A 57,671-nucleotide genomic window follows, 5' to 3' on the forward strand; every position below is an offset into this window, starting at 1 on the left:
CTTGTGACCTTCGAGGACCAGCTGCGCATGCGCCGGGTCGGCGGCGGCGTCCTGGACGCGGGCGGACAGGATCCCAAGCCCGTCGAGAGGCCCGCCATCAGCCAGGGAATGGTCGAGGGCTCGAACGTGAATCCCATCGTGGAGATCACGAAAATGATCGAGGTCCAGAGGGCCTACGAGTCCACGAACAACCTGCTGGAGCAGGAAAACGACCGCAAGAAGAAGGCCTACCAGGCGCTGTCCGGTGCGAAGGGCGCCTGACGCGATCCTGTGCGGCGCGCCGCCGCGTGATGAACACCAAGTTTCGCGTGACAAACACCAGGTCTCGCGTGATGAACACGACAGTCTAGCGTGACAAACACGACACCAGGGGCCGGAAATCCTTCCGGGGTACGCGACACCGGCCCGCTCAACGAAAGGGATACGTGCGATGCGTTCACTGAAAATCGGAGCCTCCGGAATGCTGGCCCAGCAGACCAACGTGGAGGTCATCTCGAACAACATCGCGAACATGAACACGACCGCGTATACCCAGCGCAAGGCGATCTTTCATGATCTCCTGTATCAGAACGTGCGCCGGGCGGGCGTGTCCAGTTCGGACGCGGACACCATCGTGCCCGCGGGCATCCAGATGGGTCTGGGTGTGAAGACGGCTGCGGTCTACCGCATTCCCAGCCAGGGCAACCTTCTGATGACGGGCAAGGCGCTCAACGTGGCGCTCCAGGGCCGGGGCTATTTCCAGATCGAGATGCCCGACGGGACCGAGGGCTACACCCGTGACGGATCCTTCCAGCTCAACGCCGACGGCGAGATTGTGACCCACGACGGCTACCGGCTTATCGGCCCCGGAGCCATCCCGGCCGAGGCCGAGGACATCCAGATCAGCCCCGAGGGCGAGGTCAACTACAAGCTCCAGGGCGAGATGGCCTGGGCTGTGGCCGGGCAGATCTCCACCGTTCTGTTCGTCAACGAGGCCGGTATGGATGCCATCGGGGACAACTATTTCCTGGAATCCGAGGCCTCGGGCCCGCCGCTGGAGGGCGTCCCCGGACGGGACGGCCGCGGCAAGCTTCTCCAGGAGTACCTGGAAGGCTCCAACGTCAACGTGGTCTCCGAGATCACCGACCTGATTTCCGCCCAGCGCGCCTACGAGATGAACTCGAAGGTGGTGACCACCTCCGACGAGATGCTCTCGACCGTCTCGCGTCTCAAGGCCTGATTGGGGCCGTGGGGCTCCCGTTCGCGGGGGCCCGAAGCCAAAGGAGCCACCCGGTGGACCGCACCTGCCTCGCACCTGTCAGCAGACCCGGGCACCCGTCCGAAGGGGCCGCGCGCGGACCCCGCCGGTCCCGGGCCGCTGTCCGGGTGGCCGCGGGGCGTCCGCTCCCGGTTCCCGCCCGGCTTCCCGTCCTGGTCCTGGTTCTGGCGCAGGCTCTGGCGTCGCCGGGGGCGCATGCCTCCGAGGTGCCCGAGGGCCCCTACTACCTGGAGGGCATGCCGGCGGCGGACGGCTCCCGGCGTTCGGTTCCTGTGCCCGCCGTCTCCCAGCTTTATCCTCCCGTGAACGGCATTTCCCTGCGCCGTGCGGTGGAGATCACCGGCCCGTTCATCACCCTTGGGGATCTGTTCCACGGCCTTCCGGGAAAGAACGAGGCGGTGGTGGCCCGTGCGCCCTATCCGGGGGAGCAGTCCGTGCTCAACGCCCGCTGGCTGGAGCAGGCGGTGCGGGCCCATGGCATCGAGTGGCGTCCCAATTCCTCCCTGGCCCAGGTGGTGGTGACCCGCCCGGGGGAGACCGTTCCCCTGAGCGTGATCGAGGAGGCCCTGAAGGCGCCCCTGGTGGCTCTGGGCGCGCCGGAGCGCATGACCATCGAGCTGACCTCGTCGCGCACGCCCCTGTCCGTTGCCCCGGGCGCCGAGTTCCGGATCCGGGTTTCGGGCGAGACCTACGATCCCCAGACCCGCCGCTTCAGCGCCGTGCTGGAGGTTCCCGCCGGAGCGCCCGACGCCCGCCGGGTCCAGGTGTCCGGCCGCTTCAGCGACACCCGGGATATCCCCGTTCTTGCGCGCAGGCTGGGCCGTGGCCACGTGATCCGGATCGAGGATATCGACTTTGTCTCCATGAAGGTGGAGACCCTGCCGTCCGGCGTCATCACCGATGTCAGCGACCTTCTGGGCAAGGAACCCCGCAACGTGGTGCGCGAGGGGGAGCCGGTCCGCCGCTCCGAGCTTCTGCGCCCCGAGGTGGTGCGCCGCAACGCGGTCGTCACCATGGAGCTCTCCATGCCCGGCCTCAACGTCACTGCCAAGGGCCGCGCCCTGGAATCCGGTGCCGACGGCGATGTGATCCGGGTGATGAACCTGGCGTCCCGGCAGGTGGTCAACGCCACCGTGGTGGACCCCTCCCGGGTCATTGTGGCGCCGCCGTCGTCCGCTGCCGCCGCCCCCGCCCGGTCCCCGGACGCCGACCGGGCGTCCGATCCCGCTGTCGATCCGTCCCGTGTCGATTCCGGCCCCTGACATGTTTGCAGAAGGAGACGCCTCCATGCCCCAGCGTTCACCGTTCCTGTCCGTTGCCCGGCTGGCCCTCGTTCTGGCAGGGGTGTCCGTTCTGGGCGCCTGCGGCGTGATGAAGCGCATGTCCGAGGTTGGCAACGGGCCCCAGGTCAGTGCCATCGACAACCCCACGCTGGCCCGGGACTACCGCCCCGTCAGCATGCCCATGCCCGCCCCGGAGATCGCCCAGCCCAACCCCAACAGCCTCTGGCGCCCGGGTGCGCGCGCGTTCTTCAAGGACCAGCGGGCCAACGACGTGGGCGACATCGTGACCGTGATCGTGAACTTCTCGGATACGGCGATGTTCAGCAACTCGCTGAAGCGGGCCAAGGCCGGCAAGAACTCGGCGAATGCCACCAACCTTCTGGGCTTCGAGAAGTACCTGGACGACTTCCTGCCCGAGGGCGTGGACAAGACCAGCCTGTTCAAGTTCGGCGCCGAGGGCACCACCGGCAACAACGGCATGATCAACCGCAATGAGCGCCTGAACCTTCGGGTGGCGGCGGTGATCATTCAGGTTCTGCCCAACGGCAACCTGGTTCTGGCCGCCAAGCAGGAGGTCCGGGTGAACGGCGAGATCCGCGAGCTGGGGGTGACCGGCATCATCCGCCCCGTGGACATCCGCGCGGACAACACCATCACCTGGAACCAGATTGCCGAGGCCCGGGTGCGCTACGGTGGCCGTGGAACCCTGTCCGACATGGTCGAGCCCAAGTACGGGCAGCAGGTCTACGACATTCTCTTCCCGTTCTGACCAATTCCGGGGCCCCCACGCGGGGCCCCGCTCCGTTTGCGGTCCTCCCCGTCCCGTAAGACGCAACGTGAGACGCAGGGCACGCCTTCCCGGGTGCCAGCCCGCGCCCGCAAGCGTGCCCGTAAGCGTGCCCGTGGCCGTCGCCCGGCCGGGCGCCTGGGGGAACAGCACGCTGCGTCTGACGCGTTGCGGTCCGCTCCGCTCCGCTCTGTTCCGGTCGCCCTCGCATGGCGCGTCCGGGGGAGGGCTGCGACCTGTCCCGGGCAAGGGACGCGCCCCCCAAAAGAAAACCGGGCCCCGGTGGGATCACCAGGGCCCGGCTGTGGGCGTCTTCACACTCGACCGGATGTTTCCCGGCCTCGCGGGTCCGTGCGTGCACCGGGGCACTGCCTGGATCCGCCGCGGTCTCCCGGCCCGGATGTTGCCTCGTGGTGGGGCCATCCGGGCCGGAGCCCGCGGTTCAGATCGACCGGACCTTACTTGTTCTCGTCGGCGGCAACCCGCATGTGGACGATCCGGGTGGGATCCTTGACCTGGCCGTTCATGGCGGCGCTGCCCTTCTTGATGGCGTCCACGTGGTCCATTCCCGAGACCACCTGGCCCCAGATGGTGTACTGGCCGTCAAGGGAGGGGGTGGGGGCCAGCATGATGAAGAACTGGCTGTTGGCGCTGTTCGGATCGCTGGTGCGGGCCATGGAGCAGACGCCGCGCAGGTGTTTGGCCTTCGCGGGGGGGCTGAACTCGGCCGGCAGGTCGGCGTACTTGGAGCCGCCGGTTCCGGTTCCGGTGGGGTCGCCGCCCTGCACCATGAAGCCGTCGATCACCCGGTGGAAGGGCACATTGTCGTAGAACCCCTCGCGCGCCAGCGTCTTGATGCGCTCGACGTGCTTCGGGGCAAGGTCGGGGCGAAGTTCAATGACAACGCGACCGGTGGGCAGATCCAGGTAGAGCGTGTTTTCCAGATCGGCGGACTGAGCTTCGGACATGAACACTCCTGACAGAAGAAGAATGGCACCTGCTGCAAGCGCCAGTGAACGCAAACGGCGAAACATGATGACGGTCTCCGGTTGAGGATAAACGGACAGCGGACACGAAGCCGGGTCCGGGCCGGACCGGCAGCACCCGGGAGCCGGGAGCCCGGCGGGTGCGCGGCCGCAGCCGGATCAGCCTCTTTGTTGCGCGATGCGGTCCTGAAGGTGGGACAGCACCGCAACGGGCACAAATTCGGAGACGTCTCCCCCGAGACGGCAGATCTCCTTGACGAAACTCGAGGAAATGGCCTGTACGCCTTCCGAGGCCATAAGGAAGATGCTTTCGATGGTCGGGTTGAGACGGGCGTTCATGTGGACCATCTGGATTTCATACTCGTAGTCGGACACGGCCCTCAGGCCCCGCACGACGATGGACGCGTTGTTCTGCACCGCGAAGTCCACAAGGAGGTTCGAGAACGGGATGACCTCGATTTCCGCCTTGCCCGTGTCCACCTCCTGGAGCGCCTTGCCGATCATGGCAACCCGTTCCTCCAGGGTGAACAGGGGGCCCTTGCCCCGGTTGTCGGCCACGCCGATCACCAGCCGGTCCACAAACCGTGTCGCGCGGGTGATGATGTCGATGTGGCCGTTGGTGATCGGGTCAAAGGTGCCCGGATAGATGCCGGTGACGGCGCTGCGCCTCATTCCCCGTCTCCTGCGGAGGGGGCCTCGGGCGCGTCGGGTCCGGCGGCGGGTTCGTTTCCGTCCGCAAGGGGCGGGCACTCGCCGTCCTGGCCGTCCTCGTCCACGCCGTCGTTCCCCAGATGGGCGACCGACATGACATTCTCGCCCTCGGAGAGGCGGAACAGGGTCACGCCCTGGGTCTTGCGTCCGGCAATGCGCACGTCGTTGACCGGCATGCGGATGACCTGGCCGCCGTCGGTGATCAGCATCACCTGGTCGCAATGGGCGACCGGGAAGGCCGAGACCACGGGACCGTTGCGCTCGCTCATCTCGATGTTGGCAATGCCCTGTCCGCCGCGGCTGGTGGAGCGGTACTCCATGGAGGACGTCCGCTTTCCAAAGCCGTGGGCCGTCACCGTGAGGATGAACTCCTCCTGGGGCTGGAGCTCGGCGAACCGCTCCGCCGGGAGAAGGCCGGTCAGCTCCTGGGCCTCGGTGGCGGCCGCGTCCTCGGCCCCCTCGGCGCCGGTGCGGCGCAGGGCGTTGGCCTGCTTCAGGTAGGCGGCCCGCTCGTCGGCGGTGGCCTCGATCCGGCGCAGGATGGACAGGCAGTTGACCTGGTCGCCCTCGGCAAGGCGGATGCCCCGCACGCCGGTGGAGGTCCGTCCGGCGAACACGCGCACGTCCGAGACCGGGAAGCGGATGGCCTTGCCCTGGTTGGTGGTCAAAAGCACATCGTCCGCGTCGGTGCAGGTCCGCACGCCCACCAGGTGGTCGCCCTCGTCCAGCTTCATGGCGATCTTGCCGTTGGAGCGGATATCCTGGAAGTCGGACAGGCGGTTGCGCCGGACGTTGCCGGTTTCGGTGGCGAACATCACGTCCAGGTCGCCCCAGGTGGTCTCATCCTCGGGGAGCGGCATGACGGTGGTGATCCGCTCGCCCTGGGACAGGGGCAGAAGGTTGACCATGGCCTTGCCCAGCGACGTGGGCGAGCCCAGAGGCAGGCGGTAGACCTTCATGCGGTAGCACAGGCCGTCGGACGAGAAGAAGATCAGCGGCGTGTGGGTGTTGGCCACGAAGATATTGGTGACGAAATCCTCCTCGCGGGTGGCCATGCCCGTGCGGCCCCGTCCGCCCCGTCTCTGGGCGCGGTAGGTCGCCAGCGGGACGCGCTTGATGTAGCCCGTGTTGGTGACGGTGACGACCATGTCCTCGCGCTGGATCAGATCCTCGATATCCGCCTCGAACTCGTTTTCCTCGAGCGTGGTGCGGCGTTCGTCCGCGTAGGCGCCGCGGATGTCCACCAGCTCCTCGCGCATGATAGCGTGCAGGCGCTCGCGGGAGGCCAGAATGGCCAGATATTCCTCGATCTTCGCACCCAGCTCGGCCAGTTCCTCGTGGATCCGGGAGCGCTCGAGCCCGGTCAGCCGGTGCAGGCGCAGGTCCAGGATGGCCTTGGTCTGGGCCTCCGAGAGGCGGTAGATGCCGCCATCAATCGAGACGCCCGGCTCGTCCAGCAGGCGGATGAAGGGCTCCACCGCCTTGGCCGGCCAGTCGCGGGCCATAAGCCTCTCGCGGGCGGTCTGGGGATCGGGGGCGGAGCGGATCAGGTCGATGACCTCGTCCAGGTTCTCCACGGCGATGGCAAGGCCGACCAAAATGTGGGCGCGCTCGCGGGCCTTGCCCAGCTCGAAAATCGTGCGGCGGCGGATGACCTGCTCGCGGAAGGCCAGGAAGGCTTTCAGGACGCCGCGCAGTGTCATCTGCTCGGGCCGGCCGCCGTTGAGGGCCAGCATGTTCACCGAGAACGTGGTCTGCAGCGGCGTGAAGCGGTACAGCTGGGCCAGGACCACGTCGGCCTGGGCGTCCCGGCGGACCTCGATCACCACCCGGACACCGCGGCGGTCGGACTCGTCGCGCAGCGCCGAGATGCCCTCGATCTTCTTTTCGTGCATCAGGGCGCCGATCTTCTCGACCATGGCCGCCTTGTTGACCTGGTAGGGAATCTCGGTGACCACAATGGCCTGGCGGTCGCCCTTCATCTCCTCGATCTCGACCCGGCCCCGCAGGATGATGGAGCCCCGGCCCGTCAGGAACGCGGACCGGATGCCCGAGCGGCCCAGGATGACGCCCCCCGTGGGGAAGTCGGGGCCGTGGACGATGGACAGCAGATCGTCGTCGGGAAGATCCGGGTTGTCGATCAGGGCACAGCACGCATCCACCACCTCGCCCAGGTTGTGGGGCGGGATGTTGGTGGCCATGCCGACCGCGATGCCGCCGCCGCCGTTGACCAGCAGGTTCGGGTAGCGGGCGGGGAGCACGGAGGGCTCGCCCAGGGATTCGTCGTAGTTGGGCTGGAAATCGACCGTGTCCTTCTCGATGTCGTCGAGAAGGTAGGAGGAGACCCGGGCCAGCCGGGCCTCGGTGTAACGCATGGCCGCGGGCTTGTCCGCGTCCATGGAGCCGAAGTTGCCCTGGCCGTCCACAAGGGTGAGCCGCATGGAGAACGGCTGCGCCATACGCACCATGGCGTCGTAAATCGCACTGTCGCCGTGGGGGTGATACTTACCCATCACCTCACCGACGATGCGCGCCGACTTGCGGAACGGCTTGTTGTGGTCGTAGCCCCCCTCGCGCATGGCGTAGAGGATGCGCCGGTGAACGGGCTTGAGCCCGTCACGGACATCCGGAAGCGCGCGCGAGACAATCACGCTCATGGCATAGTCCAGGTAGGACCTGCGCATTTCCTCGTCGATGGGGATCACTGCGATGTCCCGGGACGGTTCCCCGGAAGCCGGAAGAGTGGTGCTGTCGTCGGTCAAATCAGAGGCCGTCCTTGAACAGAGCACTTCCGGACCGCAGGCGGTGTGCCGGAAGAGAAGAAAGGTCGGGAACCGCAAATGCCGGTGGAGAGCCCACGGGCAGACGGGAGCGGAAACAAAAGTCGAGGGTGCCAGACTTTAGCAGAGCGGTCGTCCTGCGGCAACGCCGGTTTCCAGGGCGGGCCCCAAACGGCTCTGTCCGACCCCGGGGCCGGGTGCCATCGTTTCACGCGTGGGGGGGCCTCGCGGTGGCTGGGGTCTGGTCCGGCGTTTGGGCCCCAGGCCCGGAGGCGGTCTCCGGCGCCCGGGTGGGGGCGGGGTGGGCTGATCCGGCGCCTGAGAGGGATCGGGCCGGGTGCCTAAGAGGGATCGGGCCGGGTGCCCGCCCGGACCCTGTAGCGGAAGCGCCGCTCCCCCTCACGCACCCGGTCATGCAGCGTGTGACCCGCGCGGGCGCACAGGGCGGGGATGTCCTCCCATGTGCGCGGGTCCGAGGCCAGGATCTCGAGAGTGTCGGAGGGGGCCAGGCTGCGCAGGACTTTTGCCGCCCGAAGGACCGGCAGGGGACACAGCAGTCCCGACACGTCCAGTGTTCGGGCCGTCGCCGTGGCCGTATCGGCCACGTTCTCCGCCCCGGTGGCCGTATCGGCCCCGTCCCTTGTGCCGGTGTCGGTCGTCCCGTCACCCGTTTGCGGTGATCCGCCGGGGGAGGGGGGCGTCAGCACAGGTGGCAGCTCTCGTCGTGCGGGGTGTCGCGGAACTCCGGGTCATCCAGCAGGACGCGGACGTCGGGGAGGCTGTCCATGAACAGGTCGAAGAGGTTCGGGTCGAACTTCCGGCTGCGGTCCCGTCTCATGATCTCGAGGACGCTGTCCTCGGACATTCCGGCGCGGTAGACCCGGTTGGAGCGAAGGGCGTCGTAGACGTCCACGATGGAGACGATTCGCGCCTCGACGGGTATTTCCTCCCCCACCAGGCGGTCCGGGTAGCCGGTGCCGTCCCAGTTCTCGTGGTGGCAGCGGGCGATCAGCTCGGCCATGCGGATCATGGGGCTCCCCGAGTTGGAGAGGATCTGTCCCCCGATGCTGGCGTGGGTTTCCATGACGATGCGCTCGTCCGCCGTCAGAGGGCCGGGCTTGAGAAGGATGGTGTCCGAGATGCCGATCTTGCCGATATCGTGAAGCGGCGCGGCGGCGCCAATATGGTTGATCCGGTCCCGGGGCCAGCTCAGGCGCTCGCCCATGAAGGCGCTCAGGGCCCCGATGCGCCGCACGTGGGCACCGGTCTCCGCGTGGCGGGACTGGAGGGCGTTGAAAAGCCGCGAGATGATCTCGTTTTGTGCGTCCCGGATGGCCTGGGTCTGGCGGGCCACGATGCTTTCCAGGTTTGCCGTGTAGTCCTTGAGGGCATATTCCGCCTCCATCAGGCGGGTGCCGACCTGGACCCGGAGCTTGACCTCGTTGATCTCGAACGGCTTGACCACATAGTCGTCCACACCGCCCTCGGCAAAGCCCTTGACCCGGTCGTAGGCATCGCCCTTGCCGGTCAGCAGGATCGTGTAGATATAGTGCTCTTTTTGCAGAACCCGGACCGAGCGGGCCAGGTCGAGCCCGTTCATGTTCGGCATGTCCCAGTCGGTGATCAGCATCCCGATCCGCTCCTCGTCGGGGCTGGCGAGGTTCCGGCGCAGGATCTCCAGGGCCTGGAGGCCGTCCACGGCTTCGGACACGGTGTGCCCCATCTGGCGAAGGTGGGACGCGAGGAAGAAGCGTCCAATTTCCTGGTCTTCGGCAAAGAGAATATGCATCACGCTCCCCTTGCGGGAAAAAACACAACGACTGTCCAGGGGCGCCGGGAGATGTGGAAGGCCATCTCCCGTATCCCTGTGGCCAACCCGGATGGGGGCCGCGGTACCGGATGGAGGACCGAAGGCGCCTGTCTCATGCCCGCACGCCCGGGCTGCGGGTCCGGGGGCCGGAGGCTGTTCCGATCACGAATGTCGACTCTAAACAAAAAACCGGGAACACGCGAACGATTTGTTTCAATAATGGCAAGGACTTCATGTCTCTCCCATGCCGTGTGTCCCGGTTTTCCGGATCCGCTCCAGAAGTGTCCCCATCTCCCCCAGCATGCGGGCAAAAAGATCCCCGAGGCGGGCCCGCATCGGCTCCACATCCGGTCTCCGGTCCGGAAGGAGGCCCTTGCGGCCGGCGTCCTCAAGGGCGAGGCAGGCGGCAATAAGCTCGCCTCGGTTGAAGAACCCGCTGATCCCCTTCAGGGCGTGGGCGCTGATGCGAAGCTTCTCGTTGTCGGATTCGGCGATGGCGTCCCCGATGTCCTTCATCAGGGCGGGGCCGTCGCGCAGGTACAGCTCGACCGCCTTCTCGATGAAGGAGGTGTTCCCCTCAAAGTTCCTCTCCATGACACCGGGCTCGATCAGAGGGGCGTCGTCCCGGGGCGCCTCCGGTGAGACCTCAGGTTCGGCCCGGGCGGCAGCCGGGATCGGGGGCGGGGGCGGGGCGCCGGGAACCAGGGGTTCGGGCGGGGCGCCGGCATCCCTTTGCCGCACAAGGGTGTCCAGGAGAGACTTCAGGTTGTCGAAAAGAACCGGCTTGGTCAGCCAGCCGTCCATTCCGGCATCCAGGTAGAGGGTCTGGTCCTCCTCGAAGGCGTTTGCGGTCACGGCAACGATCACGCTGCGGGGGAGCTCGCCTGCCTTCTCGAGATCGCGAATCTGCCGCGTCGCGCTGATTCCGTCCAGAACGGGCATCTGGATGTCCATCAAGATCAGGTCGAACGGACCCCTTGAGCGCAGCAGGGCGATGGCCTGTTCCCCGTGGTCCGCAACGACGGTCTCGCAGCCCAGGGTTCCCAGCATGCGCCCGGCCACGACCTGGTTCATGGGGACGTCCTCCACCAGGAGAACCCGCAGCGGCCGGTCCGGCCCCGAGCCGCTCTCCGGCGTTCCCACCCCATCGCCGGTGCCGAAACTCAGGGTGCCTCCGGCGCCGTGCACCGGCTTTCCGGGGGCGCTGGCCGCCGAGTAGAGGGCGGTCTCCGCCGCCTCCAGGGCTGCCGCCTCGGCGTTTGTCCCGCTCGGGGGCGCCGGAGGGGGCGTTGTGCGCAGGGGCGTGCGCCCCAGGGTGAAGAGCAGGGCGTCCACCAGTCTGCGGGGGGATACGGGTTTTTCCAGAATGTCGCTGAGCCCGGCCTCCGGCGGATCCTGGCAGTCCAGAATGCTGCCCGCGGCCAGCTTGATGGCCGGAACGTCTCTCAGGCGCGGATCGTCCCGGAAACCCTCGAGAACGTCGAAGGCCGTGCCATCGTCCAGAAGCTGGTCGCACACGATCACATCCAGGCTTCCGGCGCCGAATCGGTCGGCGTGGGCTCTGGCCTGGTCCAGGGCCTCCCGGACTGTGGAGGCGGACAGGACGCTCATGCCCCAGTCCACCAGCAGTTCCCGCAGAACGCCGAGGCAGGTTGCGTTGCTCTCGACCAGCAGAACCCGGGCGTCTCTCAACTGGCCGGAGGACAGGTCGACTGCCTCGCCGCTGTCGCCGTAGGGGAGATCCACCACAAGGTCGAACCAGAAGCGGGAGCCGGATCCCAGTTGGCTTTTCAGCTCCAGTTTCGAGTTCATGGAATCGAGAAGCTGGGCACAGATCGCTAGCCCCAGACCGGTTCCGCCGTACTTGCGGGTGGTCGAGTTGTCCACCTGCTCGAAGGCGCGGAAGATCTTGTCCTGCTTGTCCTCGGGGATGCCGATTCCCGTGTCCGTGACGCTGAAACGCAGGGCGACCTGGCCGAATTTGGTCTTCACGCCCTCGATGGTGGTCACGCTGACGAAGATTTCTCCCTCGTCCGTGAATTTCAGGGCATTGGAGGTCAGGTTCAGGACAAGCTGCCGAAGGCGGGTCGGGTCGCCCACAATCCGCTCCGGGACGCTCCGGGAGATGTGCAGCACCAGCTCGAGCTTTTTCTTGTAGGCCACCGGGGCGATGCCGCGGATGGCCTCGTACAGAACCTCGCGGGGCGCGAAGGGGATGGTCTCCAGGGTCAGCTTCCCGGAGACGATCTTGGAGATGTCGAGAATGTCGTTGATGATGCCCAGAAGGGACATGCCGCAGCTTTTGATCGCGTCGGTCATGGAGGCCTGGTCGGGCGTCAGGCGGGTTCTGAGCAGCAGGTCCGACATCCCGATCAGGCCGTTCAGGGGCGTGCGGATCTCGTGGCTCATGTTCGCAAGGAAGTTGGTCTTGGCCGCGTTGGCCTGCTCGGCGGCGTTCTTGGCGTCGCGCATGGCCCGCGCGGCCTGTTCCCGGTGGGTCACGTCCACCACAAGGCCGCCCAGGCCCATGGCCTCGTCCCCCTCCTGGATGGGGAAGACGACAAAATTGTAGATGGACCGGGTGCCCTGGAACTCCAGGGCGATCTCGAGTTCCGCCGCCTTGCCGGTTGTGCGGACTGTGTTCTCGTGGCGCGAGAGGCGTTTCGCAATGGCCGGAGGCAGGATTCCGGCGTTGGTGCTGCCGATCACCGTATCCATCGGCTGGTTGAGGATCTCGCACATGCGCCGGTTGGCGACAAAATAGGTGTCCTTGCGGTCCTTCAGGAACACGCCCGCGTCCACGTTCGAGACGAAGGCCGCCAGTTCCCTGCGGTGGCGCTCGATCTCCTCGTTGCGCAGGGCCAGTTCCCGGGTGGTGGCCCTCAGTTCCCGCACGGCCGTGTCCCGGTCGTCCACGAAGGCGCGGCTCGCGCGGCTTCCGGCGGCAATTCCGAAGAGCCCCAGCAGCCAGATGCCGCCGTGGGTCGCCAGCACCATGTTCTGGGTCATCCGGGTCTCGGGCTCGTAGAGGTCCATGGGGACCGACACGCTCAGGGCCCCGACGACCGAGGGCTCGCCGCCGGAGAGCGGCTTGTGGCATTCAAGGCAGGGGCGCTGGGCTCCGAGCCCCACCATCAGGCGCAAGAAGCGCTTCCCCTGGATCGGGGCGACCTCCAGCACCTCGGCCGCCCTGTGCTTCTCGATGGTGCGAAGGCTCTCGGTCTCCCACGAATCGGGCGCGTTGGCGAGGCGAATCGGGTTGGAGGACGTCAGGCGCGAGACAATCCCCGTGTTCCAGCCCGAGCTTTCGTGCACCATGCGCGAAAGGTGGTCCGCATTGACCCGGATGAGCCGCTCGCCCCCCGGAAGCTCCAGGGTGCGCAGATCCTCGCGCAGATAGGGGTTGGGGCCGATCTGGCGCCCCTCATAGGTGAAGACCCCGTTCTGGGAGTGGATCCAGCTGAGGTACAGGAATTCGGTCTGGGCCGTCGTGCGCGCCTGCAAGGCGGCGGCGTTGAGGGCCTGGCGTTCGGCGGTGATGAAGTTGTAGGCGCCTGATGTCCCCATGGCCAGCGTCCACAGAAGGACGCCCGCAAGGGCAAACGGCAGGATCGGAGGGGCCTTCGATGCGGCCCCGTCCCCCCGATCCCCGGAGGGATCCTCGCCAACAGTGTCCGGACAAACTTCGGGAGCCGGCATAAACAGGGCACTCTTTGCAAAAGAAACTATACACAACCTGTGTGATACAAGTTTAGGCACGGAATGCTTAAAAATCTACTACACCTTTTTGTGTGACCGGAGCCGGTTCCGGTCACAGGGGAGCCGTTCGCATGACCCACGCAACCGGGGGGAAGCACCCAACGTCCGCAGACATCGAGAGCCTTCGGCGCGCCGCCCGGGCCCGAGATCCGGTGGCCATGGCGGCTCTGGGCGCGCGCCTGCTGGTCGGCTTTCCCGGGGATCCGCCGCAGACCCGCGATCCCGCGCAGGGGCGCCAGCTTCTGGAGGAGGCCGCCCGTCTGGGGCATGCGGAGGCCTGCGCCACCCTGGCCGCGGCGTTCGGCAGCGGCAACTGGGGCGTCGCACGCGACGGGCAGAAGGCCTTCGCGTACTGGAAACAGGCCGCCCTCAACCCGCACGATCACCTGGCCCACTACACGGTGGCCGAACATCTGGACTTCGGCCTGGTGGGGGAGCGCGACCCGCACGAGGCCCTGCTGTGGTACATGAAGGCCTCGGAGGCCGAGCCTCCCTATGGCCCGGTGGCCTCGCTGCGGGTGGGGCGGGCGTTCGAGAGGGGCGAGGGGCCGGTTTCCGATGCCCGTACCGGTTCCGATACCGTTTCTGATACCGGTTCCGGTTCCGCCACCATGTCCTTCGGCACCCCCGACCCCGAGGCCGCCTTCTACTGGTACTCCAAGGCCGCGCGTCATGACGATCCCGAGGCCTGGTACCGTCTCGGGCTTCTGTACGAGGCCGGGCGCGGCGTGCCTCCGGATCCCCTTGAGGCCGTGGCCTGCTACGAGCGCGCCCGGAACAATCACGTCCCCGCCCTGAGGCGCCTCGGGGATCTGGCTCTGGCGGGCGCTGGGGGGGCGCGCCCGGATCCGGCCCGGGCCTTCGCCCTCTACCGGGAGGCCCGGACCCGGGAGCCGGAGGCCACCTGGGGCGTGCGGGCCTGCATTCTTCTGGAGCGGGGCGAGGGTGTGGCGGCCGACCCTGAGGCGGCCCGGCAGGGGCTTGCCGGGCTGGCGGCGGCAGGGTGCCAGTCCGCGACCTTCTACCTGGAGCACATCTTTGGCGCCGCCCTCGATCCTCACGGCACAAAGGATCCGGAGGCCGGAACCTGGATGGAGATCGCCCGCAAGGGCATCCCCGAGGCCCAGCACCATCTGGCCTATCTGCACCTCTTCGGCCACGGTGTGGCGGAGGATCCGCACAAGGCCCTGGAGCTGTTTTACGAGGCGGCGCAGCAGGGGTATGCGCCATCCCTCCACGCCCTGGCGGAGCGCCACGCCAGCGGCGACGGCACCCCCGACGATCCCGTAAGCGCCTTCGAGTGGTATCTCAAGGCGGCCCACGCGGGCGTTGCGGCGGCCCAGACCCGGGTGGGCACCATTCTGGAAAACGGCGGGCTGCCCGGGCGCTGCCCGTTCATGGGCATTTTCAGCCCGCTGCCCTGGTACGAACTGGCGGCCGGGGCCTCCGATCCGGGAGCCCTGTACGCGCTTGGTCTCCTGTACGCGAAGGGGCGCTGGGTGGAGACCGACCCCAGCCGGGCGCGGGAGCTGATCGGGCAGGCGGCCGAGCTCGGCCATCCCCTGGCGAGGGCCTGGTGTGACGGCGAGTGCGGCGCCGGGCCGGACCCGCAGGCTGATACTGTCGGTGGGGCGGACGGGACGGCAGGCGGTGGGCCGGCGGAGTCTCCTGATGGGGCTCGGGAAGCCGCTTCCGACGGGGGCACGGACCCGGCCCCATAAGGGGGGCGGGTGCGGCTCCACGGAATACCCGACAGGCGGGCCCGGATGGGGCCCCCAGGCGGTCCGTCTCCCGGAGACCGCACGACAGGGGATTCAGGCCCCAGGCTGTTTCCTGTTCCAGGCCCCGATTCTCAAGCCGACCCTCGGGAGGACCGGGCCGGGCGCTGCCTTTCGCGGTGGCGGTGCTTCCGTCCTGTGTCATTCCGTACTGTGGGCGAGGGCCTCTCCGGGATGTCCTGGAGTCGGCCGTCCGGGGGTGTCCCCAGATGCGAATCGAGCCAAAGAGTCCACATTTTCGCCTTGAAAGGGGCTTTTCCTGGGGCGCTGTACCCCGCGCCCCGGCGTCCGGGCGCCCTGAAGAGTCTGAGGAAGGCCGGGGATTGTGGGCGCTCTATGGCAACAATGTGGATGTTTGTGTCGTTTTGTGCCTTGAAACGAAGGCGAGCGGATTGCGCTTTGTGGCAAGATCGTGCATGATGCGCGCCTGAGGCGACGGAAGCGGCAAAAGCGTCCTCGCCGGTCCGGATCGTATGGAGTCCCGTGTCCTATGGTGCGCCTCGCGACGTTCAATGTGAACTCGATCAGAGCCCGGCTGCCGGCCGTCATGGCATGGCTTGGCCGCGAAGACCTTGATGTTGTCCTGTTTCAGGAAATCAAGGTGCGTGACGAGGAGTTCCCTGTGGGAGCCTTCGAGGACGCGGGCTGGCAGATCGTCTATCACGGTCAGCCGTCCTACAATGGCGTGGCCATTGCCTCGCGCCTGTCCCTGGAGGATGTCCACATGGGCCTTGACGGCCTGGGGGATGACAAGCAGGCCCGCTACATCGAGGCTCTTGTCGGCGGGCGTCTGCGGGTGGGGTGTCTCTACGCCCCCAACGGCAATCCCGTGTCCGATACCATGAAGTACTCGTACAAGCTGTCCTGGATGCGGCGTCTCCTGGAGCACGCCAGCGCCCGTCTGCGCGACGAGCCCGATCTGCCCATGGTCCTTGGCGGGGACTACAACGTCTGTCCGTCAGACGAGGATGTGTACAACCCGGCGTCCTTTGCCGATGACGCGTTGTGCCGTCCCGAGACACGCGCCCACTACCGCTCCTTTGCCCACATGGGGTTCACCGACGCTCTGCGGGTCCGCTACCCGGTGGAGACGGTTTACACCTTCTGGGACTACAAGCACGGTGCCTGGCCGAAAAATCACGGTCTGCGCATAGATCACCTCCTGCTGAATCCGGCCGCCGCCGATCTTCTTCTGGATGCCGGCGTTGACTGTTCGCTTCGCGGCGAACCGAAGGCCAGCGATCACACCCCCGTCTGGGTCTCCCTGGACGTGTGATCGGTTATCATCGTTTCGTCCCCCCTCTTAAGGAGAAGATTCATGAAAAAAGCTCCGGCCTCCAAGACCAAGACCCGGGCCGCCAACGCCCCCCAGAACCCGTCGGTGAAGGCCCCCGCGCCCAAGCCCGCCGAGCCCGCGAAGGATCTCGCAAAGGACGCCGTCAAGAAGGTGGAGGCCTCCGCTGCAAGGACCGTCGCCGACGTCGAGAAGAAGGCGGAGAACGCCCTCGAGCAGGTGGCCGTCAAGCTCGACTCCGCTGCCGAGGAGATGCTCTCCGGCATGGGGCTGGCTGACCGCCTGAAGGCCCCCAAGACCGAGGCGGAAAAGCGTCGCATGATGCTCATCGCCTACGGCCTCTACGCGCTGACCTGCATCTTCTTCCTGCCGACCATTGCGGCCTACTTCTTCATCGTGCGCCGCTTCAAGGGCGCCATGAAGGGCGGCATCTGGGAAAGCCACATCGTCTGGCTCGAGCGGACTTTCCTCTTCGGCTTCGGTGGCTTTGTTGTCGGCCTGGTCGTGTTCCCCTGGTTCGGCTGGCTGATCCCGATCGCCGCCGGTCTCTATGTGTACTACCGTGTCGTCAAGGCCTACCTGAACTACGACGAGAGCAAGCCGATCGAGAACCCGACGGCCTACTACTGAAGACCGGGGCCTTTTCGTAACCCGAAAAGGTTCGGAGGGCCGCTTTGAAAGCGGAATGGGACAATGCCCGGATGGCACCGCCATCCGGGCGTCTCTTTTTTCGGGCTCCGGCGCGCCGGTTGTCGGGTGCCTGGGTGTTTCAGCTCCTGCCCATGCCCGGTCCGGTTTCGCCCGGGATCCTCCAGACTGTGATGACCCGGCGTGCCGCCTCCGGCCCATGCCCGGTCCGGTTTCGGCTGTGCTCCCGTAGGGCCTGTGGCTGCGTTCCGGTCCGGCCTTCGGGTGCGCTCCCGTTGGCCTGTGGCCGGGTCTCTGGCGGTGTCCCTGACGGGGCTGCGGCTGCGCTGCGGTGCGTCGTTCGGTGTTGACGGGTGGTGCCAACAGGCCTACCATGCCCGGGTGTCAATCATTCGATTGATTTAGTCGTGTGGGGCGGCCAGTCAGACCCCGAAGGAGTGTCCATGGTAAGCGGCGCGCTGTCGTGCCCGTCCGAGCCCGGTGCGACGGGCGGGGATCCGGTCCCCGACACCCGCCAGAGGCTTCTGGAGGCGGCCATCCATGTGTTTGGCTGTTCCGGGTTCGACGGTGCCTCTACCCGGTCCATCGCGCGGCAGGCCGGGGCGAATGTCCAGTCCATCGCCTACTACTTCGGCAACAAGGCCGGTCTCTACCGGGCGGCCGCCGAGACCGTGGGCCAGGAGATCGCCGGTCTCACCGGGCCGTTGCGGGTCCGGATCCGCGATCGCCTCGAGGCCTGCAGCGCCTCCGCCGGGCCCATGTCCCGCGAGGAGGCGACCCAGCACCTGCATGAGCTTGCGGTGTTTCTCGTCCGTTTGATCCTGAGCCCGCAGGCCGAGTCCTGGGCCCGGTTCATCGTGCGCGAGCAGATGGGCCCGTCAGAGGCTTTTCATGACCTGTATCAGCGTGTTATGGGTCCGATTCTTGATGTTGTGTCCCGGCTGGTCGCGATCTTGCTCGAGGAGCCCGATCCGGGCGCGCCGTCGGTGCGCCTGCGGACCCTGGCCTTTGCGGGCAGCGTTCTGGTCTTTCGCTTCGGACAGGCAACCGTTCTGAGGCAGACCGGCTGGCAGAGCATTCAGGACAAGGAGATGGATGCCGTGTGCGCCATGCTCCGGACTTTGGTGGAATCCCTCCGGCCAGCAGGAGACCGGACCTTATGAAACGCAAACCCCTCGTTATCCTTGGCGCTGTGGTGGTCGTCGGCCTTGTGGCCGGGATCATCGGCTACAGTGTGTCGCAGGATCGCCGCAACGGAGCGCTGACCCTTTACGGGAACGTGGATGTGCGCCAGGTGCAGCTGTCGTTCCGCGTGCCCGGGCGCCTTGTGGAGGTCGTCCTCGACGAGGGGGATGCGGTCACCCCCGGCACCCGTCTGGCCCAGCTTGATCCCGTCCCCTATCAGGAGAGCCTGGCCGCGGCCGAGGCGCGCCTTGCAGCCGCCCGGGCCGCGTATGCGAAAGCGCGCAACGGGCCCCGTCCGGCGGAGGTGGAGCAGGCCCGGGCCCGTCTGGACCAGGCGAGGGCCTCGCTGGTCCTGTCCGAGCTGACCCGAACCCGCCAGCAGGAACTGGTCCGCACAAAGGCCTCGCCCCAGGCGGTCCTGGACCAGGCGGTGGCCCAGCATGACGCCTCGGTGGCGTCGCTGCGCACGGCGACCGCAGCCCTGGACCTGATGGAGGAGGGCACCCGCCACGAGGATATCGAGGCGGCCCGCGCCGAGAGCGAGGCCGCTGATGCGGCTCTGGCTTCGGCTCGCACCTCCCTTTCCGACACCACCTTGTTTGCGCCCTCCACGGGCATGATTGTCTCCCGGGTTCGGGAGCCCGGCTCCATCGTGGCCGCCGGGGAGCCGGTCTTTGTGGTCTCGCTGGCCGAGCCGGTCTGGGTTCGCGCCTACGTGGACGAGCCGGGTCTGGGCTACGTCTACACCGGCCAGGAGGTGGAGGTTTTCAACGACACCTTTCCCGACCGGGCCTACCGCGGCGTGATCGGGTTTGTCTCGCCGGTGGCCGAGTTCACTCCCAAAACCGTCCAGACCCCGGACCTGCGCACCGACCTGGTCTACCGGCTGCGGGTGATCATCCAGGAGCCCGACACGGGCCTGCGCCAGGGCATGCCCGTCACCGTGCGCGTTCCGCGCCGGGCCCCCGGTTCCTGACGGGGTGCCCATGGACACCCCCTCGCCTGCGGTCGTGACGGTCCGCTCGCTGACCAAGCGCTTCGGCCCGGATGGACCTCCGGCCCTGGATGCGCTGGATGCGGAGATCCTGCCCGGCGAGATCACGGGCCTGGTGGGGCCGGACGGGGCGGGCAAGACCACCCTGATCCGCCTGATGACCGGCCTGATGGCCCCTACAGAGGGCCACGTGGAGGTGTTCGGCAACGACACCCGCACCCGGGCCCAGGCGGTCCAGGAGGCGATCGGCTACATGCCCCAGCGCTTTGGGCTGTACGAAGACCTGAGCGTTCTGGAGAACCTGACCCTGTATGCGGAGCTTCGGGGCCTGCCCGAGCAGGACCGGCCCGAGGTGTTCGCCGAGCTTCTGCGCTTTACGGACCTGGCCCGGTTTACCGCCCGCCTTGCGGGGCGGCTGTCCGGGGGCATGAAACAGAAGCTGGGCCTGGCCTGTGCCCTTCTGAAGAAACCCCGGCTTCTTCTTCTGGACGAGCCCGGCGTGGGCGTTGACCCCATCTCCCGGCGCGAGCTCTGGAGCATGGTGGAGAACCTGACCCGCGAGGGCATCGCCGTGGTCTGGTCCACCGCCTATCTGGACGAGGCGGAGGCGTGCTCGCGGGTTCTGCTGCTCAACGAGGGCAAGCTTCTGTTCGCCGGTCCCCCCGGCCAGCTGACCGGGCGCACCCGGGGGCGTGTGTTCCGGGTGAGCGGGTTTCAGGGGCGCAAGCGCGATGTGCTTGCGGGCCTTCTGGAGGATCCCCTGGTCAGCGACGGCGTCATCCAGGGCGAGGCCCTGCGCCTGGTCCTGCGCCAGGAGAGCCCACCCGAACGGCTCCAGGGCATGGTGATGGTTCCGGCGGAACCAAGGTTCGAGGACTCATTTGTGGATCTTCTGGGGGGTGGTCCGGGCGGGCGCTCGGTCCTTGCGGAAAACACCCGGGAGTTTCCAAAAGATGACCCGAAGCCGGCGATCGAGGCCCGGGGCCTGACCCGCATGTTCGGGGATTTCACCGCCGCCGCCGACATCACCTTTTCCGTGCCGAGGGGCGAGATTTTCGGTCTCCTGGGTCCGAATGGAGCCGGAAAATCCACCACATTCAAGATGTTGTGCGGTCTTCTTAAGCCAACACGTGGAGAGGGGCGGGTGGCCGGGTTCGACCTGCGCCGCGACGGGGCCAACGCCCGCAACCGCCTGGGCTACATGGCCCAGAAGTTCTCCCTCTACGGGGATCTGAGCGTGGCCCAGAACCTGGATTTCTTTGCCGGTGTCTACGGTCTTGACCGGGCCAGCCGCCGCGCCCGCACCCGGATGATGACCGAGATCTTCGACCTCGGGCCCTATGCGCGCCAGTCCGCCCGGGATCTTCCCCTGGGCCTCAAGCAGCGCCTGGCCCTGGCGTGCTCGGTCATGCACGAGCCGGACGTCCTGTTTCTGGACGAGCCCACCTCGGGGGTTGATCCGATCACCCGGCGCGAGTTCTGGACCCACATCAACGGGCTGGTGGAGAGGGGCGTCAGCGTCCTCGTGACCACCCACTTCATGGACGAGGCCGAGTACTGCGACCGGATTTCCCTGATCTACCGGGGGCGCTCCATCGCCCTTGGCTCGCCGGACGACCTCAAGGCCAGCGCCCGCAGCGATGACCTTCCGGACCCCACGATGGAGGACGCGTTCATCGCCCTGATCCGCAAGAGCGGCGCCGACGGCGAGCCGAAGGGAGGGACCGTCTCATGAGACTTCGGGACAGCCTGCGCCGCATCCGGGCCCTTGTGCGCAAGGAGACCCGCCAGATCCTGCGCGATCCCAGCTCGATCCTGATCGCCTTTATCCTGCCGATCCTGCTGCTGTTCCTGTTCGGCTACGGCGTGTCGCTGGACACAAAAAACGTGCGCGTCGGACTGGTCGTCGAGAGCCCGTCTCCGGTGACCGCCAGCCTCGCCGGGGCCTTCCGGGGCACGCCCTATTTCCAGGTGAGCGAGGGGCGCGACCGGCGCGAGTTCGAGGACTCGCTCATGCGGGGCCATTTGCGGGGCATTGTGGTCGTCCCGAAGATGTTCACCGAGGATCTTGCCGCCGGGCGCCGGGCGGCCGTTCAGGTTCTGACCGACGGGACCGACCCCAACACGGCCAAGTTTGTCCAGGCCTACACCGAGGGCACGGTGGCCCTGTGGCTGGCCGGGCAGGGCAGCGGGGCGGTTCAGGCACCGGCCGGGCTGACGGTGGAGCAGCGCTTCTGGTTCAACCCCGAGCTTGCCAGCCGCTTCTTTCTGGTCCCCGGCGCCATAGCCATCGTGCTGACCCTGGTGGGCACCCTTCTGACCTCTCTGGTGGTGGCCCGGGAGTGGGAGCGCGGCACGATGGAGGCCATGATGGCCACCCCTGTGAGCGCCCTTGAGATCGTCATCGGCAAGCTGGTGCCCTATTTCATCTTGGGCCTTGCCTCGGTCACCCTGTGCCTGGTGCTCGCGACCCTTGTGTTCCAGGTGCCGTTCCGGGGCTCGTTTTTTGCCCTCTATCTGCTGGCGGCGGTGTTTCTTCTGCCGTCTCTGGGGCTTGGGCTTCTCATTTCCTCCCTGACGAAGAACCAGTTCCTGGCCTCCCAGATCGCGCTTCTGTCCGGGTTTTTGCCCGCGTTCCTTCTGTCGGGTTTCCTGTTCCAGATTGGCTCCATGCCGGTGGCGATCCGGTTTCTCACAGCGGTGGTCCCGGCGCGCCACCTGGTGCCGTCCCTGTCCAGTGTGTTTCTGGCCGGGGATATCTGGCCCATGTATCTCGAGGCCATTGCAATTCTGGCGCTGATGGGTGCGGTGCTGCTGACCGTGTCCGTCCGCATGACCCGAAAGAGGATCGACTGATGGCGGTACGGGAACGGCTGTTCGCCCTGGTGGTCAAGGAGCTTCTGGCCATCCTTCGCGATCCGCGCGGGCGGGTGGTGCTGATTGCGCCGCCCATGGTCCAGCTTCTGGTGTTTTCCTTTGCGGCGACCCTTGATGTCACCCGGATCGACATTGCGGTCCTGAACCAGGACGCGGGGCACCACAGCATCGAGGCCATCCAGCGCATTGCCGGGGCCCCGCCGTTTCGCACCATCCACTATGTCCACAGCCCGGCGGAGCTGGAGGACGCCATCGTCATGCAAAGGGCGATTGCGGCGATCCAGTTCGGGTCGGACTTCTCGCGCAACGTGGACAGCGGCCGGGAGGCCCGCATCCAGGTGCTTCTGGACGGGCGGAAATCCAACGCGGCCCAGATCGTGTTCAGCTACCTGAACCGTATCTTTGCGGAGGTGGCCTCGGAGTATCCCCTGTCCCTGAGGGCCCGGGACATGGCCGGCCCGGGGGTGGATGTGGTGGCGCGGGCCTGGTTCAACCCCAACCTCGAGGATCTGTGGTACATGGTCCCCAGTCTGGTTGCGGTGATTGCCCTGCTGATGGGCCTGCTTGTCACGGCTCTGTCCATCGCCCGCGAGCGGGAGCTTGGCACCTTTGACCAGCTTATGGTCTCGCCCCTGCGCACCTGGGAGATCCTGGTGGGCAAGGTCATCCCCCCCATGATGATCGGCTTTGTTCACATCACCTTGTTTGTTCTGGCAGCGGTCTTCCTGTTCCGTGTGCCGCTGAACGGCTCGCTGCCGCTTCTGTACGGGGCCTCGTTTTTCTTCCTCTTTGCCACCGTCGGGGTGGGGCTGTTCCTGTCGGCGGCGTCCACAACCCAGCAGCAGGCCATCCTTGGGGCGTTTGTCTTCATGGTGCCCTCGCTGGTGTTGTCCGGGTTTGTCACCCCCATCGAGAACATGCCCGGGTGGCTCCAGGTGGTCAGTTACGCCAACCCGGTGCGCTACTATCTGATTATCGTGAAGGGGGTCTTCCTGAAGGATCTGCCCGCGGACGCGATCTTCCAGAACACGGTCCCCATGGCCGTTATCGGCGTTGTGACCATGCTGGCGGCCACCTGGCTGTTCCGTCACCGTCAGGAGTAGGGGGCGGCGCGAGACGCCGGTCCCGGATGCCCCGGTCGTCCACGCTCCAAGGGCCTCAGCCTCCGTTTTCGGGCGCCTCACGGGCGTGCGCGCCTTTGCCCAACCGGCTCACGCCCCCGGACCCGAAATCACCGTTCCCGGGGGGCGTTCTTGTGGGGGTCGTCGGGCGCCTCCCCCGGGGGGCGGTTCGGGTGCCAGGGAGCCGGGGGCCCGGTCCTTTAGGTGAGGGCGTCCAGGTTCCCCTCGCGCTAGTGCTTTGGACGTCCGGCGGCAGTCCCCCGGGGGGCGCGGTTCGGGTGCCGGGGAGCCGGGGCGCTAGGGCGCTTTCGTCTCCGGCAGGGCCTGGCGGCGGAAGGCGTCCTTCAGTTCGGCGGCGGTGGTGGCCCGCAGGAGGACAGCCCCCGCCAGATAGGCGCCTCCCCCTGCGCCCACCAGCACGAGAAGGTGGATCATGCGCGCGGTGCCCGAGTCCGCCGGGCCATATTGGGCGAGCAGGGCGCCGACACCCCACAGCGCTCCGGCCATCAGGGCGGTGGCGGCAAGGATCCGGGGGATTTTCCCCATCAGGCGGGGATCCGGGCGGAACAGGCCCCGGCGCAGCAGGACAACGCACAGGATCGTGGCGTTCAGCCAGCTGGCAAGGCTCGTGGCAAGGGCAATGCCCACGTGCCCCCAGATCTGCATGAAGACAAGGTTCATGGCCACGTTGGCCACCAGTGCCCCGGCGGCGATCAGCACGGGGGTGAGGGTGTCCTCCCGGGCGTAGAACGACGGGGTCAGGATCTTCACCAGCACGAAGGCCGGAAGGCCGGAGGCAAAGGCAACCATGGCGGCCGCGGTCTTTGCGGTGTCCGCGGGCGAGAACTCGCCGCGCTCGAACAGGGCTCCGATAATGGGGCTGGCAATGCACATCAGGGCGGCCGCGGCGGGCAGGGTCAGAAGAAGGCCGATCTCCATGGCCCGGTTCTGGCTCCAGCGGGCGGAGTCCAGGTGTCCGGCCTTCAACTGCCGGGTCAGCAGCGGCAGAAGCGCCACCGAGACCGCAACGCCGATCACCCCCAGGGGAAGCTGGGTCACCCGGTCCGCGTAGTAGAGATAGCTGACCGCCCCATCGGCCACCAGCGAGGCCAGAAGCGTGCCGATCACCAGGTTGATCTGATAGATCGACGAGCCAAAGGCCACCGGAAGGGCCCGCCCCAGGAGCTTGAGGGTCCGGGGCGTGGCACGGGGCAGGCTGATCCGCACCGGGAAGCCCTCGCGCCAGCAGTAGAACGCGAGCCACAGAAACTGGAGAACACCCGCCGTGAAGACACCCCAGGACAGGGCGTAGCCCATGGCCTCGGTGGCGTCCGTGCCCGGGGCGCTAGCGCCTTCTGCGGAAGACACCGCGGAAAGGATGCCCGCTCCGTCGCCGCCTCCGGTGAGGGTGGCGGTAACCAGAAGCGAGGTCACGAGGGTCACGTTGAAGAGGATCGGGGCCGAGGCGGCTGCGGCAAACTTGCCCAGGGAGTTGAGGATCCCCGACTGGAGGCTGGCCAGCGAGATAAACAGAAGATACGGGAACGCGATGTGGGCGAACGCTGTTGCCAGCTCCATCTTTCCGGGCGCGTCCGAGAACCCCGGAGCCAGGACCGGCATGATCCAGGGCATGCCCAGTTCCACCAGCCCCACAAAGACCACCAGGATGAACAGCAGCATGGACAGGGCCTCGCGGGCGAAGGCCCGGGCCTGGGCGTGGCCCTCGGTCTCCAGGGTGCCGGCGAACAGGGGCACGAAGGCGGCCGAGAAGGCGCCCTCGGCGAACAGGGACCGGAACAGGTTGGGAAACCGGAAGGCCACAAAGAACGCGTCCGCCACCATGGTGGTGCCCAGAAAGCGCGCAATCAGGATGTCGCGCACAAATCCGGCAATCCGGGAAAGAAGGGTGAAGCTGCCGACGGTGGAAATGGCGCGTAACAGGTTCATGGGGGGGCGCTCTGCTGGAGGGTGGGGCGGGGCCCGGGTGTTCGCCCGCTCGTGGTGTGGGGCAGGGCCGGGAGGAAGAAAGAAACAGCGGGCCGGTCGGTGCGGGTGTGGCCCTGGGTCGGGGCCCCGGCTGGGGGCGTGGGGAAGGGCGTGGGTAAGAGCGTGGTAGGGGCCGGGGGCGGTTGCGCGGACGTCCGGAAGCCGAGCTGGCCCCTCGGATCGCGGCGCAGGAGTGCCCGCCGCAGCGCCCGGGTTACAGAAGCCCCTTGCCGAGTTCGCGCAGGGCCTGCTGGATCAGGCTGTTGGCAGTGATCTCCCCATCCCCATCCGCGTCCTCGAGGGCGGCGGCAATGCGGGTGACCGCGTCGAAGGCGTCCATGCGGGGATAGCCGAGATTGACAAGAGCGCTGACCGCGTCGCTGCGGGCGGCGGCGCCGGGCGCGTCGTCCGTCTGGGGGCGTGGTGCAACATCGTCTCCGGACGGAGCCGAAACGGGGACCGCCAGAACCAGGGCGGCGGCCTTTTCCTTCAGCTCGGTGCACAGGCGGGCGGCCAGCTTGGGCCCCACGCCGGGGGCGCGGCTGAGGGAGGCCCGGTCGCCGCTCGCGATGGACCGCCCCAGGGCGTCCGGTGTCAGGACCGACAGAAGGGAGAGAGCCACCTTGGCGCCGATCCCCTGGACGGTGAACAGCAGGCGGAACCAGTCCCGCTCGGTCTCGGTGCTGAAGCCGAACAGGTTGATGGCGTCTTCGCGCACGTGGGTCTCCACCAGGAGACGGGCCTCGTCCCCGGCGCGGCCCAGCGCCTGGAGGGTCCGCCCCGAGCAGTGCACCAGGTAGCCCACGCCGCCGGAGCTCCCGCCGGTGTCGATCACCACCCAGTCCTCCCCCAGGGCATGGATGCGTCCCCGAAGCAGCGCGATCATCATACGGCCCCCCTGTACCCGGCAAGGCCCGCCGGTCCGGTCCGGTAGTGCGCATGGCAGATGGCCACGGCCAGCGCGTCGGCGGCGTCGGGGGTTTTGAGCTCGGCGCCCGGAAGCAGGGTCCGGATCATCATGCCCACCTGGTCCTTGGCCGCTGCGCCCGTGCCCACCACCGACTTCTTGACCGTTTTCGGGGTGTACTCGGCCACCGGAACCCGGTGCAGGGCCGGGGCGAGCATGACCGCCCCCCGAGCCTGGCCGAGCTTCAGTGTGGAGGCCGGGTTGCGGTTCACAAAGGTCTCCTCGACGGCGGCCTCGTCCGGCGCAAACCGGGCGACCACGTCCAGAACGCCCCGGTGCAGTTCCGCAAGCCGTTCGGCCAGAGACCCGGTCTCGCTGGAGCACACCACGCCGTCGGCCACGTGGACCAGGCGGTTGCCACGGGATTCAATCACCCCCCAGCCGGTGATGCGAAGACCGGGATCAAGGCCGAGGATGCGTGTCACCCCAGTTTTTCCATGATGGCGTCGTCGATCTCGTAGTTGGCGGCCACGCGCTGCACGTCGTCGCTGTCGTCCAGAGCCGAAAGGAACTTCATCAGGGTCTCGGCGGCGTCCGCACCGACCGCGACGGTCATCTTGGGGCGCCAGTCAAGGCGCGAGGCCTCGGCCTCGCCCAGCTCGCCCTCGAGCAGCCGCGTCACGTTCGCCAGTTCGTCGGGCTGGCAGTAGATGTCGTGGCCGTCCTCCGAGGACTCCACATCGTCCGCGCCCGCCTCAATGGCGGCCTCCAGCACCTTCTCGGAGTCACCGGCCGTGACCGGATAGTGGATCAGCCCGACCCGGTCGAAGTTGAAGGCGACCGAACCGGTCTCGCCCATCGCCCCGCCGTGCTTGTTGAAGGCGGCGCGCACTTCGGCGGCCGTGCGGTTGCGGTTGTCCGTCAGGCACTCCACGATCACAGCCACGTTGCCGGGGCCGTAGCCCTCGTAGCGCATTTCCACGAGGTTGTCGGCGTCGCCGCCGCTCACGGCCTTGTCAATGGCGCGCTGGATGTTGTCCTTGGGCATGGACTGGGCCCGTGCCGCCGAGATCGCGGCGCGCAGCCGTGCGTTGGAGTCCGGGTCCGGAAGGCCCATCTTCGCCGCAACGGTGATTTCCCGCGCAAGCTTGGTGAACGCCTGGGCGCGCTTCGCGTCCTGGCCGCCCTTGCGGTACATGATGTTCTTGAATTTGGAATGACCCGCCATCGTGTGTTGTCCGACCCTGAAAACAGAAAAGTAAGGAAGGATGCCTTATACCAGCCGGACCGTGCCAAGGAAACCCCCTGAAGGGTTGGAACGCTGTTGAGCGGAGGGCTGGGCTGGCGGGGCCGGATCCAGTACGCAGGCGCCCGGGGAGGGGCCCTGAGAGTTGGCGGTGCGGACCGGGTCGCGTGGCTGGTGGTGGGCCGAGCAGGCGGGACGGTGGTGTGAGGAGACGGCGATCCCGCGGTGGGAGGAGACGGCGGGCCGGGTCTGTGGGGCAGGAGCCCGGAGGTCCGGCCACGGTGCACGAGCCCGGAGATCCTGTCGCGGCGGGAGCCCGGAGATCCTGTTGTGGCGCGGGAGCCCGGACACCCGGCCACGGTGCAGGAGCCCCGGAGATCCTGCCGCAGCGCGGGCCCGCGTCATGCGTCTTGGGCGTCCGGCCGTTGCTGTTCGGCCTTCTGTCTTTTTCGTCCCCGCGGGGGGCACCTCCTGCCGTTTGGGGGTGCCTCTTGTCGTTTGGGGGGGGCTCTGGCCGTTGGGGGCACCTCCTGCCGTCGGGGAGGGGGCTGTCACGACCGGCAGGTCCGGGTGGCCTGCCATGCCTCGGTCGCAACCGCGCAGGCCCGGGTGCTGAAGCACGCCTCTGTTCCTGACCACGCGCCTGTTCTGACCCGGAAGCCCTGGGCGCCTGCAGGATCCGGGCGCTGGAATCAAAACGGGCCCCGGCGTTGAACCGGAGCCCGTCCTGTCAGCTGTCAGCTGGTGCCTGCCAGCAGGTTACACCCTGCCTCAGGCTGTTTTTCTGCGAACCATGGCTCTGCGCCCGTAGGCACCGGCACCGGCAAGAGCGGTACCAAGGAGGACCAGCGCGCCCGGGAGCGGCACATCGCCCGGGGCTGCGTCACTGATATTGAACTCCCCGCCGTAACCCTGCACGAGCAGTCCGTTATAGTCCGGCATCAGTTTGTAGCCGTACTTTCCGGCGATGCTCAGGGTGTAGTTGCCGGCTGCCAGATCACTCCAGACCGAGGACCAGGTGGCGGCGGTCACTTTGCGTGTTTCGCTGAACCCGTTGTCTCCCGTCAGTGTGATCAGGAGGGAGTTGTTCAGCAGCCCCTCGTAGCCCGAGGACAGAAAGCCTCTGCGCACCGCCTCTTCGCCGCTGAACAGGTTCATGGAGAGATTGGAGGACCGCTCAAGAGAGAACGTGTAGGTGTTGGTGAATGCCGCCGACGGGCCCATCCAGGTGACGGGTTTTCCCTTCACTTCTGAGGACGGTGTCCCAAATGTTCCACTGGCTTTGGACGAAATCCGCACGTCATCGGTCACGTCCCCGTAGAGCCGTGCAGTGAAGGCCGAACGGAAGGTGCCAACCTTGGTGGCCTCGTTTACGGTCCCGGTGCCCTTGAGCAAACCGAGGTCGATGTTTGTTCCGGTCGCGTAGGCCGCGTTGGCAGCCGACGGAACAAGCATGGCGGTGAAAAGAAGAGCGATAACGCTCAATGCCAGCGTTGTGAACGGGCTGGCTTTGTGGGGATGGTTTGACATGGCAACCTCAACACTTTTGGGGCTTTCCGGCGAGCCGGTGTTTCGGTCTCTGACACGCGGGCGCAGAATATGACCGATACGTTGTGTAAGTATATGGCATGTTATGGGGATAAATAAAGAGTGGGCCATTATTTTGTAATGAATAAGTCGGGTAGGGGGGGACTGTGATTCTATCGGTGATTGTTTTGAGGGTGAAATACGCGAAAATACCGCAACCATGACGGCAGAGGGTTGGTTTTTGCGTGAAGGCCATGGGCGTGGGAGACGACGATCCGGGGCGTCAAGAGAGACTCGGTCCTGCGTGTTTTTCGCCGGGCCTGAAGCCGGTGGTCGCGGTCGCTCCATCCGTCCGGGGAGTTGCCGGGTGCGCGGCTATCAGGTGCGCGTACTCAGGGACATCTGGCTGTTGGTGGACGGGCGGGGCGCTCTGCGGATGGGGCGCCTGCACGTGCGTCCGTTTGCCGGGTGCCCGCGGGTGGAGCGTGATTTCTGTCAGGAAGAAAATGAAGGCCCCAGCCAAAAGCGCTTCGGTCGGAGCCCGTTCATCAGGATCGCGGCTGTGTTCAGGCGGCGCGGGTTTTGCGGGTGCGGCGTCGGCCCCACACACCGGCCCCGGTGATTGCGGTGCCCAGAAGGATCAGGGCGCCCGGAAGCGGCACATCGCCCGGGGCTGCGTCACTGATATTGAAGACCCCTCCGTATCCCTGCAGGAGCATTCCGCTCATGCTCGAAATCCTCTGGTAGCCGTAGCGGCCACTGATGCTCAGGGTGTAGTTGCCGGCAGCAAGATCGCTCCAGACCGCAGCCCACGAGGCCGCAGTCACATCGCGGGTCTGGCTGAAACCGTTGTCACCGGTCAGTGTGACCTGGAAGGTGTTATTGTACAGGCCCTGGAAACCCGGCGCCAGAAGGCCCCTGCGCACCGCCTCGTAGCCGTTGAACACGTTCATGGAGAGGTTGGAGGCGCGCTCGAGAGAGAACGTGTAGTTGTTTGTGAACGCGACCGAAGGACTTCCCGCGGAAATACCCATACCGTAACCACGGCCGGACGGGGTTCCAAAGGCTCCCCTGGCGCTCGACACAATCGACAGGTCCTCGCTGCCGGAAAAGTTGAGCTTGGCCGAGAAGGTCGAGTTGAAGGTTCCGACCTGGGTGGCCTCGTTCACGGTTCCGGTCCCCTTCAGGGCACCGAGGTTGATTGTTGTCCCGCCGACCACGGCGGCGTTCGCTGCGGATGGAACAAGCATAACGGTAAAAAGGATTGCGGCAACGCGAAGCGCCAGCGTGTTGAAAGCGCTGGCCTGTGACGGGCGGTTAAACATGGCGACCTCAAGACTTGTGGGGCATCCGCGCGAAGCGGAGCATCGGTCCCTGACACGTGTGGGGGAAAGGACCGGCGCGTTGTGTAAGTATATGGTGATGATTGGGGATAAATAAAGGGCTGGCCATGATCTTGTAATGAAGAGGCCGGATGGGGTGCCCAATTTCCTGTCAGGGTTGGGTTTGCTCCTCCTGACCCGCAAGAACACGCAATCTATACGCTTATGTCTTTGGCTTTACACGATGGTCCGGGGTGCGGAAGGGACTCGGCGCGTCGTGTTGTCCAGCGAGCCGGGGACAGGATAGGGGGGGGCGGGGAGGGAGGGGCACGGCGCTGAGGACCATGCGCCAGGTGCCCCGGTCGCTATAAAGGTGCCCCGGCGCCCATAAAAGGTCGGGGGTGCCGTGGGGCCGGTGTCTCTCCAGGGACGGGGTGTGCAGCCCGCCCCTTTGGCGGGGTCCGATCACCGGTGCGATCAGGGCTCTGGAGTCCGCTCCAGTGCAGCCCCCCGCTCCAGTGCAGCCCCCGCACCCCGCCCCCGTTCCCGGCTCGCCGCGCCGGGGCCCCATCTTTGTCGAAAAGAAAAGACCCGGCCGAGATCGTTCCGGCCGGGTCCGATGCGTCAGGAGGACCGTGTGCGTCAGGCGGCGGCGGCCCGGGTTTTGCGGGTGCGGCGCCGGCCCCACACGCCGGCCCCTGTGATGGCGGTGCCCAGGAGGACCAGAGCTCCCGGAAGCGGTATGTCAGAGGTCACGAAGTCGACTGTAAAGGCAAGGTTGCCCTTGTTGAAAAGGGTGGGATCCTGAGGGGCGCCGAAAACGCTGATGGTCAGCACATAGTCGCCTTTTGTCAGGCCCTCGCTGAAGGTCGAGTGTCGCTTGAAGGATCCGTCCCCGAACCACCCGGTCCGGTAGCTGTTCCCGTTGGCGTCCGTCAGGGTCATGTGCAGGTCATAGGATCGGCCGAATGGGTTCATGTTCCGGATATCGGTAGAGTGGGCGTTGGTAAAGACCGTGAACTGATAGTCCTTTTCCAGAGAAAAGGCGTAGCTCATGGAGAAGGTCTGGGAGAGTGCCGTCTGCGTGTAGTGCTGGGGCTTCGAGACATGCACCATTCCGTCGGTGTGGTTGTACTCGTAGTGCGCGTTCGTGACGGTCACCTTGGAGGCGGAGACCCAGCGGGGCGTCGCGGATTCCGGAGTGTTGGGAGGCAGGGGCATGCCCCAGTAGTCTTTGGCCGTGTTCACGAACTCGCCGTAGATGGAGAACGCAGACATGCGGTCGTAGCTGACGGGAAGGGTTCCCAGATTGAAGTGGAGGTCCGTGGCGGCAGCATTCGCCCTCGGTGCTGCAAACAGCACCGTGGCGGCTGCGAGAACCGCGCAAAGAAACAGGGTCGGCACAGAGAGCCGTCGGGCAGGCAGATGGGTCATGTCAACCTCGGGTGACTTTACGGGATCTGTCGGGGACGCGGGCTCCGTGATACGGTCCGGTTGCAGTCATGTATGCAGAGCATCATCGCGCTGGATAATACTACCACAGCCCGTGGTTTTGTCACGATATTCCCGGCACGGATGCGGTGTTCGGCGCCGAGCGGATCTGAGGCCCGCGCGCGTTCAGGCTCCTGAAATTCCTGTGTATCGCCTGTGGCGCAGAAACAGGATGGGGCGGTGTGTCCACCGGCCCCGGGGGGAGCGGTCCGGGCGCTCCGGGGCATGGGCAAGGTGCGCCGGGGCATGCGCAAGGTGCGCCGCAAGATATGAGGTGTCGGGGGAGGACTCGGGTGCGCGGGCCTTTTCACGGCCTGGAAAGCACGAGGGGCGCACGAAGCCTGTTCGGGCGCCCCTGAACGTTGCGGTGATCTGCTGTGCTGTGACCCCCGCGGGCCCCGTGTGCGGCCCTGCTGCCCGGTGAAAGGGCGAGCCCGAGGCGCCGGTGAGCGGGGCGTGGCCCGGGCGGGGTTTGGGTTTTGTCCCCTATGTGTCGTGGCCCGGGCCGGGTGTCGGGTCCGGCCTCTATGGGGATCGTCCCGCGGTCAGGAGTCCTTGAGGCCCAGGACGTCACGCATGGACCAGAGCCCGGGGCCGGCGTCCCGGGTCCACAGGGCGGCGCGGACGGCGCCCTTGGCAAAGACCGCCCGGGAGGAGGCCTTGTGGGTCAGTTCCAGACGCTCGCCCTCGGCGGCGAAGATGACCGAGTGGTCGCCCACCACATCGCCGCCCCGAAGGGTGGCAAAGCCGATGGTTCCGGGCTCGCGCGGGCCGGTGTGGCCGTCACGCACCCGCACTCCCATGTCCGAGAGCTCGATGCCCCGGCCAGCGGCGGCGGCCTCACCCAGGCCCAGGGCCGTTCCCGAGGGGGCGTCCACCTTGTGGCGGTGGTGCATCTCCACGATCTCGATATCGTAGTCCGGCCCCAGGATGGAGGCGACCCGCTCCGTGAGGGCCATCAGCAAGGTGACCCCGACACTCATATTCGGAGCGAACACCACGGGCACCCGATTGGCCAGGGCCCGCAGGGCCGCCACGTCCGGCGGCGTCATGCCGGTGGTTCCCACGACCAGGGGCGTGCGGGTTTCCTCCGCCAGTCGGGCGTGGGCGACGGTGGCTTCCGGGGAGGTGAAGTCGATCACCGCGTCCGAGGCCTCGAACAGGGCCCGGGTATCGGTGGTGGCTCCCACGCCCAGGGCCGTTCCCCCGGCAAGGACGCCGAGGTCAACCCCAAGGGCGGGTGACCCGGGGCGCTCGGTTCCCCCCGCAAGCTGGGCGCCCGGCGTGTCCAGGATTTCCTTGAGGAGCATGCGCCCCATACGGCCGGAACAGCCCACAACCCCGATTTTCATAGACGGCACTCCTGAACAAGAACAACGTTCGCAAGGCGTATCACAGGCCGCCTGTCGGGTTCAATCCCGGCGGGCCCCGGGTGGCCTGCGGGTAGCCTATGGGGAAACACGCCCGGACCCGGACAAAACCGGGGCCCGGGCCGGGGGTGGGATCAGTCGCGGAGCTCGTCCCAGAACTCCTTCACCCGCTTGAAGAACGAGGTGGATTCCGGGCTGGAGTCATTTTCCTCGGCGTCCTGGGCGAACTCCCTCAGAAGCTCCTGCTGGCGCTTCGAGAGGTTTGTGGGCGTCTCGACCCGGGCGGTGATGTACATGTCACCGGTCTGGCGCGCGCGCAGGACCGGCATGCCCTTGCCCCGCAGACGGAAGCGGTCGCCGCTCTGGGTGCCCTTGGGAATGGTGACGCTGGCCCGCCCGCCGTCGATGGTGGGAACCTCGATCTGGCCGCCCAGGGCGGCGGTGGTCATGGGCAGGGGCACCTCGCACGACAGGTTGACGCCGTCGCGCTGGAAGATGCGGTGTGCCTCCACCTCGAGGAAAATGTAGAGATCGCCCGGGGGAGCGCCCCGCAGGCCCACCTCTCCCTCGCCCGCAAGGCGGATCCGCACGCCGTCCTCGACGCCGGCGGGAATGTCGACCTCCAGGCTCTTCTCCCGGCTCTGCCGGCCGCTGCCGCGGCAGTCCGGGCAGGGATCCGTGATGATCTTCCCCTGGCCCCGGCACTGGGGACAGGTCCGCTCCACCGTGAAGAAACCCTGCTGGGCCCGGACGCGCCCGGCGCCCCGGCACATGGAACAGGTTTCCGGCGCCTTTCCGTCCTTTGTGCCCGTTCCCTTGCAGGTGTCGCAGGACACGGCGGTGGGGATCTTGATGGTGGCCTTCTTTCCGTGGAAGGCCTCCTCGAGGGTGATGCTCATGTTGTAGCGGAGGTCCGAGCCCCGCTGGCTGGTGCGCCCGCGGCCGCCGGCTCCGCCGTCCATGAAGGAGCCGAAAATCTCCTCGAAGATGTCGGCAAAGCCGCCCCCGGCGAACCCGCCGCCGGCGCCGCCGAAGCCGCTGTTCTGCTCGAAGGCCGCGTGCCCGAACCGGTCGTAGGCCGCCCGCTTCTGGTCGTCCTTCAGAACCTCGTAGGCCTCGCTGACCACGCGGAACTGGACCGCGGCGTCCTCGTTTCCGGGGTTGCGGTCCGGGTGATACTTCATCGCGAGGGAGCGGTAGGCTTTCTTGATCTCGTCCCCGGAGGCAGTTCGCTCAATGCCCAGGACTTCGTAGTAGTCTCTTTTGGTGGTGCTCATTCCCGGGATCCGTTGGAGTACCTGCCGCGCGCTGCACGCGGGCAGTCAACATGGTCCTGTAGAGGGGGACCGGATAAAAGAGCGGCGGCGGATTGAACTCCTGCCGCCGCTTCCGGTTGGGGAAGGACTGGATTACTTGTCCTTCTTGTCGTCCCTGACCTCTTCGAAATCGGCATCGACGACGTTCTCGTCGGCCTGGGAGGACGCGCCGCCCGCTGCGGACGGATCTCCGTTCTCGCCGGCAGCGTCGGCCTCCTGCTTGTAGAGATGCTCGCCGATCTTCATGGACGACTGGTAGAGCGCGTCCGTGCGGGCCTTGATCTCGTCCGCATCATCCGAGTCCAGGATCTCCTTGAGGGAGGCGATGTCCGCCTCGATCCGGACCTTGTCCTCGGACGGGATCTTGTCCCCGTTCTCGGCCAGGGTGCGCTCGGTGGTGTGGATGAGCGTGTCGGCCGTGTTGCGGGCCTCCACCGCGGCGCGACGCTTGCGGTCGGCCTCTGCGTTGGCTTCCGCGTCCTGGACCATGCGGTTGATGTCGTCTTCCGTAAGACCGCCGGACGCCTGGATGCGGATCGCCTGCTCCTTGCTGGTGGCCTTGTCCTTGGCCGAGACGTTCACGATGCCGTTCGCGTCGATGTCGAAGGTGACCTCCACCTGCGGGATGCCGCGCGGCGCCGGGGGAATGCCCACCAGGTCGAACTGGCCCAGGAGCTTGTTGTCCGCCGCCATCTCGCGCTCGCCCTGGAAGACCCGGATGGTGACCGCGGTCTGGTTGTCGTCAGCGGTCGAGAAGGTCTGGCTCTTGCGGGTCGGGATGGTGGTATTGCGGTCGATCAGGCGCGTAAAGACACCGCCCAGGGTCTCGATGCCCAGGGACAGGGGGGTGACGTCCAGCAGAAGGATGTCCTTCACGTCGCCCTTCAGCACGCCGCCCTGAATGGCCGCACCCATGGCGACGACCTCGTCCGGGTTCACGCCCTTGTGGGGGTCGCGGCCGAAGAAGGTCTTCACGATCTCCTGGACCTTGGGCATGCGGGTCATGCCGCCGACCAGGATCACCTCGTTGATCTCGGAGGCCTTCACACCGGCGTCCACCAGGGCCTTCTTGCACGGCTCGATGGTGCGCTCGATCAGGTCACCCACAAGGGCTTCCAGCTTCGCGCGGGTCAGCTTGATGTTCAGGTGCTTCGGGCCGTTCTGGTCGGCCGTGATGAACGGCAGGTTGACCTCGGTCTGCATGGCGGACGACAGCTCGATCTTCGCCTTTTCCGCGGCCTCTTTCAGGCGCTGCAGGGCGAGGCGGTCGGAGCGCAGGTCGATGCCCTGCTCCTTTTTGAACTCGTCGGCCAGGTAGTCGATGATGCGGGCGTCGAAGTCCTCGCCGCCCAGGAAGGTGTCGCCGTTGGTGGACTTCACCTCGAAGACGCCGTCGCCGATCTCGAGGATCGAGACGTCGAAGGTGCCGCCGCCCAGGTCATAGACCGCGATCAGGCCCGAGGACTTCTTGTCGAGGCCATAGGCCAGCGCGGCCGCCGTGGGCTCGTTGATGATGCGCAGCACCTCGAGGCCCGCGATGCGGCCTGCATCCTTGGTGGCCTGGCGCTGGGCGTCGTTGAAGTAGGCGGGGACGGTGATGACCGCCTGCGTGACCGGCTGGCCGAGGTTGGCCTCTGCGGTCTCTTTCATTTTCTGGAGGATGAACGCCGAGATCTGGGACGGCGGGAACTTCTCGCCGCGCACGTCCACCCAGGCGTCGCCATTGTCGCCACGGACGATCTTGTAGGGAACGAGGCCCTTGTCCTTTTCCACCATCGGGTCGTCAAAGCGCCGGCCGATGAGGCGCTTGATGGCAAAGAGGGTGTTTTCGGGGTTCGTGACCGCCTGGCGCTTCGCCGGCTGGCCCACGAGCCGCTCGCCGCTTTCCGTGAAAGCGACCATGGAGGGCGTGGTTCGCGCCCCTTCCGCGTTTTCGATCACGCGGGCATTCTTGCCGTCCATGACAGACACGCACGAGTTGGTCGTGCCGAGGTCAATACCGATAACCTTGCTCATGTAATTCCTTCTCCATAACAGGCAGACCTTCCGCGACCACAAGAGTAAGGCGTCGCGGGGATCCCCGGAGACCGGTGACTGGAAGGTCCGTTCTTGCAAAAACGGAACAGGTGAATGGAGCCCCTGGCGTGCCGCCTTTTCCCGGGCTGTGCGATGCGCACACCGGAAGACACCCATATCGGGCTCCATCGGGATATAAGCGCGCGCGCGCTTCAAGACAACAGTTTTTGCGCAAAATCCCGGGGCGGGTGGAAACGCGCCGGTTGCCCGAGGGCGGGGCCCGGGGTCGGGTGAAGGGGAGAGGGCGAGAGAAAGGTAGGCGCAGGGGTAAGGGTAAGTGACAGGGTAAGTGACAGGGTAAGGAGAAGGAGAAGGAGAAGGAGGGGGCCGGCTTCCTGTCCTCACGGTCCTGCCGGGGAGCAAGGATGGTTCTTGCATTGTGGCGGGGAAGGGCGGCAGGAGCGCCTGCAAGCGCGCCGGACGTACTGCTGGCGGCGGGAACGCGTGAACGCAGCCGCGGAGAGCCTCGTGCGCGAGCATGCGGCGCGCTCCGGATGGGGGCTCCGGTCCGGAGCGCCCCAACCGCCCGCGGCGGTGCCCCAAACGGCAGCGGGGGAGTTCGCAAAGAAAAGCGAGCGGATTTCCTGATACGCCGTGGCGGGATGCGTGACAGGCACGCGACCGTTCCCCAAAACCCATGCGCCCCGCGCCCGGCCCGGGGCGCGCGACGCGTCTGCAGCGGCTCTGAATACGCGTGCGGACGTGCTCCGAAAAGCAGGGGAACGGGTAACGCTGGCGAGGGGGTGTCTTGCACACCCAGGCGGGCGCCCCGGATGAGGGGGTGCAAAAGGCGCGCGGGAGGAGACCCCAAAACAGGAACGCCTCATGGCGCGTGACAGGCACGCGACCGCGCCCCAAAACCCATGCGCCCCGCCCGGTCCGGGGCGCGCGACGCGTCTGCAGCGGCTCTGAAAGCGCGTGCGGAGGTGCTCCAAAAAGAAGGGGGAAGGGGTAACGCTGGCGAGGGGGTGTCTTGCACACCCGGGCGGGGCACCCCAGATGGGGGCGGTCCGGAGCGCCCCAACCGCCCGCGGCGGGTCCCGAAACGCATGCGGCGAGCGCTCCAGAACCGTCCGGCCCGTGCCCGGCCGGTCCCGCGCCGGGATCCCCAACAGTATTCTCTTGTCCTTTTTCTGTTTTCAAAGAACACTGATCCTCCCGCGCAGGATGTGAAATGATGACCGCGGCGCGGGGCCGGATCGGCCGGTGGTCTGTGTGCGCAGGGAGGACAGAAGAGTTGGTTTTCAGCAATCGCGCGGTTCAACACCGGGGCGCCCTGGGCAGTCCCGGCGTTTTGTGGGCACTTGTGGGCCTCTGCCTTGCCTCCGTGGGCTACACGTTCCTTCCCGAGATCGGCAGCCTGCTGAAGGCCTGGGAACTCGAGGAATACTCCCAGGGCTACCTGATCGTTCCCCTGGCCCTGTGGATGGGGCTGCACCTGCTGTCCGAGAGGACGCCCCGGCCTTCCCCGAGCCTGTGGGGGGCTGTGTTCCTCGCCGCGGGGTTCTTCTTCCTGTTTGTTGCGCGCACCTCGTCCTTCGAGATTCCCGCCTTTTACGGGCTGGTGGCCTGTCTGGCCGGCATCGCGATCGGAGCGTTCGGAACCCGCGCCTTCCGGGTTCTCCTGCCGGCGTTCGTGTACCTGGTTTTCGCCCTGCCGATTCCGCAGCTTCTGTTTGTGACCCTGGCGGCCAAACTGCAGCTCATTTCCTCGGACTGGGGCGTGTTCCTGATCAACCTTCTGGGGATCCCGGTCTTCCAGGAGGGCAACGTTCTTGACCTCGGGGCGGTGAGGCTCCAGGTGGTGGATGCGTGTTCGGGGCTGCGGTACATCTTTCCCCTTCTGAGCTTCAGTTTCCTGGTGGCCTTTTTCCTTCGGGACCGGCTGTGGAAACGGACCCTGATCTTTTTCTTCGCCATTCCCCTTGCCATCGGCATGAATGCCTTCCGTCTTGCCTGGATTGCGGTCCTGGTACAGTTCCTGGGGGCGGACGGGCTTCTGACCGGCCTTGCCCACGACGTGGAGGGCTGGGCCATCTTTGTGCTGTGCGTTGCTGTTCTGCTGGGCTTTGCTGAGTGCCTGCGGCGGATCGGGCGGCGCGGCGAGTACCGGCTGCAGTACCTGTATTTGCCTGCGGCTCCGTTTTTCAGCGGGCGGCTGGGGGGCAGCGTCCGGATGGTGGCGGTGACGGTCGTGGCCACCCTTCTGGCCGGCGCCGTGTGGGTCTGGCAGTCCTCCGGGTACTCGGACATCCGTCCGCCCCATCCGCCCCTGTCCAGCTTTCCGACCACCGTCGGCGAGTGGAACGGCACGCCCCAGAAGCTGACGCCCGAGGTTCTCAAGGTTCTGAACCTGCACGACTACTGGAGCGCCCGCTACATGCGTCCGGGGACCGTGGCTCCGGTGGATTTCTACATTGCCTATTACGAGTCCCAGCGGGTGGGCGGTTCGGCCCACTCGCCGGCGAACTGCCTGCCGGGGACGGGCTGGCGCATTCTGGAGAAGTCCATCCACCCCGTTCCAGTCGGCAGCGGCGGCCAGACCCTTCCGGTCACGCGCCTTCTGGTTCAGGAGGGCCAGGTCAAGCTGCTGCTTTACTACTGGTTCGAGGGCCGGGGCCGGATCCTGAACGAGCAGTACAGTGTGAAGTGGTACCTGTTTGTTGACTCCATCACCCGCAACCGCACCGACGGGGCGGTGGTCCGCGCCTACACTCCGGTCCTGCCGGGGGAGAGCGTGGAGGTCGCCACCGAGCGTCTGGACGGTTTCCTTGCCGGGGTCTACCCGGACGTGGGCCGGTTCATTCCGGGCGAGGATCCTGCGGGCCTGCCCTGACGGGAGCGTTTTGAGGGGCGCGGGTTCCCCCGGGTTCCTCCGGGTTCCCGCAGCTCCTGCCCCTGAGTGTGACGCCCCGGCATCGCCCGGGGCGTTCGCATTCTGGCAGGGAGGCCTGTCGGGGTGGCGGTGCCCCGGACAGAGCCGGGGCGGGCGGATGCCCTCGGCTCCCCTGGCGCCGGCGGGCGCTTTCGCACACGCCGTGGGTCAGGCGGGCGTTTTCGCGCAGGCCGTGGGGCGGCCACTGGCGCGGGAATCCGGGCGTACGCCCCCATGCGGTCGTTTTTTTCACTGAAGGGCAATAACAGCCCCCGTCCTGCCACAGTTTCGGTTCATTGTGCGCGCCGCGACGGTTCACGGGGGTGCGGCGGGCGTGGTTTTGCACGCTCCGGTGTGCCTGGATCGTCCGGGCCCACGGAGGGAGACGTCCGCCTGGCGGGCCTTCCGTTTCGGGCTGCCTTCCATTTTTTTGCGGCGTCCTGCCCGTTTTTCGGTTGTTTTGGCCGCTCCCTCCCTTGCAGGGCGGGGGGTCTGTTCCCACTTTTGTGGCACGGGGAGGTGGAGCGGGTGTCTCCGGCGGGGGTGTGGTTCGGTCCCCGGGGCGGCGCCTTCGGACCCCGCGCCCGGTACACGCCGTTGGCGAGGCGGGCACGGCCGATTCGCGGTCCCGCCCGGTTCCGCCGGTTCGGGGCCCACGGATGTTGCCTTGGCCGGGCCTCCTATCTTTGGTTGTCGTTTGATAAATCGACAATCGGTCCCGCGCGGCGGGCACGCCCGGTTTTTTTTCTTGCGCCGCGCCAGAGCCTCGATCATATTGGTGTTTCCGGGTAGGCGATACACTACATGTTGTTTTGATGTCCGTTACGGACGCCTCCCGCCTCCTCCGTCCCTTTCCCAGTCCTGTTTTCCGCGAGAGATATGTCATGCGTTTCGAGCGTTTTTTCACCCTTCCGGACGTCTGCCCGTACGACAGTATCCCGTTTCGCACAGCCACGTCCGAAATCCGCAATCCTGACGGGTCCGTGGTGTTCCGCGCGGAGAACATTCTTGTTCCCGAGAGCTTCTCTCAGGTCGCCACGGACATTCTGGCCCAGAAGTATTTTCGCAAGGCGGGGGTTCCGGTCCGTCTGAAGGCTGTTCGGGAGGACGATGTTCCCCTGTGGCTGTGGCGTCACGCGGCAGACACCGCGGCGCTCGAGGAACTGCCCGAGGAGGAGCGCTACGGGGGGGAGAGCGATTCCCGCCAGGTTTTCGACCGGCTGGCCGGGACCTGGACCTACTGGGGCTGGAAGGGCGGCTACTTTGACACGGAGCGGGACGCCCTCGCGTTCTACGACGAGATGCGCTTCATGCTGGCGAGCCAGATGGCCGCGCCGAACTCGCCCCAGTGGTTCAACACGGGGCTTCACTGGGCTTACGGGATCGACGGCCCGGGGCAGGGCCACTTCTACGCCGACTTCGTGAGCGGCGAGGTCCACCCCTCGGAGAACGCCTACGAGCGTCCCCAGCCCCACGCCTGCTTCATCCAGTCCATCCGCGATGACCTGGTCAACGAGGGCGGCATCATGGATCTCTGGGTCCGCGAGGCGCGCCTGTTCAAGTACGGCTCCGGCACCGGGACCAACTTCTCGTCCCTGCGCGGCGAGGGGGAGTCCCTCTCCGGCGGCGGGCGGTCCTCCGGGCTCATGAGCTTCCTGAAAATCGGTGACCGGGCCGCGGGCGCCATCAAGTCCGGCGGAACCACCCGCCGGGCCGCCAAGATGGTGATCTGCGATATCGACCACCCGGATATCGAGGCCTTCATTGACTGGAAGGTCCGCGAGGAGCGCAAGGTTGCGGCTCTGGCGGCCGGATCGCGCGTGGTCGAGCGTGCCCTGAAGTCCGTCCTCGCGGCCCTCCACACGGAGACGGCCCTGGCCCTTCCCGCCGACGACCGGTTCGAGCCCTCGAAAAACCGGGCCCTTGCCCGCGCGCTGCGGGCGGCCCGCAAGGACATGGTGCCGGAGAACACCCTGCGCCAGGCCCTGGAGCTGGGTCGCCAGGGGGTGCGGGACATCACCTTCGAGACCTACAACACGGACTGGGATTCGGAAGCCTACCAGACCGTCTCGGGCCAGAACTCGAACAATACGGTCCGCATCACGGATGCGTTCCTCGAGGCCGTCCTGGCCGATGCGCCCTGGACCCTGCGTGAGCGCACGACCACGAAAACCCGGGACGTCCCGGCCCGTCGCCTGTGGGACAAGATCGGCGAGGCCGCCTGGGCCTCGGCCGACCCCGGTCTCCAGTTCGACACCACCATCAATGCCTGGCACACCTGCCCGAATTCGGGACGGATCAACGCCTCGAACCCGTGCTCCGAGTACATGTTCCTGGATGACACGGCGTGCAATCTGGCGTCCCTCAACCTGGTCACCTTCCAGAAGGAGGGCGAGGCCTTCGATGTGGAGGCCTTCCGCCACGCCTGCCGCCTGTGGACCGTGGCTCTCGAGATCTCGGTTCTCATGGCCCAGTTCCCGTCGCGCGAGATTGCCGAGCGGTCCTGGCGCTACCGGACCCTGGGGCTCGGGTACGCCAACCTGGGCGGCCTGCTGATGGGCAGCGCCCTGCCTTACGACAGCCCCGAGGCCCGCGCCCTGTGCGGAGCCATCACCGCCCTGATGACCGGCGAGGCCTATGCCACCAGCGCCGAAATGGCCGGACAGCTCGGGGCCTTTGCCGGCTTCGAGTCGAACCGTGCGCCCATGCTTCGGGTCATGCGCAACCACTGGCGCGCCGCAATGGGTGAGGCCGACGGCTACGAGGATCTGGCCGCCACCCCCGTTCCCCTGGATGCGGACACCTGCCCGGATCCGCGGATCGTGGAGGCAGCCCGGGCCGCCTGGGAGCGCGCCCTTGTTGACGGCACGCGCTACGGCTTCCGCAACGCCCAGGTCTCGGTTCTGGCGCCCACGGGCACCATCGGCCTGCTGATGGACTGCGACACCACCGGAATCGAGCCGGACTTCGCGCTGGTGAAGTTCAAGAAGCTGGCCGGCGGCGGCTATTTCAAGATCATCAACGGCATGGTGCCCCGGGCCCTGCGGACCCTGGGCTACACCGCCGAGGAGATTGCGGACATCGAGACCCATGCTCTCGGCCATGTCTCCCTGGACGGCGCGCCCTACATCAACCCGGAGCGCCTGCGCGCCATCGGCTTTGACGACGCGACCCTGGAGCGGCTGGCAAAGGCCCTGGAAAACGCCTTCGACATCCGGTTCGTCTTCAACCGCTGGACCCTCGGGGATGCCTTCCTGACCGACACCCTGAAGTTCACGCCCGATCAGCTCAATGCTCCGGACTTTGATCTTCTGGCGGCCCTTGGCTTCACCCGCACCCAGATCGACGCGGCCAACACCTGGGTCTGCGGAGCCATGACCCTGGAGGGGGCCCCCCACCTGAAGGACGAGCACATCGCCGTGTTCGACTGCGCTGCCCTGTGCGGCCGGATCGGAACCCGGGTGCTCTCGGCCCAGTCCCATATCCACATGATGGCGGCGGCCCAGCCGTTCCTCTCGGGCGCCATCTCCAAGACCATCAACATGCCCTCGACGGCCAGCATCCAGGACTGCCTTGACGCCTATCTCCTGTCCTGGAGACTGGGGCTGAAGGCGAACGCCCTGTACCGGGACGGCTCCAAGCTGTCTCAGCCCCTGTCGTCTGTGGCCCTGGATCTTGCCGGGGACGAGGACGACGAGGACAGCGACACGGCCGAGCTTCTGGCCTCCGCCAGCATTCCGGCAAAGAGTGCGGTGATCGCCGAGCGCATCGTCGAGCGCGTGGTCGAGCGGGCCGGCCCCGCGATGCGCACCCGTCTGCCGACCCGTCGCAAGGGGTACACGCAGAAGGCCATCGTTGGCGGCCACAAGGTCTATATCCGGACCGGCGAGTACGAGAACGGGCGCCTTGGCGAGATCTTCATCGACATGCACAAGGAGGGCGCGGCCTTCCGCTCCCTGATGAACAACTTCGCCATTGCGATCTCCATTGGCCTGCAGTACGGTGTGCCGCTTGAGGAATTCGTCGAGGCGTTCACCTTCACCCGCTTTGAACCCCAGGGGATGGTCGAGGGCAACGACACGATTAAAATGGCAACCTCCATTCTGGACTATATCTTCCGGGAGGTGGCTATCAGCTATCTTGGCAGGACCGATCTGGCTCATGTCGAACCCCGTGATCTGATGCCGGACTCTCTTGGACGAGGTCATCAGGAAGGAAACGTCCCCCCCCCGAACACTGAGGCTGCGGTTGCGAACGAACCCGTGAGTGCGGGCTACGTCCGCTCGAACCTGTATGTTCTGAAGTGCCGGGAAGCTGCAGAGCAGGCGACCGCCTCCACCGGGGCGGTGTCGTCGGAAGCGGTGCCGGGAACGGCCCTTCTGGGCCGGGGTGCGGAACAGGCGCTGGCCTCGACCGGAACCGATGGCTTCGGAACGTCCGTTTCGGCGGCCGCAGGACCGGGCACGGGAGACCGCATCCGGGAGGCCCGGCTGAAGGGGTACGAGGGGGACAGCTGTCCCGAGTGTGGAAACTTCACACTGGTGCGCAACGGCACCTGCCTGAAGTGCGATACGTGTGGTGGTACGACCGGCTGTTCCTAAGCTCAGTCAATCCAGTCCGGAGACTCTCCCCCAGGCCGGTCGGGGAGGGCCCGGACAGACAGGAAAAAACGCTGTCGGACACGTCGTCCGGGGCGCTTTTTCCCGGCAACGAGGTAGACTCATGTCGAGACCCATGCGTTTCTTTTTTGCAGGAACGTTTGTTTTCGCGCTTGGCCTTGGGGCGCTGATTATCGCCATGGCAAACGATGCGGCCACGTCGGCTTCTGCCGGCCAGGTCACCCGAAGCGCCTCGGCCCGCTAGTGATTTCGGTCCGGAGGGGGATACCGGCAATTCGGATCCCCCCCGACCGGCCCCGGGGCCCCCTCCCGAGCGTCCCGAGCCCCGAAGGCGGCTCTCCCCCGCTGATCTCCCTTTCCCCCTGTCTTCTGAACAGTGCCGGCCCCTGGAGCGCGCCCGATCCGGAATGCGGATCCGGGGCTCGTGTGTGTGCGTGAACGGCCGCCTCTGGCCCGGGGATACGCGATTCCCGGCCGGTCCCGTCGTGCCTTCCACGGGCGTGCTGCCCGCCCGGGTATGCGGTGCCGTCATGCCGGGGCGCTGGTCCTGTGGGCGCGTGCGTGTGGGGCCGTTTTGGGTGTCCGGGAAGGGGGAGGGGGCACGCAGTTGCCGATGGATCGGGAGGCGGGCGTGCCCTGTCAGTCCGGCGGGGCCGTGCGCCCCAGCGGGTGATCCGGTGAGCCGGTGTCGGGTGTCCGGCTTTGCGGTGACCGGGCGCCCGATAATCCGGGCGAATACTGTAAAAACAATCCTTATTTAACACAGCGGCATGTGTAGTAGTCCGTGTTTGTTTAACATAATTACATTGTTATACGTATTTTATGTCAAATTAATGCAATCTATTGCCTTTTGTTTGGTTAATCTTTTGGTTTTTTTTTTTTTAGTCTTGAGCCGCGTTGCTTTCTATGTTTACCCTTTTTCTCAGAGGCCGGACTTCGGGCTGGTCCTCTCTCCGGAGGACGGGGACCGGGCGGTGAGTGCCGGGCCTCGTGCAGTGGCCGGTTGGTGCCGGTGAGCCGGACCGTGTGCCTGTGACCCCGAGCTTGGCTTCGGCAGCTCCTGCCGGTGCCGCCAGCTCCTGCCGGTGCTGGTGTGATGGTTTTTTTCGGGTGTCGGGGCGCGTGGCTCACAGGTGCGGGGCTGGACGCGGGTCGGACACTCCGTTCCCCGCGGGTCGGGCGCTCCTGAGCGGTCGCCCTCAGCCCTATCGGGCCTGTGGCCCGCAACTTTATCGGGCCCGTGGCCCGCAGCCGTATCAGACGGCTTGTGGCCCGCGCCCTTAGTACATCGGGCCTTGCGCCCGTACTCCATTGGGCCTGCCCCGTCCCCCCCGGGCAGCCCCGCACTCCCCCCGCCGGCCGGACAGGCTGCGGGGGGAACTTGTTTCTGGAGCGGGAGTTCCCCTGACGCCCGGTGCGCCTCGGGCCCCGGCTGTCAGGGAGCGTCCCCGGCGTCTGTGGCCGGGGAGCGTGTCTCAGCCCCGCTCGTCGAGGATGATGTGGGGAACGAAGCGCGAGGCGTCCGATGTGATGGGGCCGTTATCCTCCCGGATCCCCAGGCCGCAGGCCCGGTTGCCCACGATCCAGACCCCGCACACCGGCCCGTGTCCGTCCACGTAGGGCACCATGTGGAGGGCCTGCCCCACGTACCGGCGTCCGCCGTACATGCCGCCGGAGGCGTAGACCTCCCGGTTGTCCTCCACCACGTGGACGTTGGCGCCCTCCCGGGACAGCAGCGGCTTGACCACATAGCTGTCGCACGGGGGCGGCTCGTCCGGATCGTGGAACCAGGCGGGCAGCAGGTTGGGGTGCCCCTCGAAGCGCTCCCACAGAAGGGGGAGAAGCCCCTTGTTGGACAGCACCATTTTCCAGGGTGGCTCCACAAATGTGGTGTCACAGCGCACCACGTTCGGTGCAAAGCTGTCCTCCCACATGAACTCCCAGGGGTAGAGCTTGAACAGCCAGTGGATCGGCTGATTGTCGCCGTCCACAAAGAGGCCCGAGGAATCGGTTCCGATGTCCTCCATCAGCATCTGCCGGGTGGAGAGGCCCGCCTGCATGGCGCAGTCGCGCAGGTACTCCACCGTGGCCCGGTCCTCCTCCGATCCGGCCATGGAGGCAAAGTGCATCACCTCGGGCACCTGGAAGGTGGAGAAGGTCTCGATCAGCCGTTCCTGGATCGAGTTGAACTGGTCCGCGCTGTCCGGAAGGTGGCCGGAGGCAATCATGTCCTCCAGCCACTTCCACTGGAAGAAGGCGGCCTCGTAGACGGACGTGGGGGTGTCGGCGTTGTACTCGTAGAGCTTGGCCGGTCCCGTGCCGTCAAAGGCAAAGTCGAACCGTCCGTAAAGGGACGGCTCGTTGCGCTGCCAGCTGTCACGCACAAGGTCGTGGAACATCTCGGGGATGCCGAGACGGTTCAGCTGGTACTCGTCCCCCACCACCTCGGAGACCAGGTCCAGGCACATGTCCGCCAGTTCCTGGGCCGGGTCCTCGAGGCCCTGCTCAATCTCGTCCAGGGTAAAGCTGTAGCAGGCCGATTCGTCCCAGTAGAGCTCGCCGTCGATCCGGTGAAAGTGAAACCCGTGCTCGCGGGCGACCTCCTCCCAGTTCGGACGAACCGGCATCGGGAGACGCTTCACGAGCCGCCTCCGCCGTAGGCTCCGCCGCCGGAGAAGCCGCCGCGCGTTCCCATGCCGCTGCGGCCCATGGCCGGGCGGGCGTTGTGGGTCATGGACTGCATCACCTTGGGCGAGGCGCCGCTGACCCGTCCGCGGGAATCGGCCTTGACCGGGTCGCCGGTCGCGGTGCGCAGCGTGCCCGCGGTCCCGGCCTTTGCCGGGCCCTGGGCGTCCGGCCCCTTGTAGAGCCCCTGGGATCCGGCCATGGACATGCCCCGCGAGAGGAAGTGTCCGGCCATGAAACCCGCCAGCATGGGCATCCACATGGACCCGGAGCCCTGTACCACCTGGGATCCGTCCTGGGGAGCTCCCTGCGTCCCGGCCTGGCAGGCGCCGGCGCCGAACTGGGCCTCGCAGTCCGCCTGGGACGTGAAGGCCGGCGTGTTGGACAGGGCCTCGTCCATGAAGCTCTTGCACTCGGAGTAGCTGAAGAGATCGCTTGCGATGCAGTCCTGGATGCTGCTGAAAACCCGGACGTCGTCTTGCTGGGAATCACAGGCCGACACCCCAAGGGCCACCGAGCCCATGAGAAGCAGCGAGAGGGATTTTGAGCGTTTCATGAAACCTCCGTGACGGAAAAAATCAGGCCGGACTCCTGACAAACAGCGGGATCCGGTCGGCCGTCGGGGCCGTTTTGATGGACCGTGATTGTGCCCTCTCCCGGGGGACTTGAAAAGCGGAATTCAACCCGTTTCCAGTTGAAATCCCGGGCGCGTACCCGCATCTTCAAGGGGCTGCAACATCATGACATTTCGGGAAACTGTCATTTCGGCTTTGCCCGGCAGGCCGGTTACGGCTATCGTCACGTCCCGGAAAGGCGCGTCAGCATTTTTTCGTTCAGGCGCGGGATTAAGGGATCCATGTCAATACTACCTTTCATCAAGGGCGTGATCATCGGCTTCGCCATCGCCGTTCCCGTCGGGGCCGTTGCCATCATCTGCATTCGCAAGGCGCTGGCCGATGACCGGATTGCGGCCTTCGTCGCCGGTCTTGGGGCCGCCTGCGCCGACACGTTCTATGGAGCTGTGGCGGCACTCGGTCTGGGGCTTGTCAGCGAGTTTCTCGACAGTCACAAGGTCTGGCTGGCCACCTCCGGCGGTTTGTTCCTCGTGTTCATCGGCCTGAGGTGCCTCTATCGGCCCCCGGTCTTCTCACCCGAGGCCAAGTCCGGGTCGGGGTACGTGAGGGATTTTCTGTCCACGTTCTTCATCACCCTGACGAATCCGGTCACGGTTGTTGCGTTCATGGCGCTTTTTGCCACGTTTTCCGTGACCGTGGACCCCAAAACCGACGCCTTCGGGGCGACGGAGCTGATTTTGGGCGTGTTCACCGGTGCGGCCTCCTGGTGGTTCATCCTGGCCTTCGGTGCGAGCCTGGTGCGGGCCCACTTCACGCCCCACTGGCTGCTGTGGCTCAACCGGGTTTCGGGGGCCGGCCTGATTGCCCTTGGGGTCTCGGCCCTGGTGTACGGGCTGATGATTCACTTCAACCTTCTTCACCTTCTTGGGAACAGTGCCCTTGCCGTCTTGCTCCAGTGATCGTTTTGCTTGTGGGGCCAGGCGCCGGGCTTATTTCTCTTGACGTTTCGGAGTATGCCGTATAAAAGGCGCGCTCCAGTCCCGGACCAGGGACGCACGTTTCTCAAACCAATTGCCAATATCAAGACGCTCAGGAAAGGATTGGCCCATGTCCCGCCGTTGCCCCGTTACAAAAAAAGGCGTTCAGTCCGGCAACAACGTCAGCCACTCCAATATCAAAAGCCGCCGGCGCTTTCTGCCGAACCTTCAGGTGAACTCCCTGATGAGCGACAAGCTCGGCAGCACCGTGCGTCTGCGTCTGTCGGCCCACGGCCTGCGCACGATCGAGCACCGTGGTGGCCTTGACGCTTTCCTCCTCGGCACCCCGGCCTCCGAGCTCAGCCCGGACCTGCGCCGCATCCGCCGTCGCCTGGAGAAGCTTCAGGAAGCCGGATGAGCCTTCGGGTTCTCCCGCAGCTCTGCTGATTAAAAAGCCTTCCCGCCCCGGTGCGGGAGGGCTTTTTTGTTGGGGGCCCGCGAGGGATCCTGATGGGCCGGGTACGTCCTGCCGGCCCCTCCGGGCGGCCGTGTGGCGCAAGGGGAGGGGAGGCGGAGGATTTTTCTCCGCTTTTCCCCCGGATCGGGTTACCCTTTGTGTTCCCGGCGGTTTTTCGGCTCCGGCCGCAAGGTCCGCGCGCACTCCCCAGCCCCTCTCACTTTTCTGTGGTTCATGTCCCTGTCATGTCGTCTGCTGTCCGCCTGTTCCCGCGAAAACTGCTTGTGGCGTGTCTTGGCGCCGCTCTTGTCCTGATGACGGCGCGTGCCGCTCCGGCGCAGGTCTTCGACCCCGGAACCTTCGAGCTGTCGAACGGTCTCAAGGTTGTGGTCCTGCCGGACCATCGCAGCCCGGTGGTTCACCACATGGTCTGGTACCGGGTGGGCGCCGCCGACGAGCCCGCCGGCAAGTCCGGTCTGGCCCACCTTCTGGAACACATGATGTTCAAGGGGACCAAAACCCTTGCGGCGGGGGAGTTCTCGAAAATCATCGCCCGTCATGGCGGGAACGACAACGCGTTCACCTCGGACAACTACACCGCCTACTACCAGAGCATCGCGAGGGAGCACCTTCCGATGGTCATGGAGATGGAGGCGGACCGGATGGTCAACCTTCTGTTCGGCGAGGAGGATTTCCGCACCGAGCTCTCGGTGGTCCGTGAGGAGCGCCGCGCCCGGACGGACACCGAGCCCTCGTCCCTGCTGATGGAGCAGATGCGCAAGCGGCTCTGGGGGGACTACCCCTACGCCAATCCGGTGATCGGCTGGGAGGATGAGCTGGTCCGCCTGACCCGCGAGGATGCCCTCGCGTTCTATGACCGCTTCTACGGCCCGGACAACGCCATCCTGATCGTGGCCGGGGACGTGCGCACCGAGGACGTTCGCCCGCTGGCGGAGCGGACCTACGGCCAGCTGAAATCCCGCGGGTTCGGTGTCCGGTCCCGCGACCGTGTTCCCGGGGCCGCGCTGGACGACACCATGGTTCTGCACCACTGGCAGGTCCGCCAGCCCAGCATCACCCGGATTCTTGTGGCTCCCGCCCAGTCCAGCGACCCGAACGGTCATGTGGACGCTCTCAAGGTGTTTGCCGAGCTTCTGGGCCGCGGCCCCACCAGCCACCTGTACCGCTCCCTTGTGGTGGACCGGAAGATTGCGGTCAGCGCGGGGGCCTGGTACTCGGCGGAGTCCCTCGACTACGGCACCTTCGGCCTCTACGCCATCCCGGCGGAGGGCGTGTCCACCGAGACCCTCGTCAAGGAGCTGGACGCGGAGCTTGCCCGGCTTCTGGCCTCGGGGGTGGATGCGGACGAGGTCGCCCGGGCCCGCCACCGCCTGAAGGCCGGTCTGGTCTATGCCCGGGATTCCCTGTCCCGGGGCGCCCAGACCATGGGGGTCGCCCTGACCACCGGCAGCACGGTGGAGAGCGTGGAGAGCTGGCCCGCCCGCCTGGACGCCGTCACCGTGGAGGCCGTCGAGGCCGCTGCAAAGGCCCTGTTCAATCCGGACACCCGCCGGATGGTCACGGGCATCCTTCTTCCCGGACAGGACGCCGAAGGGGAGGCCGCACAATGAGGGCCCGCATGCTGAGTGTTGCGCTTCTGGTCGTTGCCTGCGTCTGCGGAGCGCTGGCGTGGTTTGTGTTCCGGGCTCCGCAGGAGGGCCCGGCCTACGCCCGCGTTGCCACGGTCACGACGCCCCTGGGCCTGAAGGCCTATCTGGTGTCCGACGACACCTTGCCGGTTGTCAGCATGAAGGTGCTGTTCCAGGCCGGCTCGATCTACGACCCGGCGGACAGGCGTGGTACGGCCAACCTGCTCTCGACCCTGTTTGACGAGGGGGCAGGAGACATGGACGCCCTTGCCTTCCAGTCCCGGCTCGAGGATCTTGCGGTGTCCCTTGATTTTTCGGTCAACCGCGACAATCTCAGTGTGTCGCTGCGCACCACGACGGACACCCTGGACGAGGCCTTCGAGATGCTGCGCCTGGCCCTGTGCGAGCCCCGGCTCGATCCGGACGCCATCGAGCGCATGCGGGCCGCCATCCTCGCCAGCATCCGTCTGGACAGCGGGGATCCGTCGTCGATTGCCACCAACGCCCTGTTCGGCAAGGTCTTCGGCACCCATCCCTATGCTTTTGATGAGAAGGGCACGGATGAGTCGGTCCGGTCCCTGGGGCGGGATGACCTGCTTGCGTTCCTGAAGGCCCGGGTCTCGCGGGAGAATCTGGCCATCGGCGTGGCCGGGGACATCTCCGCCGGGCAGCTGGCCGTGCTTCTGGACCGGACGTTCGGTCCGCTTCCGGAAACCGCGTCCGGCCCGGAGGTTCCGGCGCCGCAGCCCGTGTTTGACGGGAGCGTCACCCGGGTTCCGTTCAACGTGCCCCAGTCCACCGCGCTGCTGATGCAGCCCGGCCTTCTGCGCCCGGATCCGGACTGGCATGCCTTCTATCTGCTGAACTACGTGATGGGGGGCGGGGGCTTCAACAGCCGTCTGATGGAGGAGGTCCGCGAGAAGCGCGGCCTCGCCTACTCGGTCTACAGCGCGCTCTATCCCTTCGACAAGGTGGGGGTCTGGCTCGTGGGGACCGCAACCGAGAACTCGGGCATGCCCCGCTCCCTTCTGGTGATCAAGGAGGAGTGGACCCGCATGGCCACCTCCGGTCCCACCGCCCGGGAGCTGGAGGATGCGAAAACCTATCTGACCGGTGCCTGGCCCCTGTCGTTCACTTCCACCGGGTCCGTGGCCTCCATGCTGGCGTCCATGCGCCTTCTGGATCTGCCGCCGGACTACATCGTCAAGCGCAACGACATCGTGAGCGGCCTGACGCTGGAGGATCTGGAGCGGGTTCGCAAGCGGGTCATGGATCCGGCCCTTCTGACGGGCGTTGTGGTCGGGCCCTAGGCCGGCACCCAAAGGCCCATGGGCCGGGCGCCAAAGGGCCGCAAGCCGGGCGCCCGCCGGGCCGCTCACCGGGTGACGAAGGACGGACCGGGCAAGCAGACACGCGGGCGGACGGGTGAACCGACCGGCCCGCTGGACTGAAAGGACAAGGAAAGGAGAGGCCGTCATGACCTGGCTGGCTGTGGCCCTGGGCAGTGCCCTGGGAGGGGTGTTCCGCTACGGGGCCACCCTTGTGATCCTGCCGTCCTCGTTCTTTCCCTGGGGGACGTTGTTCGTCAACGTTTTCGGGTCGTTCATTATCGGGCTGGGGGCAGCGGCCGTGGTGTCCTCCGGCGAGTTGCTCCTGTCCGGGTCCTGGCGCGTTTTCTTCATGGTCGGATTCTGCGGCGGTTTCACCACCTTTTCCAGCTTCAGCCTCCAGACCCTGGCCCTTCTCCAGGACGGTCGCCCCGTGCTGGCCATCACCTATATCCTTGCATCGGTTCTGTTGTGCCTGGGGGGCACAGCCCTTGGTTTCCTTGCGGCCCGTCTGCTGTCCCAGTGGGGTGTCTGAGGCAGCTCCAAAGCCCCGAACCGCCCGCCGGCGGGCTGGCGAACTTGCGTCCGTCCGGTGGGGGGAATAGACTTGGCGTCCTGTTTTTTGGCACAGGCACAAAGGGACAAGGAGGAACGCATGTCACCCCATGTTTTGATTACCGGTGCAAACCGGGGCCTCGGGCTGGAGTTCGCCCGCCAGTACAGAAACGACGGCTGGACGGTCACCGCCACCTGCCGCAATCCGGCCGAGGCCGGCGCCCTGAGGGATCTGGGCGTGGAGGTCGTGGCCCTGGACGTCAGCAAGGTGGAGACCTTCGGGGACTTCGCCCGGTCCCTGGGGTCCGCTCCCGTTGACCTGTTCGTGAACAATGCCGGTGTGTATGGCGCGTTCGGAGAGGGCCAGCTCTTCGGCTCTGTGGACGTGGCCTCCTGGCAGGACACCTTTCTGGTCAACGCCATTGCGCCCCTGAAGCTGACCGAGGCCCTTCTGCCCCGCCTCGAGGCGGCCCGCGCTCCGAAGGCGGTGTATGTGTCCTCCCTGATGGGCTCCATCGCCGAGAACATCTCCGGGGACAACATCATCTACCGCACCAGCAAGACGGCCCTGAACATGGTGGTCAAGGGGCTGAGCGTCACCCTTGCGGGCCGCGTGACCGTGGCCGCCCTTCATCCGGGCTGGGTGCGTACGGACATGGGAGGCCCTGACGCGCCGCTTGAGGCGAAGGATTCCGTGTCCGGCATGCGCCGGGTCATTGAGGCCCTCACCCCGGGGGACACTGGCGCCTTCCGCGGTTTTGACGGGGCCGATGTTCCCTGGTAGGGATCGATATCGAGGAGAGGCCGGTCGTGCCTGAAGCTCTGTTTTTCTATTTCGACTTCAACTGTCCCTACAGCTGGGTTGCCGCCGAGCGGATTATGGATATCGCCGGGCGGCATACCCGGGATGTGCGCTGGCGCGCCATCCCCTCGGAGATGCTGTGCCACGAGAGCGCCCCCTGGGGCTTCCCCCCCGGCCGTGTTCCGGGGGTGGAGCAGTACATCCAGCGGGATCTGGGACGCCTGTTGCGGATGAACGGGCTCGAGTACGCACGGCCTGTTCCCCTGTCGAAGGGGGCCTCGATTGCGCCGTCGTGCGGCTTCCACTGGATCCGGGAGGAAAAGGGGCGCGAGGCCTCGCGGGCCTACGCCCTTGCGGTCTTCCGGGCCCGGTTCCAGCTCGGGAGCGAGGTGGCGGACCCGGACGTGGCGGCGGATATCGCGGTCGCGTGCGGGCACGGGCGCGGCGAGTTCCTGGACGCCATCTCGGATCCGGTCTGGCAGGGCCGCCTGACCGAGGAGGTGAACGCCGCCCGCAAGGATGGTGTCATTGCCACGCCGTTCATCAATGTGGACGGCGAGCCCTTCTGGGCGGTCGAGGGGCTGGACATCGTGGACGCCTGGCTGGCCCGGGGCGGCTGGTAGGGCGGCCTGGCGGGGGCCTTGCCCCTGCCTTTCAGGCCTCATCAGGGCCGAGAATGAGGAAAAGCCGGGGTTCGCCGGTGCGCTGGCGGGCTGCGGTTGTCCGGTTTCGGGCGGAAGGGGGCCGTCGGACGCCGGCGCGGTCCGGGCCCTCCCGCTGCGGGGAGGAGGCTCCGGTTTTCGCCCCGTTTGCAGCCGCTCACCCGGCCTTGGGCAGAGCCCGGGTCTCCCGGCCTCGGGCTATCCGGTTCCCTGTTGTGGGGCGGGGCTCGCAGTTGCCCGGTTTCGGGCGGAGGCCTGGCCTTCCAGGCCTCAGGAGGGCACCCCGTCCCCCGGCCCCGGATCCTCGTCGTTTTTCAGAAGCTGTTCCGCCCGCGCCATGAGTTTTCGCATGGCCGCGTCCGGTTCCGGAGTGCGCAGGTCCAGACGCTCCAGCGCCCCGATGATCACGTCCATCACCACGCTGCGGGCAAAGCGCTTGCTGTTGGCCGGGACCACATGCCAGGGGGCAACGGGTGTGGCCGTGGCGCGGATCATGTCCTCGTAGGCGCTCTGGTAGTCGTCCCAGCGGGTGCGCTCCTGCAGGTCGGACCAGGCGAACTTCCAGTGCTTGTCCGGATCCTCCAGCCGGGCCAGAAGGCGCTTGCGCTGCTCGTCGCGCGAGATGTGCAGGAAGAACTTCAGGACGAGGGTGCCGTTGCGCGCCAGGTAGTGCTCCAGGTGCACGATGTCCCTGTAGCGGTGTTCCCAGATGTCGGGTCCGGTGCAGTCTGCGGGGAGGTTCCAGGCCTCAAGGGTCTCGGGGTGAACCCGGGCAATCAGGACGTCCTCGTAGAACGACCGGTTGAAGACGCCGATGTGACCGCGCTCCGGAAGCGCCCGGACGCAGCGCCAGAGGAAATCGTGGCGCACCTCGTTGGCGGAGGGCGTCTTGAACGACACCACCTGACAGCCCTGCGGGTTTACGCCCGAGAATATGTGCTTGATGCAGGAATCCTTGCCCCCCGCGTCCATGGCCTGGAAGAGAACCAGAACCCCCCACCGTCCGTGGGCAAACAGTTTTTCCTGAAGTTTTGCGAGGGTCCGGACCCGGTCCTCCATCCTCTCGCGGGAGCCGGATCCGTTGTCCGGGGCCCCGTCCGTGTCGTCCGGGTCGTGGTCGGCGAGGCGGAAGCCGTCGCCCGCCGTGATGCGAAAGCGCGCGAGCCTGTGTGGGCCGTCCGTGTCGTGGGCCCGTGTCCCGTGCGGATCCTCTGCCGTGTTGGGGCCGTCCGTGTGCCCGGCCCCCTTTTCGGTTTTCATTGCTGCCTCCCGACCCTGAGTATGGAACGCCTTACAGCGTACATTAGAAATGCTAAGGAAAAAAGCGTGCAGGGCTTCGGTGGCCGGTCTTGACATCCCGGCCGCTCCTGCCGATTTTCCGGCCCGGACGCCCGGTTTTTCGGGGCCGTCCTGCCGCCGGGAGACGACAGAGTGACATTCAAATTCCGCGGGGCCCCCGGGTCTCTGCTGGGCGAGGGCCTGATAGGCAGCCGCACCTTTCTGAACGGCCCGGCCCGCGTGGCGGGGGCGGGGAAACCCGCAACTGGCAGCTTCCCGCTGTCAGCGCCCCACTCCCCGGCGCTGCGGGAGCTTGCGCCCCTGTGTCCCCGGGCCATCGGCACCGAGGGACGCTCCCTGTTCGCCCGCTCCCTTGTGTATGCCCTCCCGGCCCCCTGTGAGACCGGCTCCGCGCGTGAGCTGACGCCCCTTCCGCCCCGGGCCCGGGCGGTGTCGCAGCGCTGAACGTCCTGACTGGACCGGCCCCGAGTCGCGCCTGCGGTGCGGCGAGTCGTCCTTGGGTTGTGTCTCGACCTGACCTGCGCCGCTGCCGATGCCTGTGCCCGTGTTTACGTCTTCGCCCCGGCGCTGGTCTCCGGGAGCGACGCGGCCCCAGGTCCCAAGCCCCGGGCCCCGAGCCCGCATCCCGGCTTGCTCCCGCGGGCCGTTCCGGTGCTCCCGTCCCCCGTTCCGGTGTCGGGTGTGCTCCGGTCATGCCGGGACGGCGGTCCAAAAAACCATATTTGCCCCGACGATTGCACACGCTATGATTGTTGATGCGGGGCGCCTGTCCGCGCTGCCACGGGTCCGGATCGGGGAGGGCACGCCGTCCTCGGGACTGTCCCGAATTTCTATCCTTTTTGTCATGTCCGATGACCCTGCGGAATCCTCGGGTTTTCGCGGTTTTGGCGTGTTTTCCGGGCTTTGGGGGGAAAAGAACCTGCTCGCGTGTCAAAACAAAAGGTTTTAAGGTGGAGCCTGCCCCGGTTGGAAAATCCTCTGGAACAAGGAAAAAAAGTGGAATGTCCAATCAGTCAAAACAAAAATCCGCGCCCACGCGCGAGGAGGCCGAGGCCGCCGTCCGGACCCTGATCCGCTGGGCCGGTGACGATCCCGAACGCGAGGGGCTTGTGGACACCCCCAAGCGTGTGGTGAAGGCGTATGAGGAGTTCTTCGCCGGTTACGGGATCGACACACGCGATATTCTTGCGCGCACCTTCGAGGAAGTCGAAAACTACGACGAGCTGATCCTGCTTCGGGATATCCGGCTCGAGAGTTACTGCGAGCACCACATGGTTCCGATTATCGGAAAGGCCCACATTGCCTATCTGCCGGACCGGCGCGTGGTGGGGATCTCCAAGCTTGCCCGCCTGCTCGAGGTCTACGCCCGCCGTCTCCAGATCCAGGAGAAGATGACCCGCCAGATTGCCAACACCATTCAGGACGTGCTCCAGCCCCGGGGTGTGGGTGTGGTGATCGAGGCCACCCACCAGTGCATCACCACCCGCGGGGTTCACAAGCCGGGTGTCTCCATGGTGACAAGCTGCATGCTGGGGGCGTTTCGCGAGAACCCCGACACGCGCCGCGAGTTCCTTGCCCTGATCGGGCAGTCCAAGCCCTGATCGGGCTTCATCACCTCGGGAAAGCAGCACACGGGCCTTGGGCTCGGGCTGCTTTTTCTTCCCACAGGGCCTGTCTCCGTTATGATGGGTCCGGCGTCTGAACTTTGTCCGTCAACCTGTTGCTCCCTCCGGAGGTTCGAGTACATGAAAATTACGTTCGAGAAGCTTGAGCTGCCTGTCTGCGGTGCCCTTGTCCTGGGCGTGTTCGAGGATTCGGATCCGGTGCCCGAGGTCCGGGCGGTGGACGAGGCCAGCGGCGGAGCCCTCTCAAACATCATCAGCTCGTCGCGGGCGTTTACCGGACGGAACGGACAGGTTCTGTGTGTGCCGCTGCTGCCCGGCGTCCAGGCGGCGCCGGTCTATGTGATCGGCCTTGGCAAGGCGGCCGACGTCGATGGGAAAACCATCGAGGCCTTCGGGGCGAAGGCCCAGACGGCCCTGGCTTCGGGCATGGTGGCCAGCGGCTCTATCTGCGCCGCGCCGGGCCTGTGCCCGCGCATGACGCCGGATGCGATCGCGGCCCATGTCGCCTTTGGGGCAAACCTGCGGGGGTACGCGTTCGACAAGTACCACACGACCCGCAAGCCCGAGGACATCCCGGCGCTTCTGTCGATTTCGGTCCTGACGCCGGATACCTGCGCCGCCCGGACCGCCTGGGAGCCGTTCGACGCCCTGTCGCGCGGCATTTTCCTGACCCGCAACCTGGTGAGCGAGCCCGCCAACGTTCTCAGCCCCGAGGCCTTTGTGGAGCGCTGCTCCATCCTCTCGGAGTTCGGCCTCGATATCGAGGTGCTGGACGAGGACAAGATGCAGGAGCTGGGCATGTGCGCCCTTCTGGGTGTGGCCCAGGGCTCGGTGCGCAAGCCGCGCCTGATGATTCTGTCCTGGAAGGGCGGAAAGTCCGGCGACGCCCCGACCGCGATTGTGGGCAAGGGCGTGTGCTTTGACTCCGGCGGGATCTCCATCAAGCCGGCGGCCGGCATGGAGGACATGAAGTGGGATATGGCCGGTGCGGCGGCTGTGGTCGGCCTGATGAAAACCCTGGCCCTGCGCAAGGCTCCGGTCAACGTGGTCG

At 66.5% G+C, this 57,671-nt stretch carries 44 protein-coding genes (2 of these 44 cut by a window edge); 25 read left to right on the forward strand and 19 right to left on the reverse strand.

Translation table 11 applies throughout. The features are described 5' to 3' along the window. From flgF to flgH, 4 genes are all read left to right on the forward strand, one after another. Window positions 1-261: the end of a flagellar basal-body rod protein FlgF gene (flgF, locus tag IHV25_RS08985; protein ID WP_192534793.1), read on the forward strand. It extends 483 nt beyond the left edge of the window; only the last 261 of its 744 coding nucleotides appear in the window; the start codon falls outside the window, past its left edge; it ends in the stop codon at window positions 259-261. Window positions 262-430: 169 nt separating this feature from the next. Then, window positions 431-1,219, forward strand: coding sequence for a flagellar basal-body rod protein FlgG (gene flgG / locus IHV25_RS08990; protein WP_192534794.1), 789 nt, complete (start codon window positions 431-433; stop codon window positions 1,217-1,219). Between the two features lie 146 nt (window positions 1,220-1,365). Further along, window positions 1,366-2,520: a flagellar basal body P-ring formation chaperone FlgA gene (gene flgA / locus IHV25_RS08995; protein WP_338048620.1), complete on the forward strand. Its 1,155-nt coding sequence runs from the start codon at window positions 1,366-1,368 to the stop codon at window positions 2,518-2,520. Window positions 2,521-2,545: 25 nt separating this feature from the next. Next, entirely contained in the window at window positions 2,546-3,310 is a 765-nt protein-coding gene (flgH, locus tag IHV25_RS09000; protein WP_192534795.1) for a flagellar basal body L-ring protein FlgH, read from the forward strand. A 476-nt stretch (window positions 3,311-3,786) separates the two neighbouring features. Here flgH and IHV25_RS09005 read toward each other — a convergent pair whose 3' ends face one another. The 6 genes from IHV25_RS09005 to IHV25_RS09030 all read right to left on the reverse strand — a co-directional run bounded on the left by IHV25_RS09005 (window position 3,787) and on the right by IHV25_RS09030 (window position 13,314). Further along, complete coding sequence (locus tag IHV25_RS09005) at window positions 3,787-4,296, reverse strand: peptidylprolyl isomerase (protein ID WP_192534796.1); 510 nt, start codon at window positions 4,294-4,296, stop codon at window positions 3,787-3,789. A gap of 177 nt (window positions 4,297-4,473) precedes the next feature. Further along, window positions 4,474-4,986, reverse strand: a complete 513-nt coding sequence (gene coaD, locus IHV25_RS09010) for a pantetheine-phosphate adenylyltransferase (protein ID WP_192534797.1) — start codon at window positions 4,984-4,986, stop codon at window positions 4,474-4,476. Further along, entirely contained in the window at window positions 4,983-7,709 is a 2,727-nt protein-coding gene (gyrA, locus tag IHV25_RS09015) for a DNA gyrase subunit A (protein WP_192534867.1), read from the reverse strand. Before gyrA ends, coaD begins: the two co-directional genes overlap by 4 nt. Window positions 7,710-8,146: 437 nt before the next feature. Then, on the reverse strand, window positions 8,147-8,410 hold the full coding sequence (locus IHV25_RS09020; RefSeq protein ID WP_192534798.1) for a sulfurtransferase TusA family protein: 264 nt from the start codon (window positions 8,408-8,410) through the stop codon (window positions 8,147-8,149). Window positions 8,411-8,505: 95 nt separating this feature from the next. Further along, window positions 8,506-9,594, reverse strand: a complete 1,089-nt coding sequence (locus IHV25_RS09025; RefSeq protein WP_192534799.1) for an HD-GYP domain-containing protein — start codon at window positions 9,592-9,594, stop codon at window positions 8,506-8,508. Window positions 9,595-9,846: 252 nt separating this feature from the next. Continuing rightward, entirely contained in the window at window positions 9,847-13,314 is a 3,468-nt protein-coding gene (locus IHV25_RS09030; RefSeq protein WP_192534800.1) for a response regulator, read from the reverse strand. A gap of 131 nt (window positions 13,315-13,445) precedes the next feature. Between IHV25_RS09030 and IHV25_RS09035 the strand changes: the two genes are divergently transcribed. The 8 genes from IHV25_RS09035 to IHV25_RS09070 all read left to right on the forward strand — a co-directional run bounded on the left by IHV25_RS09035 (window position 13,446) and on the right by IHV25_RS09070 (window position 23,253). After that, window positions 13,446-15,095, forward strand: a complete 1,650-nt coding sequence (locus IHV25_RS09035) for a tetratricopeptide repeat protein (protein WP_192534801.1) — start codon at window positions 13,446-13,448, stop codon at window positions 15,093-15,095. A 547-nt stretch (window positions 15,096-15,642) separates the two neighbouring features. After that, the gene (locus tag IHV25_RS09040) at window positions 15,643-16,428 is read left to right on the forward strand and encodes an exodeoxyribonuclease III (RefSeq protein WP_192534802.1); all 786 of its coding nucleotides are present in this window, start codon (window positions 15,643-15,645) and stop codon (window positions 16,426-16,428) included. A gap of 42 nt (window positions 16,429-16,470) precedes the next feature. Continuing rightward, window positions 16,471-17,076 carry a DUF4870 family protein gene (locus tag IHV25_RS09045; protein ID WP_192534803.1) on the forward strand — a complete coding sequence of 202 codons (606 nt, stop codon included), beginning with the start codon at window positions 16,471-16,473 and terminating at the stop codon, window positions 17,074-17,076. 461 nt (window positions 17,077-17,537) lie between these two features. Beyond that, a complete protein-coding gene (locus IHV25_RS09050; protein ID WP_192534804.1) occupies window positions 17,538-18,257 on the forward strand; it encodes a CerR family C-terminal domain-containing protein in 720 nt (239 codons plus the stop codon). Further along, the gene (hlyD, locus tag IHV25_RS09055) at window positions 18,254-19,255 is read left to right on the forward strand and encodes a secretion protein HlyD (RefSeq protein ID WP_192534805.1); all 1,002 of its coding nucleotides are present in this window, start codon (window positions 18,254-18,256) and stop codon (window positions 19,253-19,255) included. Before IHV25_RS09050 ends, hlyD begins: the two co-directional genes overlap by 4 nt. A 10-nt stretch (window positions 19,256-19,265) precedes the next feature. Then, the gene (locus IHV25_RS09060) at window positions 19,266-21,008 is read left to right on the forward strand and encodes an ATP-binding cassette domain-containing protein (protein WP_192534806.1); all 1,743 of its coding nucleotides are present in this window, start codon (window positions 19,266-19,268) and stop codon (window positions 21,006-21,008) included. Next, on the forward strand, window positions 21,005-22,129 hold the full coding sequence (locus IHV25_RS09065) for an ABC transporter permease (protein ID WP_192534807.1): 1,125 nt from the start codon (window positions 21,005-21,007) through the stop codon (window positions 22,127-22,129). The genes IHV25_RS09060 and IHV25_RS09065 overlap by 4 nt, the downstream gene beginning before the upstream one ends. Further along, the gene (locus IHV25_RS09070; RefSeq protein WP_192534808.1) at window positions 22,129-23,253 is read left to right on the forward strand and encodes an ABC transporter permease; all 1,125 of its coding nucleotides are present in this window, start codon (window positions 22,129-22,131) and stop codon (window positions 23,251-23,253) included. The genes IHV25_RS09065 and IHV25_RS09070 overlap by 1 nt, the downstream gene beginning before the upstream one ends. A gap of 315 nt (window positions 23,254-23,568) precedes the next feature. Here IHV25_RS09070 and murJ read toward each other — a convergent pair whose 3' ends face one another. The 10 genes from murJ to dnaK form a co-directional block, all read right to left on the reverse strand. Then, entirely contained in the window at window positions 23,569-25,218 is a 1,650-nt protein-coding gene (gene murJ / locus IHV25_RS09075) for a murein biosynthesis integral membrane protein MurJ (protein ID WP_192534809.1), read from the reverse strand. A gap of 253 nt (window positions 25,219-25,471) precedes the next feature. Further along, window positions 25,472-26,143, reverse strand: coding sequence for a Holliday junction branch migration protein RuvA (gene ruvA / locus IHV25_RS09080; RefSeq protein ID WP_192534868.1), 672 nt, complete (start codon window positions 26,141-26,143; stop codon window positions 25,472-25,474). After that, a complete protein-coding gene (ruvC, locus tag IHV25_RS09085; RefSeq protein ID WP_192534810.1) occupies window positions 26,143-26,649 on the reverse strand; it encodes a crossover junction endodeoxyribonuclease RuvC in 507 nt (168 codons plus the stop codon). The genes ruvA and ruvC overlap by 1 nt, the downstream gene beginning before the upstream one ends. Beyond that, window positions 26,646-27,392, reverse strand: coding sequence for a YebC/PmpR family DNA-binding transcriptional regulator (locus IHV25_RS09090; protein ID WP_192534811.1), 747 nt, complete (start codon window positions 27,390-27,392; stop codon window positions 26,646-26,648). The genes ruvC and IHV25_RS09090 overlap by 4 nt, the downstream gene beginning before the upstream one ends. Before the next feature lie 789 nt (window positions 27,393-28,181). Then, entirely contained in the window at window positions 28,182-28,895 is a 714-nt protein-coding gene (locus tag IHV25_RS09095; RefSeq protein ID WP_192534812.1) for a hypothetical protein, read from the reverse strand. Between the two features lie 608 nt (window positions 28,896-29,503). Then, window positions 29,504-30,262 carry a hypothetical protein gene (locus IHV25_RS09100; protein WP_192534813.1) on the reverse strand — a complete coding sequence of 253 codons (759 nt, stop codon included), beginning with the start codon at window positions 30,260-30,262 and terminating at the stop codon, window positions 29,504-29,506. A gap of 639 nt (window positions 30,263-30,901) precedes the next feature. After that, window positions 30,902-31,693 carry a hypothetical protein gene (locus IHV25_RS09105; RefSeq protein WP_192534814.1) on the reverse strand — a complete coding sequence of 264 codons (792 nt, stop codon included), beginning with the start codon at window positions 31,691-31,693 and terminating at the stop codon, window positions 30,902-30,904. Window positions 31,694-32,295: 602 nt separating this feature from the next. After that, window positions 32,296-33,102, reverse strand: coding sequence for a 4-hydroxy-tetrahydrodipicolinate reductase (gene dapB / locus IHV25_RS09110; RefSeq protein WP_192534815.1), 807 nt, complete (start codon window positions 33,100-33,102; stop codon window positions 32,296-32,298). A gap of 152 nt (window positions 33,103-33,254) precedes the next feature. Beyond that, on the reverse strand, window positions 33,255-34,397 hold the full coding sequence (gene dnaJ, locus IHV25_RS09115) for a molecular chaperone DnaJ (protein ID WP_192534816.1): 1,143 nt from the start codon (window positions 34,395-34,397) through the stop codon (window positions 33,255-33,257). 132 nt (window positions 34,398-34,529) lie between these two features. Further along, window positions 34,530-36,452, reverse strand: coding sequence for a molecular chaperone DnaK (gene dnaK / locus IHV25_RS09120; protein ID WP_192534817.1), 1,923 nt, complete (start codon window positions 36,450-36,452; stop codon window positions 34,530-34,532). A gap of 1,297 nt (window positions 36,453-37,749) precedes the next feature. On the opposite strand from dnaK, the gene xrtD reads away from it, so the two are divergent. From xrtD to IHV25_RS09135, 3 genes are all read left to right on the forward strand, one after another. Then, window positions 37,750-39,348: a VPLPA-CTERM-specific exosortase XrtD gene (gene xrtD / locus IHV25_RS09125; RefSeq protein WP_192534818.1), complete on the forward strand. Its 1,599-nt coding sequence runs from the start codon at window positions 37,750-37,752 to the stop codon at window positions 39,346-39,348. Window positions 39,349-40,271: 923 nt separating this feature from the next. Continuing rightward, window positions 40,272-43,988: a vitamin B12-dependent ribonucleotide reductase gene (locus tag IHV25_RS09130; RefSeq protein ID WP_192534819.1), complete on the forward strand. Its 3,717-nt coding sequence runs from the start codon at window positions 40,272-40,274 to the stop codon at window positions 43,986-43,988. Window positions 43,989-44,109: 121 nt separating this feature from the next. Beyond that, window positions 44,110-44,250 carry a hypothetical protein gene (locus IHV25_RS09135; protein WP_192534820.1) on the forward strand — a complete coding sequence of 47 codons (141 nt, stop codon included), beginning with the start codon at window positions 44,110-44,112 and terminating at the stop codon, window positions 44,248-44,250. 1,231 nt (window positions 44,251-45,481) lie between these two features. On the opposite strand, the gene IHV25_RS09140 is transcribed toward IHV25_RS09135, so the two are convergent. Continuing rightward, window positions 45,482-46,648 carry a glutathionylspermidine synthase family protein gene (locus IHV25_RS09140; RefSeq protein WP_192534821.1) on the reverse strand — a complete coding sequence of 389 codons (1,167 nt, stop codon included), beginning with the start codon at window positions 46,646-46,648 and terminating at the stop codon, window positions 45,482-45,484. Then, complete coding sequence (locus IHV25_RS09145) at window positions 46,645-47,247, reverse strand: DUF1190 domain-containing protein (RefSeq protein ID WP_192534822.1); 603 nt, start codon at window positions 47,245-47,247, stop codon at window positions 46,645-46,647. The genes IHV25_RS09140 and IHV25_RS09145 overlap by 4 nt, the downstream gene beginning before the upstream one ends. Before the next feature lie 300 nt (window positions 47,248-47,547). Between IHV25_RS09145 and IHV25_RS09150 the strand changes: the two genes are divergently transcribed. From IHV25_RS09150 to IHV25_RS09180, 7 genes are all read left to right on the forward strand, one after another. Beyond that, window positions 47,548-48,225, forward strand: coding sequence for a LysE family translocator (locus tag IHV25_RS09150; protein WP_192534823.1), 678 nt, complete (start codon window positions 47,548-47,550; stop codon window positions 48,223-48,225). A 148-nt stretch (window positions 48,226-48,373) separates the two neighbouring features. After that, window positions 48,374-48,661, forward strand: coding sequence for a 50S ribosomal protein L28 (gene rpmB / locus IHV25_RS09155; RefSeq protein ID WP_192534824.1), 288 nt, complete (start codon window positions 48,374-48,376; stop codon window positions 48,659-48,661). A gap of 284 nt (window positions 48,662-48,945) precedes the next feature. Next, complete coding sequence (locus IHV25_RS09160; protein WP_192534825.1) at window positions 48,946-50,331, forward strand: M16 family metallopeptidase; 1,386 nt, start codon at window positions 48,946-48,948, stop codon at window positions 50,329-50,331. After that, complete coding sequence (locus tag IHV25_RS09165; protein ID WP_192534826.1) at window positions 50,328-51,659, forward strand: M16 family metallopeptidase; 1,332 nt, start codon at window positions 50,328-50,330, stop codon at window positions 51,657-51,659. Before IHV25_RS09160 ends, IHV25_RS09165 begins: the two co-directional genes overlap by 4 nt. A 166-nt stretch (window positions 51,660-51,825) precedes the next feature. Further along, window positions 51,826-52,212, forward strand: a complete 387-nt coding sequence (gene crcB, locus IHV25_RS09170) for a fluoride efflux transporter CrcB (RefSeq protein WP_192534827.1) — start codon at window positions 51,826-51,828, stop codon at window positions 52,210-52,212. 120 nt (window positions 52,213-52,332) lie between these two features. Further along, window positions 52,333-53,016, forward strand: a complete 684-nt coding sequence (locus tag IHV25_RS09175; RefSeq protein ID WP_192534828.1) for an SDR family oxidoreductase — start codon at window positions 52,333-52,335, stop codon at window positions 53,014-53,016. Between the two features lie 26 nt (window positions 53,017-53,042). Next, a complete protein-coding gene (locus IHV25_RS09180; protein ID WP_192534829.1) occupies window positions 53,043-53,657 on the forward strand; it encodes a DsbA family protein in 615 nt (204 codons plus the stop codon). 309 nt (window positions 53,658-53,966) lie between these two features. Here IHV25_RS09180 and IHV25_RS09185 read toward each other — a convergent pair whose 3' ends face one another. Beyond that, complete coding sequence (locus IHV25_RS09185) at window positions 53,967-54,956, reverse strand: polyphosphate kinase 2 family protein (protein ID WP_192534830.1); 990 nt, start codon at window positions 54,954-54,956, stop codon at window positions 53,967-53,969. 171 nt (window positions 54,957-55,127) lie between these two features. Here IHV25_RS09185 and IHV25_RS09190 point away from each other — a divergent pair, with 171 nt between their 5' ends. The 3 genes from IHV25_RS09190 to IHV25_RS09200 all read left to right on the forward strand — a co-directional run. Next, entirely contained in the window at window positions 55,128-55,439 is a 312-nt protein-coding gene (locus IHV25_RS09190) for a hypothetical protein (protein ID WP_192534831.1), read from the forward strand. A gap of 557 nt (window positions 55,440-55,996) precedes the next feature. After that, window positions 55,997-56,596: a GTP cyclohydrolase I FolE gene (gene folE / locus IHV25_RS09195; protein ID WP_192534832.1), complete on the forward strand. Its 600-nt coding sequence runs from the start codon at window positions 55,997-55,999 to the stop codon at window positions 56,594-56,596. A 144-nt stretch (window positions 56,597-56,740) separates the two neighbouring features. Then, window positions 56,741-57,671, forward strand: the 5' portion of a protein-coding gene (locus IHV25_RS09200) for a leucyl aminopeptidase (protein WP_192534833.1). 560 nt of this gene lie beyond the right edge of the window; only the first 931 of its 1,491 coding nucleotides appear in the window; its start codon is at window positions 56,741-56,743; its stop codon lies beyond the right edge, outside the window.

Source organism: Phaeovibrio sulfidiphilus (genome assembly GCF_014861485.1).
Classification (GTDB): domain Bacteria; phylum Pseudomonadota; class Alphaproteobacteria; order Rhodospirillales; family Rhodospirillaceae; genus Phaeovibrio; species Phaeovibrio sulfidiphilus.

Excerpts from the sequence above, each read along its gene's own strand:
- IHV25_RS09090 (WP_192534811.1), bottom strand. The coding sequence starts at position 27,392 with ATGGCGGGTCATTCCAAATTCAAGAACATCATGTACCGCAAGGGCGGC.
- IHV25_RS09165 (WP_192534826.1), top strand. The coding sequence starts at position 50,328 with ATGAGGGCCCGCATGCTGAGTGTTGCGCTTCTGGTCGTTGCCTGCGTC.
- dapB (WP_192534815.1), bottom strand. The coding sequence starts at position 33,102 with ATGAAAATCGGGGTTGTGGGCTGTTCCGGCCGTATGGGGCGCATGCTC.
- IHV25_RS09005 (WP_192534796.1), bottom strand. The coding sequence starts at position 4,296 with ATGTCCGAAGCTCAGTCCGCCGATCTGGAAAACACGCTCTACCTGGAT.
- IHV25_RS09035 (WP_192534801.1), top strand. The coding sequence starts at position 13,446 with ATGACCCACGCAACCGGGGGGAAGCACCCAACGTCCGCAGACATCGAG.
- murJ (WP_192534809.1), bottom strand. The coding sequence starts at position 25,218 with ATGAACCTGTTACGCGCCATTTCCACCGTCGGCAGCTTCACCCTTCTT.
- IHV25_RS09050 (WP_192534804.1), top strand. The coding sequence starts at position 17,538 with ATGGTAAGCGGCGCGCTGTCGTGCCCGTCCGAGCCCGGTGCGACGGGC.
- IHV25_RS09145 (WP_192534822.1), bottom strand. The coding sequence starts at position 47,247 with ATGAAACGCTCAAAATCCCTCTCGCTGCTTCTCATGGGCTCGGTGGCC.
- IHV25_RS09105 (WP_192534814.1), bottom strand. The coding sequence starts at position 31,693 with ATGACCCATCTGCCTGCCCGACGGCTCTCTGTGCCGACCCTGTTTCTT.
- IHV25_RS09065 (WP_192534807.1), top strand. The coding sequence starts at position 21,005 with ATGAGACTTCGGGACAGCCTGCGCCGCATCCGGGCCCTTGTGCGCAAG.
- IHV25_RS09070 (WP_192534808.1), top strand. The coding sequence starts at position 22,129 with ATGGCGGTACGGGAACGGCTGTTCGCCCTGGTGGTCAAGGAGCTTCTG.
- IHV25_RS09040 (WP_192534802.1), top strand. The coding sequence starts at position 15,643 with ATGGTGCGCCTCGCGACGTTCAATGTGAACTCGATCAGAGCCCGGCTG.
- IHV25_RS09160 (WP_192534825.1), top strand. The coding sequence starts at position 48,946 with ATGTCGTCTGCTGTCCGCCTGTTCCCGCGAAAACTGCTTGTGGCGTGT.
- gyrA (WP_192534867.1), bottom strand. The coding sequence starts at position 7,709 with ATGCGCAGGTCCTACCTGGACTATGCCATGAGCGTGATTGTCTCGCGC.
- IHV25_RS09030 (WP_192534800.1), bottom strand. The coding sequence starts at position 13,314 with ATGCCGGCTCCCGAAGTTTGTCCGGACACTGTTGGCGAGGATCCCTCC.
- dnaK (WP_192534817.1), bottom strand. The coding sequence starts at position 36,452 with ATGAGCAAGGTTATCGGTATTGACCTCGGCACGACCAACTCGTGCGTG.
- IHV25_RS09150 (WP_192534823.1), top strand. The coding sequence starts at position 47,548 with ATGTCAATACTACCTTTCATCAAGGGCGTGATCATCGGCTTCGCCATC.
- IHV25_RS09100 (WP_192534813.1), bottom strand. The coding sequence starts at position 30,262 with ATGTTTAACCGCCCGTCACAGGCCAGCGCTTTCAACACGCTGGCGCTT.
- hlyD (WP_192534805.1), top strand. The coding sequence starts at position 18,254 with ATGAAACGCAAACCCCTCGTTATCCTTGGCGCTGTGGTGGTCGTCGGC.
- folE (WP_192534832.1), top strand. The coding sequence starts at position 55,997 with ATGTCCAATCAGTCAAAACAAAAATCCGCGCCCACGCGCGAGGAGGCC.
- IHV25_RS09045 (WP_192534803.1), top strand. The coding sequence starts at position 16,471 with ATGAAAAAAGCTCCGGCCTCCAAGACCAAGACCCGGGCCGCCAACGCC.
- IHV25_RS09135 (WP_192534820.1), top strand. The coding sequence starts at position 44,110 with ATGTCGAGACCCATGCGTTTCTTTTTTGCAGGAACGTTTGTTTTCGCG.
- flgG (WP_192534794.1), top strand. The coding sequence starts at position 431 with ATGCGTTCACTGAAAATCGGAGCCTCCGGAATGCTGGCCCAGCAGACC.
- crcB (WP_192534827.1), top strand. The coding sequence starts at position 51,826 with ATGACCTGGCTGGCTGTGGCCCTGGGCAGTGCCCTGGGAGGGGTGTTC.
- IHV25_RS09060 (WP_192534806.1), top strand. The coding sequence starts at position 19,266 with ATGGACACCCCCTCGCCTGCGGTCGTGACGGTCCGCTCGCTGACCAAG.
- rpmB (WP_192534824.1), top strand. The coding sequence starts at position 48,374 with ATGTCCCGCCGTTGCCCCGTTACAAAAAAAGGCGTTCAGTCCGGCAAC.
- dnaJ (WP_192534816.1), bottom strand. The coding sequence starts at position 34,397 with ATGAGCACCACCAAAAGAGACTACTACGAAGTCCTGGGCATTGAGCGA.
- IHV25_RS09130 (WP_192534819.1), top strand. The coding sequence starts at position 40,272 with ATGCGTTTCGAGCGTTTTTTCACCCTTCCGGACGTCTGCCCGTACGAC.
- IHV25_RS09185 (WP_192534830.1), bottom strand. The coding sequence starts at position 54,956 with ATGAAAACCGAAAAGGGGGCCGGGCACACGGACGGCCCCAACACGGCA.
- flgH (WP_192534795.1), top strand. The coding sequence starts at position 2,546 with ATGCCCCAGCGTTCACCGTTCCTGTCCGTTGCCCGGCTGGCCCTCGTT.
- IHV25_RS09175 (WP_192534828.1), top strand. The coding sequence starts at position 52,333 with ATGTCACCCCATGTTTTGATTACCGGTGCAAACCGGGGCCTCGGGCTG.
- coaD (WP_192534797.1), bottom strand. The coding sequence starts at position 4,986 with ATGAGGCGCAGCGCCGTCACCGGCATCTATCCGGGCACCTTTGACCCG.
- ruvA (WP_192534868.1), bottom strand. The coding sequence starts at position 26,143 with ATGATCGCGCTGCTTCGGGGACGCATCCATGCCCTGGGGGAGGACTGG.
- IHV25_RS09025 (WP_192534799.1), bottom strand. The coding sequence starts at position 9,594 with ATGCATATTCTCTTTGCCGAAGACCAGGAAATTGGACGCTTCTTCCTC.